Origin of the sequence: Rathayibacter sp. PhB152, from assembly GCF_003751395.1 — a bacterium.
GTDB classification, from domain to species: Bacteria; Actinomycetota; Actinomycetes; order Actinomycetales; family Microbacteriaceae; genus Rathayibacter; species Rathayibacter festucae.
This window is the reverse complement of sequence record NZ_RJUT01000010.1, coordinates 57293-112324: the sequence shown is the minus strand read 5'-3', so window position 1 is coordinate 112324 and position 55032 is coordinate 57293. Positions and strand designations below refer to the sequence as shown.

The following is a 55032-nucleotide window of genomic DNA, read 5'->3' as shown; positions in this document are numbered from 1 at the left end:
GAGGCGGCGGTGTCGATGCCGACGACCTTGCCTGCCGCGTCGACCAGCGGGCCTCCCGAGTCGCCCGCGACGATGTCCGCGTCGACCTGGATCAGGCCGGTGAGCTTCTCGCCGGTGATGCCGGTCTCGGCCTGGGTGGTGATGCTCTGGTCGAGGGCCTCGACCGTGCCGGCCGCGGCGACCAGGTTGCCGGTGCCCTTCGCGTTGCCGACGGCGGTGACGGCGTCGCCGACCGCGACCCCGTCGGTGTCGAGGGTGGCCGGAGTGAGGCCGGAGGCGTTCTCGAGCTGGAGCACGGCGATGTCGTTGGTCTTGTCGGTGCCGACGACGCGGGCGGTGTACGCCTGCCCGGTGCTCTCGACCGTGACGGTGATGCTGGTCGAGCCCTCGACGACGTGGTTGTTGGTGAGGATCATGCCGTCGGAGGTGAGGATGACGCCGGTGCCGGCGGAGGTCGCGCCCTCGTAGGTGAGGTCGGAGGTGACCGTGACGACGCCGGCGGTCTGCGCGGTGCTCGCGGGGACGGCGTCGGTCGCCGTGGACGTCGAGGTGGAGCCGGAGGCCCCCGAGCCGGTGCCGCCCGAGCCCGAGCCGTATCCGTAGACCGACCCGCTGCCGGAGCCGTCTCCCGAGGAGGACCCGCCCGAGTAGGGCAGCACGACGATGCCGCCCCCGAAGGAGCCGCGGGAGCCGCCGGGGTAGACGATGGTGCTGGCGGCGCTCGACGAGGCGGCCGAGGCGGACTCGGAGCGGCCGGCGAGCGAGACGCCGCCCGCGGTGACGCCGATCAGCAGGGCGAGCCCGGCACCGCCGGCGATGAGGGCGCGACGGCGGCGGCGGCGGTCGTCGGTCCGGAGCGCCTGGCGCTCCTCGGCGCCGGTCGGGTCCGTCGCGGTGGCAGCGGGCTCGCGCTCGGCGCCGTGGGATTCGGGTGACTCGTTCATGATGCGTCCTCGTGGCCGGGGCCGCCCCTGACGGCGACCGGACTCCATTCGACGACCCGCCGCATCGCGCGGGCTGGACGCTGCCTATGGCGATCCTATGAACCCGGCGGCACCCCCTCCTCCGACTTCCTCCCGCCAGGAAATAGTTGTGGCTACAACTGAGTTGGACCTAGCATGACCGGCATGACCACCTCCTCCCCCGACCTGCTCGCCCCCGACACCGTGATGGGGGCGGTCACCCTGCGCGTCGCCGACCTCGACGCGATGGTCGCCTACTACCGCGACGCCGTCCTGCTCGATCTGCTCTCGCAGGACGGCTCGCTCGCGGTGCTCGGCCGCGGCGGCGTCCCGGCGGTGATCCTCCAGCACGCGCCGGAGCTGCGGCACGCGGCCCCGCGCAGCGCCGGCCTGTTCCACACCGCGATCCTCTTCGAGTCGGAGGCGGCGCTCGCCGCCGCCGTGCACAGCGTCGCGACCCGGCACCCCGGCTCCTTCACCGGCAGCTCCGACCACCTGGTGAGCAAGGCGTTCTACTTCGACGACCCGGAGCACAACGGCGTCGAGCTCTACTGGGACCGCGACCGGACCCAGTGGTCCTGGACGCACGGGCGGATCGAGATGTCGACGCTCTTCCTCGACCCGAACGCGTTCCTCCGGGAGCACCTGACCGAGGAGGCGATCGCGCAGCCGCGGCTCGGCGGCGCCTCGGTCGGCCACGTGCACCTGAGCGTCGGCGACGTCGCGACGGCGAAGGAGTTCTACGTCGACCGCCTCGGCTTCGAGACGACGATCGCCTACGGCGGGCAGGCGCTGTTCGTCTCGGCCGGCGGCTACCACCACCACATGGCGATGAACACCTGGAACTCGCTCGGCGCGGGGCGGCGGCAGCTCGCGCTCGGGCTCGGGCAGGTCGAGATCGTCGTGCCGGCGGCGGACGATCTGGGTGCGCTCGGCGAGCGCCTGCGCAGCGCGAGCATCGCCACCGCGGACGACGGGCGGACGCTGTCCTTCGAGGACCCGTGGGCGAACACCCTGCGGGTGAGCGCGGCGGCCTGAGCGGAGGCACCGAAGGCCGGCGATCCCGGGACGGATCGCCGGAAAGCCGGGCGGGTACGATGGGCGCGCGGAGATCCGCACAGCCCCTCGACACTCCGGAGAACACGGTGCCCACGATCGTCGTTGAAGTCATGCCCAAGGCCGAGCTGCTCGATCCGCAGGGGAAGGCCGTCGCGGGCGCGCTCTCGCGCCTCGGCCACTCCGCCGTCACGGGCGTGCGGGTGGGCAAGCGCTTCGAGATCACCGTCGACGAGGTGACCGACGAGGTCCGCGCCTCGATCGCCGCCCTGGCCGACGACATGCTGTCGAACTCGGTGATCGAGGACGTCGTCGGCATCCACTACCCGGAGGCGTGAGCATGCGGATCGGCGTCATCACCTTCCCCGGCTCGCTCGACGACCGCGACGCCCAGCGCGCGGTCCGGTTCGCCGGCGCGGAGCCCGTCGCCCTCTGGCACGGCGACCACGACCTCGACGGCGTCGACGCGATCGTGCTGCCCGGCGGCTTCTCCTACGGCGACTACCTGCGCTGCGGCGCCATCGCCTCGCACTCGCCGATCATGCGCGAGGTCATCGACGCCGCGAACGCCGGCACCCCCGTCCTCGGCATCTGCAACGGCTTCCAGATGCTGACCGAGGCGCACCTCCTGCCCGGCGGCCTGATCCGCAACGACGTCGGCTCCTTCGTCTGCCGCGACCAGCGGCTCGTCGTCGAGAACGCCGCCACCGTCTGGACCAGCGACTTCGAGGCCGGCCAGGAGATCACCATCCCGCTGAAGAACGGCGAGGGCGGCTACATCGCCTCGGCCGAGACGCTCGCGGAGCTCGAGGGCGAGGGCCGCGTGGTCTTCCGCTACCTCGGCGCGAACCCGAACGGCTCGATGAACGACATCGCCGGAGTCGCGAACGCGCGCGGCAACGTCGTCGGCCTGATGCCGCACCCCGAGCACGCGGTCGAGCCGGGCTTCGGCCCGGACACCGCGCTCGCGATGCGCTCCGGCGTGGACGGGCTCGCGTTCTTCACCTCCGCGGTGCGCGCGCTGGTCGCCACGGCCTGACGCCGGACCGCGCTACTCCCGCGCGGCGCGCAGACCCGCGATCTCGCGCGCTGCGCCGTGGAGTGCGAGGACGGCCGCGGCGTGGGCATCGGGCGCGAAGGCGGCGAAGGCGGTCCGTGCCGCCGCGGCCGCCGCGTGGACCGGGGCGCGGTCGCGGCAGAGCCGCTCGAGGTGATCGGCGAAGGCGGCGGGCTCGACGGGTGCGAGCAGTCCCGGGCCGTCGAGGCCCTCCGTGAGGGCGGGGTCGACGTAGAGGACCCCGCGGCCGCCCTGCAGCGCCTCGACGACGACCATCGGCTGGTTGTCGAAGCCGGACGAGGTCAGGGCGACGAGATCGGAGCGGCGGTAAGCGTCGCCGATGAGGCGGTTCTCGACGAAGCCGCGGAAGACGACGGCCGGGGATCCCGCGGCGAGCCGGACGGCGCGGGCGAGTGACGGACCGGTGCCGATCACCTCGACGCGGAGGGCATCGGGGTCGCGGGCGAGGACGGCGAGGCAGGCCTCGACGAAGGGGACGAGCCGCTTCTCCGGTGCGCACCGGCCGACCCAGAGCAGGCGGAGGGGACCGGAGGTGTCCGCCCCGACGCTCTCCTCGATGCGGTGGCCGGAGTCCCGCCGGATCACGGTGTTGGGCAGCACCTCCACCCGCTCCAGGCCCGCATGACGGAGCGCCTCGGCCTGGTGGGCCGACGGAGAGATCACGAGATCCGCGCGGGCGGCGGCGCTCCGGGTGACGTCGCGGAGGAGCGCGCCGAGGCGGTCGTCGCCGCCGCGGTCCGGCCGCGGTCGGGCGCCCGTCACGGCGGCGACGTAGGTCGCGGCGAGCGGGGCCAGCACGCGGCCGGCGCGACCGGGCACGCCGCGCCAGAAGAAGGTGTGCACTGTGGCGACCGAGGGGATCGAGAGCGCCGCGGCGACCTCCAGTGCGGCGACCGCGAGGCCGAACTCGGAGTGGACGTGGACGGCGCCGACCCCCTCGTCGCGGAGCAGCCGCTCGAGCAGGGCCCGGGTGCGGCGGGAGTTGCGGACGACCGGCAGCTGCGCGACGGGGATCCGGGGTGCCGGGATCGGGCGGACGTCGATGCCGTCGAGCGGCAGCGTCGTGGCGGAGCGGGGGACGACCAGCAGGACGCGGACACCCGCCTCCACGAGGCTCCGGCACTCCGCGACCATCGCCGTCTGCGCGCCGCCGGTGTAGTCGAGCGCGTAGTCGCTGACGACCGCGACGGTCGGCTGCGCCGCCGAGGGAAACCGAGTACTGCTCATGACCATCGGGCGACGCTAGCAGCGGCCGGAGGGGCGGCTCCGCGGAGGCGCGTCGGGCGGCGCTGGGTGCGGCCGGGCGCCTCGGGAGGCGCGATGTGCAATGCGTGCTGTGAGCTGTGAGCTGTGAGCTGCGCACCATGCTGGTCGAGTAGCCCCGAAGGGGCGTATCGAGACCCCGCGTGCATGCGGTGGTGGATCTCGATACGCCCGCTGCGCGGGCTACTCGATCAGCATGAACCGCGCCCGCTGGGTGGGCCACTCTCTCGGCGAGGGAGCGCGGCGCAGCCGCTCGATCAGCGAACGGCGGGCGGCGCAGCCGCTCGATCAGTGAGGGGGCGCGGCGCAGCCGCTCGGTCGCGAGGAGGGGCTACGGACCCGTCAGGACCTCGGGCTCCGGGGTCATCGAGATGGTGGGGATGGAGGCGGTGATCACGGTGCCGTCGGAGCGGCGGGTGCCCTCGATGTCGGAGGTGGTCGGCGCGCCGGTGAGGCGCGGGCCCTGGTGGCCGAGGCCGACGCGGACCGGGTTGCCGGACTCGACGTGCACGCGCTCGCCGCGGACGGTGATCGCCGCGGCGTCGCCGTCCTCGACGGTCAGCAGCACCGACTCCTGGGTCACCTCGACCCGCACCCGCGTGCCGTGCAGCGTGATGCGGAAGGTCAGGCGGTCCCAGTCGTCCGGGAGGCGCGGGTCGAGCGTGATCCGCCCGCCGTGGTCGCGCATCCCGCCGAAGCCGTAGACCAGCGCGGACCAGACGCCTCCGGTCGACGCGACGTGGATGCCGTCGGCGGTGTTGCGGTGCAGGTCGGCGAGGTCGACGAACAGCGCCGAGAGGAAGTAGTGCCGCGACAGGTCGCTGTAGCCGACCTCGGCCGCGATGATCGACTGCACGACCGCCGACAGCGTCGAGTCGCCGGTGGTCAGGGCGTCGTAGTACTCGAAGTCGGCGCGCTTCTGCTCCGCCGTGAACTCGTTGCCCTGCAGCAGCAGCGCGAGCACCACGTCCGCCTGCTTGAGCACCTGGAAGCGGTAGATCACCAGCGGGTGGAAGTGCAGCAGCAGCGGGCGCTTGGACGCCGGGGTGTTCTCGAGGTCCCACAGCTCCTTCTCGAGGAACGCCGCGTCCTGCGGGTGGATGCCGGCGCGCGCGTCGAAGGGGATGTGCATCTTGTCGGCCGCGCGGGCCCACTCGATGACCTCGTCCTCGTCCAGCAGCAGCCGGGCGACCATCCGCTCGTAGGCCGACGGCTCGACGGCCTTCAGCAGCTCGACGGCGCGGGCGGCCGCGCGCAGGTTCGAGCGGGCCATCACGTTCGTGTACAGGTTGTCGTTGACGACGGTCGTGTACTCGTCCGGCCCGGTGACGCCGTGGATGTGGAAGTGGTCGTCGCCGTTGCTGCGCCAGAAGCCCAGGTCGGCCCACATCCGCGCGGTCTCGACCAGGATGTCGATCGCGCCGCGGGCGAGGAAGTCGTCGTCGCCGGTCGCGCCGACGTACTGCATCAGCGCATACGAGATGTCCGCATCGATGTGGTACTGCGCGGTGCCGGCGGCGTAGTAGGCCGACGACTCCTGGCCGTTGATGGTGCGCCAGGGGAAGAGCGCGCCGCGCTGGTTGAGCTCGGCCGCGCGCGAGCGGGCCGCCTCGAGCATGTTCTGGCGGAAGCGCAGGGCGTTCCGCGCCACGAGCGGAGCCGTGTAGCTGAGGAACGGGAGGACGTAGACCTCGGTGTCCCAGAAGTAGTGCCCGCCGTAGCCGGAGCCCGAGACGCCCTTGGCCGCGACGCCGCCGCCGTCCGTGCGGGCGGTGGACTGCGCGAGCTGGAAGAGGTTCCAGCGGGTGGCCTGCTGGATCGCCGGCTGACCGTCGATCTGCACGTCGGAGCGGGTCCAGAAGTCGTCGAGCCACTCGCGCTGCTTGGTGAACTGCTCCTCCACCGGCGTCTCGCGGGCGCGGTCGAGCGTGCGGTCGCAGCGGTCGGCGAGCTCGCGCACGGGGACGCCGCGCGAGGTGTGGTAGGTCAGCGTCTTCACCAGGCGCACGGGAACGCCGGCCTTCGCCTTCACGCGGTAGACGTGCTTGGCGAGGTCGTCGTCGATCTGGGAGGTCTGGTCCCACTCGTTCTCGGTCTCGAGCACGTGCTCGGCACCGCAGGCGACGGTCATCCGGGAGTTGGTGGTGCGGTAGCCGAGCAGGTAGCGCGTGCCGCTGACCCGCTTGAGCTGCGGCTGCAGCACCCGGTCCTCGAACGACTCTGCCTTGCGCGGGTCGAAGCCGGCCGCCTCGCTGCCCGAGGGCGCGTGGTACTCGTCGACGCCGTCCTGGCGGTTGAGGATCTGGCTCGAGATCAGCACCGAGGCGTCGTGGTCGAGCATCTCGACCTCGTAGTCGAGGATCGCGAGGTGGCGGTCGGTGAAGGAGACCAGGCGGCGCGAGCGGATCAGCACGCGCTTGCCCGAGGGGGTGCGCCACTCCAGCTCGCGGGTGAGCACGCCGTTCGCGAAGTCGAGGCGGCGCGTGTAGGCGAGGACGTCGGCCTCGCTCAGCACGAACGGCTCGTCGTCGACGTAGAGGCGGATGATCTTCGCGTCCGGCACGTTGACGATGGTCTGGCCGACGCGGGCGAAGCCGAACGCCTCCTCCGCGTGCCGGATGGGCCAGGTCTCGTGGAAGCCGTTGATGAAGGTGCCGTAGGCGTAGCCGTCGCGGCCCTCCTCGACGTTGCCGCGCAGGCCCAGGTAGCCGTTGCCGGTCGCGAAGAGGGTCTCGGTGCGCCCCTGCAGCTCGGTGGCGAACTCGGTCTCGATCAGCGACCACTCGTCGACCGGGAACCGGTTGCGGTCGAGCGGGTCGGAGGTGATGGGGTTCATGCGGCGTCCTCGGGGGCGGGGGCGGAGGGGAGGAAGGGGAGCAGCTCGGCCAGGTCGTCGACGACGATGTCGGCGCCGTGCTCGAGCAGGGTGTCGCGGCCGACGCCGCGGTCGACGCCGACGACGAGGCCGAAGGCGCCCGCGCGGCCGGCGGCGACTCCGGAGTGGGCGTCCTCGACGACCACGCACTCGGCGGCGGTCAGCCCGAGCAGCTGCGCGGCGTGCAGGTAGGTGTCCGGCGCGGGCTTGCCGGCGATCGAGTCCCGGGCGGCGAGCAGGCCGTCGACGACGACCTCGAAGCGGTCGCGGATCCCCGCGGCCTCGAGCACCGGCACGCCGTTGCGGGAGGAGGTGACGACGGCCACCTCGACGCCCGCGGCGATCGCGGCGTCGACCAGGGCGAGCGAGCCCGGGTACGGGGCGACGCCGTTCTCGGCGAGGGTCTGATTGAAGGCGTCGTTCTTGCGGTTGCCGAGACCGCAGACGGTCTCGAGGGCGGGGTCGTCACTGGGCGAGCCCTCGGGGAGGGTGATGCCGCGCGAGGCGAGCAGCGCGCGGACGCCGTCGTAGCGGGGGCGGCCGTCGATGTACCGGAAGTAGTCGGCGTCGGTGTAGCCCTCGGCGATGCCGCGCGATTCGAGGTAGGGCGTGAAGAGGCGGGCCCAGGCCTGCATGTGCACGTCGGCGGTGGGGGTGAGCACCCCGTCGAGGTCGAAGAGCAGCGCCTTCGCCCGGCCGAGGGCGGAGGCGTCGGGGCGCGTCGGTGAAGCAGTCACAGCGGGGAGGACCTCTGGTCGGGGCACGGGTGCGGCGGGCTCCGCCGTCGACAGGCCGTCCGCGCGGACACCGGGTATCGTATACGCCCCCCGGTCGCCGTCTGGAACCGTTTACACGTCCGACATCTGCGGGCCCCGGACGGTCTGCGCGGCCGGTGCGCGCCCGTGGCCGCGGAGTCGCCTGCGGAACGAGGGCTGCACGACCGGATCCGCGGATCTCCGGGCGATTCCGGGCGCTCGGCCTTCGTTGTGCTGCTCGTCAGGCGGTCTCCGCGAGGGCGTCCCCCGCATCGGGGGTGGCCGCGAGCTGCGAGACGCGGGCGGGGCTGATCCGCAGGGCGGCTGCGACAGCCTCGACGGTGTAGCCGTCGGCGCGGAGGGTGCGGACGGCCTCGCGGCGGAGCGCGCCGGCGTGCCGGAGTGCGGCGCGGGCCGCCTCCTCGGCGCGGGCACCCTCGTCCCAGATCGCGAGGACCTCGGGCGGCGCCTCGACGGTCACCCGCACGTCCACCTCGTCGACGCCGACCTCGAGGTGCACGGCGGCGAGCTCGCGGGCGGCAGCCGGGATGCCCCGGGTCGAGACCGCACCTCCGGTCGCGACGATCTCGACGCCGTTCGGCGCGGTCGACGTCAGCTCGGGGATCTCGATGGTCCACCAGGGAGTGCCGTCCCGGTAGGCGCGGGCCGCGAGGACCCGGGGTCCGCTCGTCATGGTCGGTTCCAATCGCTCGGGGTGTCCGCGAAGACCGCCTGCAGCTGGCGGACGACGCCGGGCGAGACCTCGCCCCGGTGCTGCACGAGGGTGATGGTCGCCCCGCCCTCGGCGGGGCTCCACGTCTCGTGGCTCCCTCTCTGCCGGGTGCGGTTCCACCCTTTCGAGCGGAGGAACCTCGTGACGTCGCGGTACTTCTGCGGCCTGGTTCTCAGGGTATTCCAGCCCTCCCTGCTGCTCAAGAGCCAGGGTGGGCTTGAACTTCGTGGAGAGCGGAAGGATCTCGTGCCTGGGGAGGAGACCCGGGCCCGGCGGTCAGCCGAGGGGCTGCAGGTCGGCCTCGTCCGGGCCGGCGGTGAGGCGGTGGCGGCCGAGCGGGAGCATCAGCGGGGTGCCGGAGGTGGGGTCGGTGATGATGCGGCTGTCCAGGCCGAAGACGGCGCGGACGGTGTCCTCGGTCAGGACCTCGGCGGGGGTGCCTGCGGCGTGCACGGTGCCGCCGGCGAGGGCGACGAGGTGGTCGGCGTAGCGGGCCGCGAGGTTGAGGTCGTGCAGGACCATCACGACCGTCGTGCCGCGGTTGCGGTTGAGGTCGACGAGGAGGTCGAGCACCTCGACCTGGTGGCTGACGTCGAGGAAGGTGGTCGGCTCGTCCAGCAGCAGCAGGTCGGTCTCCTGGGCGAGGGCCATCGCGATCCAGACCCGCTGGCGCTGGCCGCCGCTGAGCTCGTCGACGGCGCGGTCGGCGAGGGCGGCCGTGTCGGTCGCGTCGAGCGCGGTCGCGACGGCCTCGTCGTCGTGCGCGTTCCAGCGGCTGAGGATCCCCTGGTGCGGGTGGCGGCCGCGGCCGACGAGATCCGCGACGGTGATCCCCTCCGGAGCGATCGGCGACTGCGGCAGGAGGCCCAGCGTGCGCGCGAGCTGCTTCGCGGGCGTCCTGTGCACGGCCTTGCCGTCGAGCAGCACGGTGCCGGCGCGCGGCGCCAGCAGTCGCGACATCGAGCGCAGGAGGGTCGACTTGCCGCAGGCGTTCGCGCCGACGATGGCGGTGATCCGGCCGGGCGGGACGACGAGGTCGAGTCCCTGGACGACGGTGCGGTCGCCGTAGCCCAGGGTGAGCGCGTCGACGGTGAGGGTGTGCTCGGCGGTCACAGGGAGCCTCCCGATCGGTTGCTGCGGACGATGAGGTAGATCAGGTACGGCGCGCCGAGCACGCCGGTGACGACGCCGACCGGGTAGCGCAGGCCCAGCGCGTACTGCCCGACGAAGTCGGCGACGAGCACGAGCAGCGCGCCGACCAGCGCCGACGGGATGAGCAGCGAGCGGCCGGGACCGACCAGCCGCGCGGCGATCGGGCCGGAGAGGAAGGCGACGAACGCGATCGGGCCGGCCGCCGCGGTCGCGAAGGCGATCAGGCCGACGGCGGCGACGATCACGACGAGGCGGGTGCGGTTCACCCGGATGCCCAGCGCGGAGGCGGTGTCGTCGCCGAGCTGGGTGCCGGAGAGGTCGCGCGAGCGGGCGAGCAGGACGGGGGTGAGGACGACCACGGCGATCAGCACCGGCACGACCTCGCTCCAGCGGGCGCCGTTGAGGCTGCCGGTGAGCCAGCGGCTGGCCTCCTGGAAGTCGAAGGCGGCGGCGCGGGAGAGCACGTAGGCGGTGACGCTGTCGAGCATCGCCGCGACGCCGATCCCGATCAGGATCAGCCGGGTGCCTGCGACTCCGCTGCGGTAGGAGAGGGCGTAGACGACCAGCGCGACGAGGAGGCCCGCGGCGATGGCGAGGACCGAGACCTGCGTCGCTCCGAGCGACAGCGTGACGATGGCGAAGGCCGCGGCGGCACTCGCCCCGGCGCTGATGCCGATGATGTCGGGACTGGCCAGCGGATTGCGCAGCATCGTCTGGAAGGCGACGCCGCCGAGGCCGAAGCAGAGGCCGACGAGCACGCCGAGGATCGCGCGCGGCAGGCGCAGGCGTCCGACCGTGAAGGAGGCGCCGGGGACCTGCTCGCCGAGGATCACCCGGACGACCTCGGCCGGCGAGTAGATCGTCTGGCCGACGATCAGCGAGACGGCGAAGACGACGACGAGCAGCGCGACGAGCACGGCGACCACGGTGCGGCGGCGGGCCCCGCGGCGGCGACGGCTCGCCGCGACGGCGAGGGCCGTGGCGGAGGGTGCGGCGGAACGGGCCGCGGGCCGGGACTGCACGGCGGTCACAGCTCGCGCACCTTCTGCCGGCGGACGATCGCGATGAAGACGGGGGCGCCGATCAGCGCGGTGATGATGCCGACGTCGATCTCGCTCGGGCGCGCGACGATCCGGCCGACGACGTCCGCGCCGATCAGCAGGACCGCGCCAGCGACCGCGGAGAAGGGGAGCAGCCAGCGGTGGTCGACGCCGACGAGCAGCCGGCAGGCGTGCGGGACGACCAGGCCGACGAAGCCGATCGGCCCGGTGACCGCGGTGGTCGCTCCGCAGAGGACGACGGCGCCGAGGGCCGCCGCGCCGCGGGCCAGGGCCACGCGCTCGCCGAGGCCGGCCGCCAGCTCGTCGCCGAGCGCCAGGGTGTTGAGACTCTTCGCCGAGAGCACGCAGAGCACGAGTCCGACGGCGAGGAAGGGCAGGACCTGGCCGATGCTCGCGAAGGTGCCGCCGCCGACCCCGCCGATCTGCCAGGAGCGGATGCCGCCGGAGAGGTCGGCGCGCGGCAGGACGATCGCGCTGATCACGGAGACGAGCGCGGCGGAGGTGGCGGCGCCGGCGAGCGCGAGCTTGAGCGGCGTCGCTCCCCCGCGGCCGAGCGAGCCGACGACGTAGACGAAGACGGCGGCGACGGCCGCGCCGCCGATCGCGACCCAGATGAAGCCGGTCGCGGTCGAGAGGCCGAAGAAGACGATGCCGGTGACGACCGCGAGCGAGGCGCCGGTGTTGACGCCGAGGATCCCGGGGTCGGCGAGCGGATTGCGGGTGACGCCCTGCATCAGCACGCCGGCGACCCCGAGCGCGGCGCCCGCGACCGCGGCGAGGACCGTGCGCGGGAGGCGCTTGGCGACCGCGGCCTGCCCGAAGCCGTCGGTGGAGCCGCCGAACGCGGCGACCACGTCGCTCCAGGCCACGTCGCGCGAGCCGATCATCACCGACACCACTGCGACACCGGCCAGCACCAGCAGCGAGACGAGCAGCCAGAGGGCGCGCAGACGCCTCGGGCGCCGCACGGCGGCGGCACCCGAGACGGGAGGTGCGGTGAGGGTCACGCGGTCGGAGCTCACGCGGTCGGGCGGGAGTGGATCACGCCGCCTTGTCCGCGGCCTCGGCCAGCATGGCGAGGTAGTCGTCGAGGACGTACGAGATCGACAGCGGGGTCGGGTTCGCGGCGGTGCCGAGCGGCGTGGAGGGCAGGCGGACGATGGCGTCGTTCTGCACGGCCGGGATCTGCGAGAGCAGCGGGTCGGCCTTGAGGGTGTTGACGAGCTCGTCGTCGCCGTAGGTGACGATGACGTCGACGTCGTTGAACGCGTCCGCCTGCTCGGCGCTCTGGGTGAGCGAGAACGCGTCGGTGGTGGCCGAGGCGGTCGCGATGCTCTCCGGCGTGGTCAGGCCGAGGTCCTCGAAGAAGGCCGGGCGGGTGTCGTGCGTCGTGTAGAAGCTGACCTGGCTGAGGTCGGTCGGGTCGACGTGGGTGAGGAACATCGCCGAGGCGCCGGCGAGCTGCGGGTGCGCGGCGACCTTCTCCTCGATCTCGGTCTCGAGTTCGCCGATGAGCGCGGCGCCCTCGTCGGCCATGCCCATCGCCTCGCTGTTGAAGGTGATGGTGTCGCGCCAGGAGGTGCCCCAGGCGGTCTCGGGGTAGGCGACGACGGGCGCGATCTCGGTCAGCGTGTCGTAGTCCTCCTGGGTGAGGCCGGAGTAGGCGGCGAGGATCACGTCGGGCTGGGTGTCGGCGACGGCCTCGAAGTCGATGCCGTCGGTCTCGTCGAAGAGGACGGGGGTCTCGCCGCCGAGCTCCTCGAGCTTCTCGGACACCCAGGGGAGGAGCCCGTCGCCGTCGTCGTCGCCGAAGTTCGCGGCGGCCATGCCGACCGGGACCACGCCGAGCGCGATGGGGACCTCGTGGTTGGCCCAGTTGACGGTCGCGACGCGCTCCGGCTGCGACTCGATGGTCGTGGTGCCGAGCGCGTGCTCGATGGTGATCGGGGTGAAGTCGCTGTCGGCGGTGTCGGAGCCGGCCGCGGCGGACGAGCAGCCGGCGAGGCCGACGGTGAGCAGGGCGGTCGCGACGAGCGCGAGCGACTTGGTGGCGCGGGGCATTGTTCCCTTTCGGAAGGCTGTGGTCGTGGCGCGCAACGGGCGACGGACGCCGTGCACTAAGGACAGCCTAACCAAAGAATGTGCGAGTTCTCAGCCGGAAAGGGCTGCGCGGTCCGCATCTCAGGCGGTGACGAGCTTCTCCACGGTGCGGAGGTTCCGGGTCGTCGTGGTCGAGCGGAAGACCGCACGGGCCAGGATCTTCGCGGCCGGAGTGTCGGTGGAGGAGCCCTTCGGGCAGCGCCAGTAGAGGACGCCGTCGCCGCGGGCGAGCAGCTCGACATCCGGGTCGGTCGCGCCGATCGCGGACTCGGCGGCGTCGAGGGCGGCGGAGTCGGAGCCGAAGACGACGTAGGGGTGCGCGGTCTCGTCGATCCGCTCGAACGGGTAGGCGGCGGCGGCCGCGGCGAGCGCCTCCTGCGTGACGAGGACGATCCAGGCGTCGTAGCCGAAGCGCTCGCCGAGGGCCGCCTCCAGCGCGGGCTTCAGCTCGGCGGGGTCGCGGTCGGAGTCGAAGGCGGCGTTGCCGCTGGCGAGCACCGTGCGGACGGCCGTGCCGCCGACGCTCGCGACGGTGGCGGCGAGGTCCGCGCTGCGGACGGTGCGGCCGTTGACGTTCACTCCGCGGAGGAGGGCGACGAGGCGGGTCATGCCGCCGACGGTAGCGTGGCGGGATGGCGCGCGGTGGACGGATCTTCGGGGGCGATGCGGCGCGGGCGGGCGCGGACACAGGCGCGGACACGCTCGAGGCGGCGATCCTGCGCGCGAGCACCCGCGGGCCCGGCGCGCGGACCCGGGCGGAGATCGTGCCGCCGTCGGGGCGGCACCTCGTGCTGCCCTCGACATCGGGGACCGTGCTCGCCGTCGACGTCGACGCACTGGTGGTCCTGGCCGCCTCGGAGGACCTGCTGATCGCGCTGGAGCGGCGGCCAGGCGACTTCGCCGTGGCGGCGACTCCGCTGCTCTCGTGGTGGTCGGCGGACGAGACGGTGCCGGACGAGGAGACGGAGCGACGGCTCGACGAGCGCGCGCTCGCCGCGGTGACGCTCGGGCCGGGTCCCGGGACGGATGTGGAGTCGCGGCTGCGGGGGCTCGTCGCGGCGGCGGACGTGGACGGGCTGGCCGCGGCGCTCGCACTGCTGGCCCGGGTGCCGGATCCGCCGGCGGCGTTCCAGGACGCGGACGGCTTCTGGCGGCTGATGGTGCCGGAGGCGCCGTTCGAGCGGCGGCTGCTGCTGGCGCTGGCGGTCGAGGCGCCGGCCGAGCGGGTGCTCCTGCTGCTGCGCGACTGCGGGTTCACGGCGACGCTGCCGCGGCGGCGCGCGGTGATCGCGGCGGCCTGCGCGCGCGTCGTGGCGGCGGCGCCGGACCCCGGGGCGCTCGCCGGACTGGCGGAGGCCGTCGACGACGCGCTGGAGAAGCGCTGGCGCGCCCTCTGACCCACCTCGGGCACGCGGAACCGGCCTTGGCACGCGGGAACCCGCGGATCTGGCGAGCCGGACGCGAATCCGCGAGCCGGATCTCGCCCGGCCGCACCTCCGGCACGCGGAAACACCCTTGGCTCGCCGAAACGCGCGGATCCAGCGAGCCCGACGTGATTCCGCGTGCCGAAGCTCCTGGGCCGCACCTCTGGCACGCGGAATCACCCTCGGCACGCGGAATCACCCTCGGCACGCGGAAGCCCGCTGATCGGACGAGCTCGACCCGTTTCCACGAGCCGGAGCTCCCCCGACCACACCTCCGGCACGCGGAAACACCTTCGGCACGCCGAAACGCGCGGATCCAGCGAGCCCGACCCGAATCCGCGAGCCGGACCTCCCCCGGGCCGCACCTCCGGCACGCGGAAACACCTTCGGCACGCCGAAATGGGCGGATGCAGCGAGCCCGACCCGAATCCGCGAGCCGGAGCTCCCCGGGCCGCACCTCCGGCACGTGGAAACGCCCTCGGCTCGCGAAAACGGGCGGATGCAGCGAGCCCGACGCGGTTCCACGAGCCGGAGGTGGACCCGCGAGCACGCGGCGTGCGCCGAGCGACCGCCGCTCCGGCCCCCGGAGCACCCGCGCAGGCCGGGTGCCTAAGCTGGACGGATGTCCCTTCCCGGTCTCGAATTCCGTCGCTTCCCCGCCGCCCTGACCGCCGAGGGCGGACCCGACGCCGCCACGGCCGCCTGGGGCACCGCGATCAACGCGGGGTTCCACGAGAAGGAGTACACGCCGCAGCAGTGGCGCGACTGGGCCGAGCACATGGTCGCCGACCAGCGCGAGCTGACCGCGGTGCACGACTCCGCCTCCCCCGAGGGCATCGACGGCGAGTCCGTCCCCGTCGCCACCTACGCCGCGTTCCCCGGGTCGCTGCAGGTCGGCCGGGGGCGCGAGCTCGCCGCGCACCTCGTCTCGCAGGTCACTGTCCGGGCCACGCACCGTCGCCGCGGGATCCTCCGCGCCATGATCACCGACGACCTGCGCCTGGCCCGCGAATCGGGCGCCGCGGTCGCCGTGCTCACCGCGAGCGAGGCCTCGATCTACCGCCGCTTCGGCTTCGGCCGCTCGGCGTTCACCCGCTCGATCCGCGTCGACACCGGCCCGCGCTTCGCCCTGCAGGTCGAGCCGGCCGGCCGCGTCGAGGTCGTCGCGACGACCTGGCTGCAGTCGCGGGTCGAGGAGGTCTTCCGCGCCTTCCACGCGCGCACGCCCGGCTCGCTGACCCGGCAGTCGCGCTACGCCGCGAACGCCGTCGGCACCGAGCCCGGCGAGACCGCGCCGGGCCGCGCCGTCCGCTCGGCCGTGCACCTCGACGCCGACGGACAGCTCGACGGCTACGTCACCTACAAGGCCGTCGGGCCGGACGAGGACGACCGCACCCTCGAGGTCGTCGACCTGGTCGCCGCGACCGCCGACGCCTACCTCGGGCTCTGGGGCTTCCTCGGTGCCGTCGACCTCGCCTCGACCGTCACCTGGGACATGGCTCCCGTCGACGACCCGCTGACCTGGGCGCTGCGCGACGCGCGCGTCGTGGAGGTGACGAAGGTCGCCGACCTGATCTGGACCCGCGTGCTCGACGTGGCGGCGGCGTTCGGTGCGCGGCCGTGGACGAGCGACGGCACGCTGGTGCTCGCGGTCCGCGACGAGCTCGGCCTCGTCGACGGGACCTACCGGATCACGGTCGAGGGCGGCGAGGGCCGGGTGGAGCGCAGCGACGACGCGCCGACCCTGTCGTTGGACGTCGCCGACCTCGGCACGCTGCTGCTCGGCTCCGCCCGCCCGTCCACGCTGGCGCGGGCCGGAGCGGTGACGCTGGCGGAAGCGGACCACGAGAGCGTCGACCGCTTCTTCGCGCCGATCGCGGCGCCGTACTGCATCTCCTTCTTCTAGGCGGCACGTACGGGGAAGTCATGCTGATCGAGTAGCCCGCGGAGCGGGCGTATCGAGATCCACCATCGCCAGGAGGAGAGTCTGCAGACCCGGCCTGCTGAGGACGACGGGTCTCGATACGCCCCTGCGGGGCTACTCGACCAGCATGTCGCAGCCCCGCCGCGTCCTCTCGACCGGCATCGCGCGGCCCAGCCGCGTCCTCTCGACCAGCGTGCCGAGCCCGGGACTCGCAGGGTCCTCCGGGTGTCCACGCAACCGCGGTCGGTCATGCTGGAGGATCCCGACCCGCGAGGAGTTCCGCATGGGCGCATCCGTGATCGTCGACGCCGTCGTCGTGCTGAGCCTCATCGGCGCGCTGGTCGACGGCCTGCGCCGCGGCTTCCTCCGCACGCTCGGCGGCCTGGCGGGGGTGGTCGCCGGGGCGATCGCCGCCTCCTTCGCCGTTCCCGCGGTCTCCGCCTGGGCGGCCGGCAGCGAGTGGCGGCTGCTCGCCGTGATCGGCACCGCGGTGCTGCTGCTCGGCGTCGGCTACGCGATCGGCGCGACCATCGGCGCCGTGTTCGGCCGCGGCGCCGACAAGGTCAAGCTCGGCCTCCTCGACCGCCTCGCCGGCGGGGTCGCCGGCGTCGCCATCACCGGGCTGGTCTGGATCGCCGTCACCTCGGCGGTCTCGCTGCTCGGCGTCCCACTGGTCACTACGTCCGTCGCGGGCTCCACCGTCATCCGCACCATCGACGACCTCACGCCCGACCCGGTCCGCGGCTTCCTCGCGCAGCTGCAGTCGACCGTCGTCGACGAGGGCACCTCCTGGGTCGTCGAGGCCCTCGACGCCCCGACCGAGGCGCCGGTCATCCCCAGCGTCGCGACGGACGACCCCGAGGTCGCGACCGCCACCGACTCGGTCGTGCGCGTCTCCGGCACCGCCTGGGCCTGCGACGTCGGCGTCACCGGCAGCGGCTTCGTCGTCTCGGACGACCGGGTGATCACCAACGCGCACGTGGTGGCCGGAGTCTCGCAGCCCGTGGTCGAAGCGCCGAACGAGCCGCCGCGCACCGGCCGCGTCGTCTACCTCGACGCCGCCGCCGACCTCGCCGTCATCGCGGTCGACGGGCTCTCCGCCGCGCCGCTCGCCCTCGACGACGCGGTCCTGGCCGGGGACGACGGCGTGGTGGCCGGCTACCCGTTCGGCGGGCCGCTGACCCTCGGTGCCGCGCAGATCTCCTCCGACGCCACCGTCTCGCTGATGGTCGACGGCGCGCCGACCTCGCGCGAGGTGCTGACGCTCGCGGCCCTCGTGAACCAGGGCAACTCCGGCGGACCGCTGCTCTCCCTCGACGGCACCGTCTCGGGCGTGGTGTTCGGCAAGGCCGCCTCGGTCGACAACGTGGGCTACGCGATCCCGCTCTCGGTGCTCGGACCGGTGGCCGCCGAGGCGCCGTCGCTGACCGCGACCGTCGACTCCGGGCCCTGCCGCTCCGCCTGATCACGAACTCCCGCGCGCAACATCAGCTGAGAAGGGGGTCCCTCGCCCCACAGCGGAGGCACCCCCTTCTCAGCTGATGTTGTGCAGCGCAACCGCGCACACCCCGGTCACTCCGCCGGCAGCGGGCCGTCCGTGAGCACCAGCCGCAGCTCGTCCAGCTGCACCACGGTCGGATCAGTCGCCAGGTACTCCTCGACCCGCGGATCCAGCGGGAAGCGCGCCGACTCCTCGATCGCGATCGCGACGATCCCCTCCGACGCCGGATCCGTCGTGTACCGATCGCCGATGTAGGGCACGTAGACGCCCGACGACATCCCCTGCACCAGCACCAGCCCGCCGTCGAGCCCGCGCTCGTGCAGCGCGCCCGCCACCCGCGCGATCCCGGTCGGCCGCTCCTGCGCGATGCCGACGGAGGTCGCCGCCGCGATCACCAGCGAGGCCACCAGCAGCAGGACACCGGCCGGCCGCGCGATCCGCCACGGCAGCACGAGCCCGTCGCGCAGCGCCTCGGCGATCCCCACCCCGGCCAGCACGCAGAGCAGCCACGCCCACGCCACGTAGTAGTGCGGCAGCGCGACGGCGCTGATCAGCAGGTGGAACACCAGCAGGAGCAGTGTCGCGCCCGCCAGGTACAGCACCAGCGCCCGCCGCCGCGGCGCGAGCAGCGCCAGCAGCCCGCCCAGCACGAGCACGGCGAGCGCCGCCGGACCGACGCCCGACAGCATGAACCAGAGGTTCGCCCACCACGGTGGGAAGCGGTACGGCGCCCCCGCGACGTCGATCATGTGCCCGCTCGCGTTGTGCTCGCTCTGGAAGTCGAGCAGGTAGCGGATCGCCTCGACCGGGTGCACCGGCAGGTAGGCGAGCACCGCGGTCACGAGGAAGGCGAGCGCGAAGGCCGCGAAGCCCCGGAGCGCCCGGCGGCGGTCGCCGATCAGCAGCAGCGGCACGAGGAACACCGGCGCCAGCGCCAGGGTCGTCAGCTTCGAGGTGACCGACAGCGCGAAGAGGACGCCGGCGACGGCGATCAGCCGACCACTGCGCTCCCCCGCCGCCCCGCGCCGCGCCCAGGCCCAGGCGGCGGCCATCGCCGCGACCGCGAAGAGCACCATGAACGGCTCCAGGAGCGCGAGCCGGTCGATCCGGGTGCCGCCGGTCGCGGTGGTCCGCGGGAAGAGGAGGAACAGCCCGGCCGGGATCAGCGCCAGGACGGTGTCGAGCTCGCGCTTCAGCCAGAACCAGAGGATGACGCCGGTGAGGAGGGTCGCCGCGCCGGCCGCGATCCGCCCCGCGAGCAGGCCCTCGCCGAGCACGACCTGCGCGAGTCCGATCAGGTACTTCGCGGTCGGCGGGTGCTCGAGATTGGGCGTCATGTCGCCGTGCAGGTAGCTCCAGCCGGCGGAGAGGTAGGCGGGCTCGTCCGAGGAGATGTTCGCGGCGCCCAGGTTGCCGAAGCACTGCCAGAGCGCCCAGAGCAGGGTCGCGAGGACGGCCGCGGCCCTCGCCGTGCCGGTTCCGCGTGTCGTGCCGACGGCCCGCGCCGTCTCGCTTCCGCGCGCCGTGCCGATCCCCCGCTCCACCCGGCCGATCCTAGGCGGCGCCCGATCGACGGGAAGGACGCCCGGAGGCCGCCCCCGAGCGCCGACCGCCCGCCCCGGTAGGATCGTCGCGCATCCCCACCCTCTCTCCTGGAGCCTCCAGCACATGGCAGACAGCCGCACCGCAGACGCCCGCATCGCCGTTCCCGACACCACCGCGAACGCGGCCGTCACTCCCGAGAAGGAGCAGCCCTACGCGGCGCTGGGGCTGAAGCCCGACGAGTACGCGAGCATCCGCGAGATCCTCGGCCGGCGCCCCACGAGCGGCGAGCTGGCGATGTACTCGGTGATGTGGAGCGAGCACTGCTCCTACAAGTCGTCGAAGATGTACCTCCGCCAGTTCGGGCAGAAGGTCTCGCCCGCCATGAAGAAGAACCTCATGGTCGGCATGGGCGAGAACGCCGGAGTGGTCGACGTGGGCGAGGGCTGGGCCGTCACCTTCAAGATCGAGAGCCACAACCACCCCAGCTACATCGAGCCGTTCCAGGGCGCGGCCACCGGCGTCGGCGGCATCGTCCGCGACATCATCTCGATGGGCGCCCGCCCCGTCGCCGTGATGGACGCGCTGCGCTTCGGCGACATCGACGACCCGGACACCGCCCGCGTCGTGCACGGCGTGGTCGCCGGGATCTCCTTCTACGCGAACTGCCTCGGCCTGCCGAACATCGGCGGCGAGACGTACTTCGACTCCGTCTACCAGGGCAACCCGCTCGTCAACGCGCTCGCGGTCGGCGTCCTCCGCCACGAGGACCTGCACCTCGCCAACGCCCGCGGCGTCGGGAACAAGGTCGTGCTCTTCGGCGCGCGCACCGGCGGCGACGGCATCGGCGGCGCGTCGATCCTCGCCTCCGACAGCTTCGCCGACGGCGGCCCGACCAAGCGCCCGGCCGTCCAGGTCGGCGACCCGTTCGCTGAGAAGGTGCTCATCGAGTGCTGCCTCGAGCTGTTCCGCAAGGACCTCGTCGAGGGCATCCAGGACCTCGGCGCGGCCGGCATCTCCTGCGCCACCTCCGAGCTCGCCTCCAACGGCGACGGCGGCATGTTCATCGAGCTCGACTCGGTGCTGCTGCGCGACCCCTCGCTGACGGCCGAGGAGATCCTGATGTCGGAGTCGCAGGAGCGGATGATGGCGGTCGTCCGCCCCGAGAAGCTCGACGCGTTCCTCGAGGTCGTTCGCAAGTGGGACGTCGAGACCAGCGTGCTCGGCGAGGTCACCGACTCCGGCCGCCTCATCATCAACTGGCACGGCGAGGAGATCGTCAACGTCGACCCGCGCACCGTCGCCATCGACGGCCCGGTCTACGAGCGCCCGATCGCCTACCCCGCCTGGCTCGACGCCCTGCAGGCCGACTCCTCCTCGCGCCTGCCTCGCTCGAGCGAGGGCGACGCCCTCCGCGCCGAGACCCTCGCGCTGCTCGGCTCGGCGAACCTCGCCGACAAGAGCTGGATCACCTCCCAGTACGACCGCTACGTGCTCGGCAACACCGCGCTGAGCTACCCCGACGACGGCGGCATGGTCCGCGTCGACGAGGAGTCCGGACTGGGCTTCGCCGTCGCCACCGACGCCAACGGCCGCTGGTGCCAGCTCGACCCCGCGCAGGGCGCCCGTCTCGCGCTCGCCGAGGCGTTCCGCAACGTCGCCGTCACCGGAGCGACCCCCGTCGCCGTCTCGGACTGCCTCAACTTCGGCAGCCCGGAGAACCCCGAGGTGATGTGGCAGTTCCGCGAGGCCGTCGGCGCGCTCGCCGACGCGTGCCTCGAGCTCGAGATCCCCGTCACCGGCGGCAACGTCTCGTTCTACAACCAGACCGGCGACGTGCCGATCTTCCCGACCCCCGTCGTCGGCGTGCTCGGCGTGATCGACGACGTCGCCCGCCGCATCCCCTCCGGCTGGCAGGACGAGGGCGACAACGTCTACCTCCTCGGTGTCACCCGCGACGAGCTCGACGGCTCCGCCTGGGCCGGCACCGTGCACGACCACCTCGGCGGGCGTCCCCCGCAGCTCGACCTCGCCGCCGAGAAGGCGCTGGCCGAGCTGATCGCGGCCGGTTCGACCGAGTCGCTGATCGCCTCCGCGCACGACCTCGCCGACGGCGGCCTCGTCGTCGCCCTCGCCGAATCCGCCCTGCGCTTCGGCGTCGGCGTGCGGATCTGGCTCGACGAGCTGATGGAGCGCGACGGCGTCGACGCCACCGCCGCCCTCTTCTCGGAGTCGACCGGCCGCGTGCTCGTGTCCGTGCCGCGCGAGGACGACGTGAAGTTCCGCGGGCTGTGCGAGGGCCGCGGCTACCCCGTGCTCCGGATCGGCGTCACCGACGCCGAGTCCCCCGTCGTCGAGGTCCAGGGCCTCTTCACGGTGCCGCTCGAGGAGCTGCGCGCTGTGAACGGCGCCGTGCTGCCGTCCCGCTTCGCCTGACGCGGGCGGGCCTCCCGGCGTCCACCCCCACCCTCCAAAAGTTGCGGTAGTCGCACCCGACTACCGCAACTTTCGAGGACTCGCCCCACCACCACCCAGCTCGCTCGAGCGAGTCTCCAAGAGTTGCGGTAGTCGCGCGCCACTACCGCAACTTTCGAGGACTCGACGCGCGCGTTCGCCCGCGCCCCGCGGCGGGTGCCCGCGCGAGCCTGCGCGCGCCGTAGAGCCCGCAGTACCCGCAGTACCCGCAGTACCCGCCCCACTCTCCAAAAGTTGCGGTAGTCGCGCTCGACTACCGCAACTTTCGAGGAGTGGGGCGGGAGAGTCCGTGCGGGTGCGTCTCGGGGGCGCAGAAGTTGTCGTACTCGAGGGGCGCGTACGACAACTCTTGAGGAGTGGGTGCCGGAACCGGAGTGCGGGTTCCGGGATTACGGAATGTTTGCAATAGTGGAGGTATGACTTCCGAACGTGATCTCGCCGGCGAGCTCGACGAGCTGCGGGAGCGGGTGGCGCGGCTCGAGGGGGACGCGCTCGTCGCGGCTCCTCCCGGCACCGCCGCCACCGGCGCCCCGGCGCAGGACGACCCGTTCTGGGCGCTCACCGCGCTCAAGGAGCGGCTGCCCTCGCCGGGCGGGGTCGTGTTCGCGGGTGCCGTCGCCACACCGGCCGGGCCGGTCGAGTGGCAGTACGGCCTCAGCACCGACGCGTTCTTCGAGCGCGACTGGGGGTCGAGCCCGGGCCCGGCGGCGCTGGCCGCGCTGGGCAGCCCGGTGCGCCTGCGCTTCCTGCAGGCCGTCGCAGGCGGAGTCGAGACGGTCGCGCAGCTCGCCGAGAGCGAGGGTGCCGGCACGACCGGCCAGATCTACCACCACGTCAACCAGCTGGTCGCGGCGGGCTGGCTCGAGGCGCGCGGGCGCGGGCGCTACGGCATCCCGCCCGAGCGGCTGGTGCCCCTGCTGACGATCCTTCTCGCCGCAGGAGGTCCCCGATGAGAACCCGCACCCGCCTGATCGCCGCCGCCGCGGCCGTCGCCGTGCTCGCCGGCGGGGTGCTGCTGCGCCCGCAGGCCCCCCGGCTCTCGGACGAGCGCACGGGCGACGCCGCCATCGCGCAGTGGCTGTCCGAGCGGGCCGACGGCACCCGCGACCGGCTCGTCGCCGCGGTCGTCACTCCCGACGGCGTCCGGTTCGCCGGACTCGGCGCCGACGAGAGCACGGAGGTCGAGATCGGCTCGGTGACCAAGACGATGACGGCGCTGCTCCTCGCGCAGAGCGCCGACGCCGGGACGGTCGCCCTCGCCGATCGCGCCGGCGACCACGCGGAGCTGGGCGGCTTCGACGGCACGCTGGAGGAGCTGGCGAGCCATCGCTCCGGGCTCCCGCGCCTCTCCTCGGCCCCGCTCGACCTGGCGGCGACGCTCGTCGCGCAGCTGCGCGGCGTCGATCCGTACACGACCTTCTCGCCGGACGACGTGCTGCGCCAGGCGGCGAGCGCCGGCGGCGGCGGGACGGACGAGGTCGCGTACTCGAACCTCGGCGTCGCCGTCCTGGGGCAGACCCTCGCCCGGGCGGAGGGAGCCGACTACGCCGACCTCGTCCGGGATCGGATCTTCGCGCCGCTCGGGATGACCGGCAGCTCGGTCCCCGTCTCGGCGGACGCCCTCGCGCCGGACGCGCCTACGGGCTACTCCGAGAGCGGCCGCTCGGTCGGGCCGTGGACACTCGAGGGCTACGCGCCGGCCGGAGGCGTCCGCTCGACCGCCGCGGACATGGCGCGGTACGCGAGCGCCCTGCTCACCGACGACCCGGCGCTCGGCGTCCCGGCCGCGACCGTCCTCGAGCCGCGCTTCGACGCCGGCGACGGCGACCGCATCGGCCTCGCCTGGTTCACCTCCCCGGCGGAGGGCGGCGGCTCGACGACCTGGCACAACGGCGGCACCGCCGGCTACGCGACCATGCTCGCGATGGACCGGGAGCGCGGCGTCGCCGTCTTCGTGAATTCGAGCACCGCGACCTCGGTCGACGCGCTCGGCCTCGACCTGCTCGCCCACGTCCTGGAGGAGGAGGCATGATCCTCGCCACGCTGATCGCCCTCGGCGTCACGGTCTTCACCGTCGGCCGCTTCGCGCTCGGGAGCATCCCCTGGCGCCGCACGGCGAAGCACCTCGACCGCGACCGCCTGCGCGTGCTCACCCGCGGCGTCGAATCGGCGCTCGTGCTGCTGCTGGTGCGGGTGCTCACCGACTGGACGCTGGTGACCCTCGTGCCGTGGTTCGCGCTCGTGGCGCTGGCGGCGGCCGGGGCGTTCGGCGCCGTCGTGCGCTGGCACGCCCTGCCCTGGCTCGAGGATCCGTCGAAGCGCCGGGCCCGGACGACCGGCTTCGCCGGCACGGTCGCCCTCTCGGCCGTGCTCGTACGCGTGATCGGGCTCTGACCGACGCGCCGCCCATGGTGGTCGAGCAGCCCCGCAGGGGCGTATCGAGACCCACCGTCCTCAGCAGGGCTGGTCTGCAGACTCGTCCTTCTGACGGTGGTGGATCTCGATACGCCCGCTCCGCGGGCTACTCGATCAGCATGACTCGGCGGGCGCGTCGATCGGCATGCACGGCGGCTGCTCGATCGGCGGGCAGGACCGGGTCAGCCGGCCTGGGTCGGCAGCGGCTCGGGCTCGGCGTTGTCGAGGACGCGGCCGTTCTGGTCTCCGACGGTCAGCACCGTCGACGGGCTGAGGTTGAGGGTGTCGCCGCCGAAGAGGCTGCTCAGGGTGACGCCGTCGCGGCGGACCGAGTTCAGGGCGTCGAGGTAGTCGGCGCTGACGCAGAAGCGGTCGGCGATGCGGGCGGGATTGTCGCCGGCCGCGACCACGTACGCGGCGGGCGTGCCGTCGGTCGCGGTGCGCGTCGTCCCGGCGGCGCCCTCGCGGGTCCCCCGGTCGCGCACGACCTCGAGGTCGACGTCCCCGATCGAGCCGCCGCCGGCGAGGTCGGAGATCACGCACTCGCCGGTCGCGGCGACGGGCACCGGCGCGAGCGAGACGCTCGGCACGGGACGAGGACCGGTCTCGGCATCGGCGCTCGGCGCGGTCGAGGCGGTCGCGGAACTCGCTGGACCGGCCTCGGCGGTCGGCGCCGCGTCCGGGATGTCGGCCGCCGACGTGCAGCCGGCGAGCAGGAGGGTGCTCGCGAGCACGATCACGATGCGCTGAGTCGTCTTCGATGCCACTCCCAGACTCTAACCCGCACGGCAGCCGCCTCTTCCGCCCTCTCACGCCCGAGAACCTGCCCGAACTGTGACGCGCTCGAGTATTGCCTCCGATCTCCCTGAGGATCACACTGTGCGCAGGAGGCGACGATGCCTGTTCCGCACTGCACGACACGCACGGTCGACGACACTGCGGCCCCTCGCCCACGTCGCCTCCGCCCTGAGCGGTCCGCAGCGGCGCGGCTCGTCCTCGCCGTCCTCGCGTCGGGCGTGCTCACGTGTCTGCTGGCCGCCCCCGCGCCGGCCGAGGAGGCCTCCCCGAGCAGCACCACCGTGGAGGAGACGACCACGGTCACGACACCGGGCCAGCCGGAGCCCGCGACCACCACGACCACCACCACGACCACGACGCGGTCGACCCCCGCGCAGACCGCCTCGCCGGAGCCCGCGACCCTCGGATCCGACAACAACGCGGTCTGCGACGCGGCCCAGGAACTGACCGACGCCGGCAGACCGGCCGAGGCTCTCGCCCTGATCGACAAGGTCCGCGCCTCCCCCGACGGTGCCGACGCCGCCGCGAAGGCTGCAGCAGCCCGCTTGTGCACGGCGGAACGAGAGAGTGCGCTCTCGATGCAGTCCGAGGGCCCGGCGGGCACATCCGGAGATCTCGAACGCGGCTGGGCCGCCTTCTCCGGGGCGTGGCTGCAGCCGCTCCTTCCGTCGGTTCTGGCCGCGGTCGGGGCGATCCTGCTCACGTTCGTGATCGCCGTTCGAGCAGCGACGCTGCTTCCTCTCCCTAATCCAGGCATGCGGTCGGACGCCACCCAGAGAGGGCTCGCGTTCGCATCCGGCGGCGCACTCGTCGGTGCCCTCCTGATTGCGCTGATCTCGATCGGGCACCTGGGGGTCGATGCTCGGACAGCGCGTCAGCTCGAGCTCGTCCTGCCGCTCCTTCTCGGCTTCCTCGCCGCACTGCTCCTCGCCGTGATCTTCGCTGCCGCGCACCTGATCGGGAGGAAGCGCATCTCGGTGTCGGCGACCGACAAGGACGGAGACCGCGATCTCAGCGCGGCGCGGACGACGCAGTTGGTCGCCGTGCTCGGCCGGTTCGGGAACAGCCCACCGGCCGGACTCGAGACGCCGCGCGGATCGGATGTCAGCTCCCTCGCCGACTCCTTCCTCCTTCCGGCGCCGGCCAACGCCATGGCGAAGGCTGCGCTCGCGGTACTGTCGGCGCTGGTCGGCAGCGCACCCTGGAAGGTCGACCTCCAGTTCACGGGTGAGCATTCGGCGAGCGTCGTCATCAGCCGGAACGGCCGGACGGTGCAGACCGCTGTGCTGAGAACGCCGAGCGATCCGTCCGAGCACGGTCTCTTCGGCGAGAACGACGCCGAAGCCGAGCGGTCGATGCTGTGCGCGCTCGCTGCGGGGGTCGTCGTGATCGCCCTGAGCCGCGCGCATCCCGGCTTCGAGGGTCTCGGTGGAGCGACGGACGGTCGCAGCGTCGGCCTCCAATTCGTCGCGACGACGACCTTCGCGCACGACACCGATCGGGCGGTCCTCCTCCTCAGCCGGGCACTGCAGATCGATCCGGGCAACCGAGGAGCGGACATTGCGCTCCAGCACCTCCTCCACCGGCGCTCGAACGACCCGCTCATCCTCCGCCGGTACCGGGACTCGCTGCGGGCGAGGGCGGAGAGCATGCGCGACCAGCCCGAGCACCGGCTTCTCACCCAGCGTGTGCTGATGACCTACTTCTCGGTGCTGATCAACCTGCACTCCGCTCGGCCGAGCGAGCGGGCGCCCCGCGATCTCGGCCGGCGCTTCCGGCAGATGAGTGCGCTCCTGGAGCGGGCGGAGGTCGACGACCGGGTGCGCGAGCAGGACCCGCTGCTCCTCACGACGAAGACGAGGTTCGAGAACCTCCGGGAGGCCGTCCTGGCGGAGTACGGAGTGCGAGAACAGGACCTGGTCCGGGACGACTGCACCGGCGCGCCACCTCCCTGGCAGCCCCTCGATCCCTACGGGTCGTACAACGCCGCTCTGTCCGCCCTCGGCGAGGACAAGGCGGGCGAAGCCGCCTTCCGCCTCCGGTCGGCGTTCACGTCGCTCGAGCTCCGGCGGTGGATCCGGCAGGATCCCGAGGTCTCGAATCTGCGCGGAGGCGCCGTCGTGGACGGACTCGTCGGCGGCGGAGACCGACTCGGGCTGTGGGATCTGCCGATCTACGCTCCGCACCGGCTCATCCTCACGCGACTCGGGTTCGAGGATCCGCTCGCTCTGACCACGGCGACCGGGGACGGGCTGAAGGAGGAGCTCGGTGTGACGGCCGTCGAGCTCGCCCGGATGACTGCGACAGCCGGCCTTCTCTCCCGGGTGATGGCGGCGACGCCGCCCTCCCTGGCCGGGCCGATCCACCTGGAGCACTGGCGCGTCGACCTCGCAGAGATCCTGGTCGCGCAAGGCCGGAGCGATCCGGGCAGTGAGACCGTCGCCCTCGTCACTGCCGAGCTGCTGCGGAGGATGCCGCCGCTCTCGAGCAAGAAGTTCCGCGCCCGCCTCGCCTGCGCCGTTGAGAAATGGCTGATCGCGCTCCAGCCCGTGACCACCCCCGGGCCGGACCGTCGCATCCGCCCGCCCTGCATTGACCGCTGGGGGCGCTGAATCCCATCGCACCGCCCTGTTGGACACCGCGCCCGCGACGGCGTCAACTGGAGGCATGCAGTACACGAATCTCGGCCGCACCGGTCTGTCCGTCTCCCGCGCCGTCCTGGGCACCATGAACTTCGGCCCGGAGACCAGCGAGCCCGACTCGTTCGCGATCATGGACCGCGCCCACGAGCTCGGCGTCAACTTCTTCGACACCGCGAACGTCTACGGCGGCGAGGGCGGACGCGGCGCGACGGAGGAGATCGTCGGCCGCTGGTTCGCGCAGGGCGGCGAGCGCCGCGAGCGCACCGTCCTCGCGACCAAGCTCTACGGCGACATGGAGCAGCACGCCGCTCCCGGCGCGGAGCGCGGCCGCGACTCCTGGCCCAATGGCGGGCGCCTCTCCGCCCTCAACATCCGCCGCGCGCTCGACGACAGCCTGCGCCGCCTGCAGACCGACCACATCGACCTGTACCAGTTCCACCACGTCGACCGCACGACGCCGTGGGACGAGATCTGGCAGGCGATGGAGGTCGCCGTGCAGCAGGGCAAGGTCCTCTACGTCGGCTCGAGCAACTTCGCCGGCTGGCACATCGCGCAGGCGCAGGAGGCGGCCCGCGACCGCCGCTTCACCGGCCTCTCCTCCGAGCAGTCGATCTACAACCTGCTCGTCCGCGACATCGAGCGCGAGGTCCTGCCCGCCGCCCGGCACTACGGGCTCGGCGTCATCCCCTGGTCGCCGCTGCAGGGCGGCCTGCTCGGCGGCGTGATCGAGAAGACGGAGTCGGGCAGCCGTCGCGCCTCCGCCCGCTCGCTCGAGGCGATCGAGAAGAACCGCCCCGCGCTGGAGCAGTACGAGGCCTTCGCCCGCGAGCGCGGCATCGCGCCGGGGGAGCTCGCACTCGCCTGGCTGCTGCACCAGCCGGGTGTCACCGGTCCGATCACCGGCCCGCGCACGATGGAGCAGCTCGAGAGCGCCGTCGCCGCCGTCGACATCGCGCTCGAGCCCGCCGACCTGGCCCGCCTCGACGAGATCTTCCCCGGCCACCGCACGGCGCCGGAGGACTACGCCTGGTGAGCGGCCTGCCCCGCTGATCGAGCGGGGCGCTCCCCTTTCATGCTGATCGAGTAGCCCGCGCACCGTGCGCATTTCATGCTGATCGAGTAGCCCGCGCAGCGGGCGTATCGAGATCCACCACCGCCGGAAGACGAGTCTGCAGACCCGCCCTGCTGACGACGGTGGGTCTCGATACGCCGCTGACGCGGCTACTCGACCAGCATGCATCCCCCCATGACATCGACCACGAAGGAAGCACATATGAAGCAGCGCAGCATCGGCGACATCAGCGTCGGCAGCATCGGACTCGGCGGCATGCCGATGTCGATCGAGGGCCGGCCCGACCGCGAGCGGTCGATCGCCACGATCCACGCCGCCCTCGACGCCGGCGTCACCCTCATCGACACCGCGGACGCCTACCACCAGGGCGGCGACGCCGACCTCGGCCACAACGAGCTGCTCATCGCGGAGGCGCTCCGCGGTTACGGCGGCGACACCTCCGGGGTGCTCGTCGCCACCAAGGGCGGCCACCTCCGCCCCGAGCCGGGAGTCTGGACGCAGGACGGCCGCCCCGAATACCTCAAGGAGGCGGCCCGCGCCTCCGCGCAGCGCCTCGGTGTCGACGCGATCGGCCTCTACCAGTACCACCGCCCCGACCCCGAGGTGCCCTACGCCGACTCGATCGGCGCGCTCGCCGAGCTGCTCGACGAGGGAGTGATCCTCCGCGCCGGCATCTCGAACGCCGACCCGGACCAGATCCGCGAGGCGCACGGGATCCTCGGCGACCGCCTGGTCTCCGTGCAGAACCAGTTCTCGCCGAAGTTCCGCTCCAGCGAGCCGGAGCTCGAGCTCTGCGCCGAGCTGGGCCTCGCCTTCCTGCCGTGGAGCCCGCTGGGCGGCATCACCTCGGCCGCCGAGCTGGGCACCTCGTTCGCGGCGTTCGCCACCGTCGCCGAGGCGCACGACGTCTCGCCGCAGGTCGTCTGCCTGGCCTGGGAGCTGGCGAAGTCGCCGACCGTCCTCCCGATCCCCGGATCCTCGCGCCCCGAGAGCATCCGCGACTCGGCCACGGCGGCCGACCTCGAGCTGACCGCGGAGGAGCTCGCCTCGCTCGACTGAGCGCGGTGGATCTCGATACGCCCGCTCCGCGGGCTACTCGATCAGCATGGAGGACCCGCCCCACGGGTTCCTCGGTCAGCAGGCGGCCCATGCTGGTCGAGTAGCGCGCAGCGCGTATCGAGACCCGCCCACCGGACGAGCGTGGATCTCGATACGCCCACTCCGCGGGCTACTCGATCAGCATGAAGGGGCGGCTCGGAAGGCTGCTCGATCAGCATGAAGGGGCGGCTCCGAGGGCTGCTCGATCAGCATGCAGGGGCCCCGCGCGGGCCGTCGGTCAGCGGGCGGCGGAGGCGCCCGGCAGGGCCGCGACGAAGGCGCGCGCCGCCGCCGTCGGCCGCTCCGGCAGCGCGACCATGGTGCGCCAGACCAGCAGCGGGTCCTCCAGCGGCACGGCGCGCAGGCCGGCCGGCCGCTTCTCGGCGAAGTGCGCCGGCACGACCGCCACGCCCATGCCGTACTCGACGAGGTCGAGCAGGGTGTGCACGTCGTTGACCTCGAGCTCCACCTCGAACGCCAGGCCGTGCGCGGCGAACGCCTGGGCCGCGAGGTGGCTCGCGCCCCAGTGCTCCTGCAGGCCGACGATCGTCTGCCCCTCCAGGTCCGGGATGCGGCAGACCGGCCGGTCGGCCAGCGGATGCTCCGGATGCGCGAGCACCGCGAAGCCCTCGCTGGCGAGCGGCCTCGTCACCACTCCGGCCGGCACCGCGCCGATGTCGGCGACCAGCGCGAGATCGAGGCGCCCGCTGCCCACCGCGTCGAGCAGCGTGCCGGACCCGTCGTGGGTCAGCCGCAGCCCGACGCCCGGGTGCTGCTCCCGGAAGGTCGCGAGCTCGCGCGGCAGGTGCACGCCACCCAGGCACTCCTCGGTGCCGACCGCGAGACTCCCCCGCAGCACGCCCTGCACCGCCAGCACGGCGTCGCGGGCGGCGAGCGCGCTGGCGACCGACTGCTCCGACTCCGCCAGCATCGCGCGACCGGCCGGCGTCAGCTCGACCCGGCGGGTGCTCCGCGTGAACAGCGGACTGCCCAGCTCGCTCTCGAGCGCGCGGATCGACGCGGACAGGCCCGACTGCGAGATCTGCAGCGCGCTCGCCGCGCGGGTGAAGTGCTGCTCCTTCGCGACGGCGAGGAAGTGTTCGAGCTGGCGCAGTTCCATGGGTCCATCCTCCTCGCGCGCGGGCACCACCGGGACCGGTTGCGCCGGCGGCTCAGCGCCCGGTGACTCAGCGCCCGGCGGCTCCGGGCACGGCTGCACAGCGCCCGACGGACAGGCCCACCCGGCCTAGCGCTCCGCCGAGATCGCCAGCACCACGTCGGTGAGCGTCGCCCGGAGCCGCTCGAGCGCGGCCTCCTCCGAGTCGCCCTCGAGGATCGAGGTCTTCACCGCGTCGTCGTAGCTCGCGATCAGCAGGCGGACGGCCGTGGTCGGCGCCAGCGAGAAGTCGCGGTGCACCTGCCGCAGCGCCCCCCGCACGATGTCGACGAGGGTCGCGTCGAAGCCGGTCCGGAAGGCGCTGTACTGCGGAGCGATCGCCGCGTCGCGCAGCGCGAGCAGCTCGAACTCGGACTGCACGACGCACCAGCGCCGGCTGTCGGTGAACGGCCCCTGCAGGAAGTCGAGGATGACGACCGCGAGCGTCTCTGGGGTGAGCGGCTCGTCCGACTCGGCGACCTTGGGGATCGTGCGCCCCATCTGCTCGACCAGGCCGTCCAGGCGGGCGCCGTTCTCCCGCTGCATCAGAGCGAAGAACAGCTCCTCCTTCGTGGAGAAGTTGGAGTAGAAGGCGCCGCGGCTGAAGCCGGCGCGCTCGCAGATCTGCTCGACCGAGGCGGTGTGCACGCCGGTCTCGGCGAAGACGTCGTACGCGGCGTCGAGGAGCCGCTCGCGCGTCCGACCCCGGCGGGAGGTCTCGACGGAGTCGGTCATCCTGAGTCCTTCCCGGGCGGGCGTCGGCGGTGTTGAGATACATCACTGTATCGGATACATTCGCGTATCGGATACGTTCGTGTATCGAGCACGGTCGTGCATCGAGCACGTCGCCTCCCGCGCGTTCGTGCTGACGGCACGATCACGCTCTCCGAGCACAGAGTCGTGTCCCTTTCCGCTCCCCCGTCGTCAGGAGACACGCGTGTCGTCGATGCTCTACCGACTCGGCCGCTGGGTGTTCCGCGCCCACCGGCTGGTCGCCGTCCTCTGGCTCGCCGTCGTCGTCCTCGCGGGCGGCGGCGCGCTGCTGCTCAACCAGGGCACGGACAACACCTTCTCGATCCCCGGCACCCAGTCGCAGACCGCACTGGACCAGCTCGAGCGCACCTTCCCCCAGGTCAGCGGCACCTCGGCGCGCTACGTCGTCGTCGCGCCCGACGGCGGCAGCGTCGAGGACGCGGACATCAGCGGCCCGGTCGGCGAGGCGGTCACCGCGCTCGAGGGGATCGACGGCGTCGCCGCGGTCACCGACCCCTACTCCGACACCGTCGAGGGCACGATCTCCGAGGCCGGCAACGCGCTGGTCATCACCACGCAGATGGACGGCTCCGCCACCACGACCTCCGAGGCGTCGCGGGACGCGCTCCAGGCCGAGGCCACCACACTCCAGGACGCGCTCCCCGCGGGCGCCGTGGTCTCGCTCGGCGGCGACCTCTTCTCCCAGAGCCTGCCCGGGGTCACCGTCACGGAGGGGATCGGCCTCCTCGTCGCACTCGTCGTCCTGGTGCTCACCTTCGGCTCGTTCCTCGCCGCGGGCATGCCGCTGGTGACCGCACTGCTCGGCGTCGCGCTCTCGATGTCTGCGATCTTCATCGCGACCCGCTTCGCCTCGATCTCCTCCACCACGCCGCTGCTGGCGCTGATGCTCGGCCTCGCGGTCGGCATCGACTACGCGCTCTTCATCATCAGCCGGCACCAGGACCAGCTGAAGCAGGGCATGGCGCCGGAGGAGTCGGCGGCCCGCGCGACCGCGACCGCCGGCTCCGCGGTCGTCTTCGCCGGCCTGACCGTCATCATCGCGCTCGCCGGCCTCTCGGTCGCGGGCATCCCGTTCCTCACCACGATGGGCATCGCGGCGGCGGGCGGAGTCGCGATCGCCGTGGTCATCGCGCTCACGCTCACCCCCGCGCTGCTCGGCTTCGCCGGCGAGCGCCTCCGGCCGAAGGAGCGCAAGGCCAAGAAGGCCGCCGCGAAGGCCGCCGCGACCTCCGGCGCCGAGAAGGCCGCTCTGACCACCGGCGCCCACACCGATCCCGACGCCGCCGAGGACGCGACCGCCCCCTCCCCCGGCTCGCACGTGCACGCCGAGGTCCCGCGCGGCTTCTTCCGCGGCTGGGTCCGCGTCGTCACCCGCTTCCCGATCCTCACGATCATCGCGGTCGTCGGCGTGCTCGGCATGGCGTCGATCCCCGCGCTCAGCCTCCGCCTCGCCCTGCCCGACGCCGGCTACCAGGCCGAGGGCACGCCCGCGCGCGACACCTACGACCTGCTCGCCGAGAACTTCGGCCCCGGCTACAACGGCCCGCTCATCGTCACCGGCACGATCATCGGCTCGACCGATCCGCTCGGCCTGATGGCCGACCTCAAGACCGAGATCGAGGGCCTGGACGGCGTCGCCTCCGTGCCGCTCGCCACCCCGAACGAGACCGCCGACACCGGGATCATCCAGGTGATCCCCGAGGGCGGCCCGGACTCCGAGGCAACCAAGGCGCTGGTCGCCGAGATCCGCGACAAGCACGACTACTTCGAGGAGACCTACGGGGTCGACCTCGCGGTCACCGGGCAGACCGCGGTCGGCATCGACATCTCCGACACCCTCGCGAACGCACTGCTGCCGTTCGGCCTGCTGGTCGTCGGGCTCTCGCTGGTGCTGCTGACGATGGTCTTCCGCTCGCTCTGGGTGCCGCTCAAGGCGACGCTCGGCTACCTGCTCTCGGTCGGCGCGTCCTTCGGCGCCGTCGCGGCGGTCTTCGAGTGGGGCTGGTTCGCCGACGCGCTGCACGTGGACAAGACCGGCCCGATCATCAGCTTCATGCCGATCATCCTGATGGGCGTGCTCTTCGGACTGGCGATGGACTACGAGGTCTTCCTCGTCTCGCGGATGCGCGAGGACTACGTGCACGGCCGTCCGGCCCGCGCGGCGGTCGAGTCGGGCTTCGTCGGCTCGGCGAAGGTCGTCACCGCGGCCGCGGTCATCATGTTCTCCGTCTTCGCGGCGTTCGTGCCGGAGGGCGACACCAACATCAAGCCGATCGCGCTCGGCCTGGCGGTGGGCGTGTTCGTCGACGCCTTCATCGTCCGGATGACGCTCGTGCCGGCGGTGCTGCACCTGCTGGGCGACCGCGCGTGGCACATGCCGTGCTGGCTCGATCGGGTGCTCCCCTCCTTCGATGTGGAGGGCGAGGGCCTGACCAAGGAGCTCGCGCTCGCCGACTGGCCCGAGCCCGGCGCCACCGACGCGGTCGCGGCCGAGGGGCTGTGCCTCGACGGTCCCGACGGCCCGGTCTACCGCGACGTCGACGTGCGGGTGCCCGCGGGCGGCGCGCTCGTCGTGCACGGCCCGCACCGCTCGGGCCGCACCGCGCTGCTGCTGACGATCGCGGGGCGCCTCGCCCCCGACGCCGGCCGGCTCAAGGTCGACGGCCTCGTCGTGCCGATCCGCTCCTCCGCGGTCCGCGGGCGCGTCGGACTCGTCCGGCTCGCCGGCGCGGCCGATCCGGTGGCCGAGGTCCGCGCGGCGCTCGAGACGGCCCCGCCGCTGCTCGTGCTCGACGACCTCGACACCGTCACCGATCCGCAGCTGCGCGACGGCATCCGCGCCGAGCTCGACCGGGCCCGCGCGAAGGCCGCGCAGAAGGAGCACTCCTTCACGGTGATCGCCTCCTCCGTCGACGCGGACGCGCTCGACGACCTCCTCCCCACCGACCGCGGCGAGCTCGCGGTCTCCCCCGCGGCCGAGCGCCGCGCTATCGCGAAGGTCCGCTGACAGATGGCTCTCTTCTCCCTCGAACGCCCCCGCGGCGTCAAGAAGGTGTCTTGGGTGACCCTTCTCGGCATCGTCCTCGTCCCGCTGGTCATCGGCGGCCTGCTCGTCTGGGCGCTGTGGAACCCGACCGAGCGCCTCGACACCATCACGGCCGCGGTCGTGAACGAGGACACCCCCGTCGAGCTCAACGGGCAGACCGTGCCGCTCGGGCGCCAGCTCGCGGCCGGGCTCGTCACCGGCGGGGAGACGGACGCGGCGACGCCCGCGCCCTCCGCGTCCGGCACTCCCTCCCCCTCCGCGAGCTCCGCGAGCCCCGCGGCGAACGTCTCGGGCTCCGACTCCACCGGCAACTTCACCTGGGTCCTCACCGACAAGGACGACGCGGCGAAGGGCCTCGCCGACGGCAGCTACGCGACCGTCGTCACGATCCCGTCCTCGTTCTCGGCCGCCGCGACCTCCTACGCCGGAGACGCCGCCGCCGCGACCAAGGCCACGATCGACATCGCCACCAGCGAGAAGGCGAAGCTCGTCGACGACGCCATCTCGGCGACGGTCACCAGCACGGCGACGGCGCTGCTGAACACGCAGCTGACCACCGCGTACCTCGAGAACATCTACGTCGGCTTCAACACCCTGAACCAGCAGATCGGCCAGGCCGCCGACGGCGCGGGCACGCTCGCGGACGGCGCCGACCAGCTCGGCACCGGCGCCTCCACGCTCGCCGACGGCACCAGCACGCTCGCGGACGGCATCGACGACCTCGCGACCGGCGCGTCCGGGCTCTCCGACGGCGTCGCACAGCTCGGCACCGGCGCGTCGTCCCTGGCGGACGGCGTCGCGCAGGTGGGCACCGGTGCCTCCGACCTCTCGGGCGGCGTCTCGCAGCTCGCGACCGGCGCGCAGCAGTCGGCCGACGGCGCGACGCAGCTCGCGACGGGGGCGGGCTCGCTCGCCGACGGGCTCGACGCGCTCAGCGCCAGCACGACCGAGCTCGGCGCGAGCACGCAGCAGATCGCGACCCTCAGCGCGGGCGCCGCGGCGTCGACGGCGGGCACTCTGCAGGGCCTCCAGCAGGTCCTCGCCACCTGCCGGACCGCCGAGTGCCTCACCGCGCTGGGCGTCATCGCCGATGCGCAGACCTCCGCCACCGGACCGGTGACCCTGACGACGACCGCCGCGGGTGCCACCGCGCAGCTCGACGCCGGGATCCGCGTCGGTGCGGACGGGCAGCCCTCGCTCGTCTCCGGAGTCGCGTCCGCGGCGGCCGGCGCGCGCGGCGTCGCCGACGGCGCCGGCACCCTCGCGGGCGGACTTACCCAGCTCTCGACCGGCGCCGCGACGGCGGCCGGCGGAGCGTCCCAGCTCGCCACCGGCGCCTCCTCCGCTGCGGACGGAGCCCGCCAGCTGGCCAGCGGCGCGACCACGGCCGCCGACGGCGCCGCGCAGCTCTCGACCGGCGCCTCCTCGGCGGCCGACGGCGCCCGGCAGCTCGCCGACGGAGCGGGCGGCGTCTCGGACGGCGCGCTCCAGCTCGCCGACGGCACCCGCTCGCTCGCCACCGGCCTCGACGCCGCGGTAGCCCAGCTGCCGACCTACACGGAGTCGGAGTCGCAGAACCTCGCCGACGTCGTCTCCGACCCGGTCGAGAACTCGAGCAGCAGCACGGACCTCTTCGGAGCGTCGAGCGTGCCGTTCTTCGCGACGATCGCCCTCTGGCTCGGCGCCCTGGCGACCTTCCTCGTGCTCGCCGCGTTCTCGCACCGCGCGCTCTCCTCGACCCGCTCCTCCGCGGCCCTGGCGCTGTCCTCGTACGTGCCAGCCCTCGTGATCGGACTCGTGCAGGGCCTCGCGGTCGCGATCGTGATGAGCGCGGTCGCGAGCCTGGATCTCGTGACCTGGTTCGGCTTCGCCGCGCTGGCGATGCTCGCGGGGGCGTCCTTCGCCGCCGTGAACCAGGGCCTGGTCGCGCTGCTCGGCGGGCTCGGCCGCTTCGTCTCGATGGTCGCCGCGGTGATCGGCCTCGGCGCCGGCATCATCTCGACCGTCCCGGGCGTCTTCGACGACGCCCTCGCCTTCCTGCCGCTCTCGGCCGCGCAGAACGCGCTGGCCGGCGTGGTCGAGGGCACCGGCGGCGTCGGCGCCGCGGTCGTCGGCCTGCTGATCTGGCTGCTCTTCGGCCTCCTGCTGACGGTCGCCGCCATCGCCCGCCGCCGAGTCACCTCGGTCCGAGCCCTGACCCGCCCGGTCGAGGCCTAACCCCTCCCCTCCGCGAGATGCCACTTGTGCACGCGACACGCCGTGTCGAGCGTGCACAAGTGGCATCTCGCGGGAGGGGTCAGGCGGCCAGCATCAGGGAGCGGCCGCCGCAGGCGCCACCTGCTGGTCGAGCAGCCGCCGAAGGCGGCGTATCGAGACCCACCCGCCGCGAGCCTCAGTCGGCCGCGCCGCTCGCGATCTGCTCGTGGTGGTGGATGACCTCGGCGACGATGAAGCCGAGGAACTTCTCCGCGAAGGCCGGGTCGAGGTGTGCGTCCTCCGCCAGGGCACGCAGCCGCGCGATCTGGCGCGACTCGCGCTCGAGGTCGGCGGGCGGCAGGCCGTGCGCCGCCTTCAGCCGCCCGACCTTCTGGGTGAACTTGAAGCGCTCGGCGAGCAGGTGGATCAGCGCCGCGTCGATGTTGTCGATGCTCTGACGGATCTGCTCGAGCTCGGCCAGCGCCTCGGCGTCCGACCCCTCGCGCGACGGTTCCTCGATCATGTTCTCGACCCTAACGGACCGGCGCGACGCGCTCCCGCTGCCGCAGACCTCCGGCTCGCGAAGGCGCCTTCGGCACGCCGAATCCCGCAGGTCCCGCGAGCCCGAGCCGGAATCACGAGCCGAAGCTCGACCCCACCCACCCCCGGCACGCAGAAACGCCCCCGGCACGCCGAATCTCGCGATTCCCGCGAGCCCGAGCCGGAATCACGAGCCGAAGCTCGACCCCACCGACCCCCGGCACGCAGAAACGCTCCCGGCACGCCGAATCTCGCGATTCCCGCGAGCCCGAGCCGGAATCACGAGCCGAAGGCGACGGCACGACGAAGGCCCCCGCCCGTCACCGGGCAGGGGCCTTCGAGGAGAGGCGGCGTCAGTCGACGATGTTGAGGACGACGTCCACGTTGCCGCGGGTCGCGTTCGAGTACGGGCACATGGTGTGCGCCTTCTCGGCGACGGCGTGCGCGTCCTCCGAGCTCGCCTGGGGGACGTGGATGTCGAGCTCGACCGCGAGGCCGAAGCCGCCGTCGTCGTTCTTGCCGATCGAGACGCTCGCCGACACCTGCGCGTCGGTGGTGTCGATCGAGAGCGCCTTGCCGGAGCCGTGCAGCGCGCTCAGGAAGCAGGCGGCGAAGCCGGCGGCGAAGAGCTGCTCGGGGTTCGTGCCCTCGCCGGAGCCGCCGAGCTCCTGGGGCGGGCGGGTGTCGAGGTCGAGCCGGTCGTCCTCGGTGCGGACGTGGCCGTCGCGTCCTCCACCGGAGGCGTGGGCGATGGCGGTGTAGAGAGCATCCATCCCTCCATCACACCACTGCGCGGCCGGGAGCGGGGTGAGCGTCGGGTGCACGTCCTCTCGACATCGCCGCTGCTCGGCACGGCCGTCACCCGGGAGGAGCCTCCGAACCGCGCCGTCCGGCCGTCAACCCCCTCGCGACTCCGCGCCGCCGGGTGTGGCCTTGAGAGGTACCCGGCGAGCGCCGGAGAACCACCGGCGTCCGCGCCGGGAGAAGGAGGAAGCATGCGCGCACTCACGTGGCAGGGCGTCGAGAAGGTCTCGGTCGAGACGGTTCCCGATCCCCGTATCCAGCAGCCGACGGACGCCATCGTCCGGATCACCTCGACGGCCATCTGCGGCTCCGACCTGCACCTGTACCGCCTGCTCGGCCCGTACCTCGACAAGGGCGACATCCTCGGCCACGAGCCGATGGGCATCGTCGAGGAGGTCGGCGCCGGCATCACGAAGCTGAAGGTCGGCGACCGCGTCGTCGTCCCGTTCAACATCTCCTGCGGCGAGTGCTTCATGTGCCGCCGCGGCCTGCAGTCTCAGTGCGAGACCACCCAGGTGACGGAGTACGGCTCCGGAGCCTCGCTCTTCGGCTACACGAAGATGTACGGCCAGGTCCCCGGCGGCCAGGCGGAGTTCCTCCGCGTGCCGCTCGCCGACTACAACACCGTCGTCGTCGACACCGTCCTGCCGGACGAGAACTACCTCTTCCTCAGCGACATCGTGCCGACGGCCTGGCAGGGCGTCGAGTACGCGAACGTCCCCGACGGCGGCTCGCTCGTCGTCTTCGGCCTCGGCCCGGTCGGCCAGTTCGCCGCCCGCATCGGCGCGCACAAGGGCTACCGCGTGCTCGCCGTCGACCCGGTCGCCGAGCGCCGCGCGATGGCCGCCCGGCACGGCATCGAGGTCTTCGACTTCACCGACGACATCAACGACCAGCTGCGCGACCTCACCGAGGGCCGCGGCCCCGACTCCGTCGTCGACGCGGTCGGCATGGAGGCGCACGGCTCGCCGATGGGCTCGTTCGCCCAGACCGTCGCCGGGTTGCTGCCCGACCCGATCGCGCGGAAGGCGATGGACACGGTCGGCGTCGACCGGCTCGCCGCGGTCGTCTCCTCGCTCGACCTGGTGCGCCGCGGCGGCACCGTCTCGCTGAGCGGCGTCTACGGCGGCGAGGCGGACCCGCTGCCGCTGAAGTCGATGTTCGACAAGCAGATCACCCTGACGATGGGCCAGTGCAACGTCAAGCGCTGGATCGACGAGCTGCTGCCGCTGGTCGAGGACTCGAGCGACCCGCTCGGCGTCAACGACCTCGTCACCCACCGCGCCCCCCTCGAGGACGCCCCCGGCCTCTACGAGACGTTCCAGAAGAAGGAGGACGGCTGCATCAAGGTCGTCCTGCAGCCGTAGCGGCGGCGCCGGGTCTCGATACGCGCCTCCGGCGCTACTCGACCAGCATGGGCCGCTCATGCTGATCGAGTAGCCGCGGCACGCGGCGTATCGAGATCCATCCGCCCGGACACGACGAAGGCGGCGTCCCCGAGGGGGCGCCGCCTGAGTCGTGGTGCGGGGAAGACCTACTTGAAGACGTCCTTGATGTCCTCGCCGGTCTGCTTCGCGGAGGCCGAGGCCTGGTCCTTCTGGCCCTCGGCCTTCAGGCTGTCGTCGTTCTTGTGGTCGCCCAGGGCTTCCTTCGCCTTGCCGGCGATGTCCTGAGCGGCGTTCTTGATCTTGTCATCGAGCCCCATAGTGGTGCCTCCTTCGTGATCGTCGTGCGCTGAACTGTCACCCGAAGGTAGGAGCCGTTTCTGCCCGTCGGCTGGGAGCCGGAAGGGGCTTGCCCGGACGATCGCCGAGGTGCCACGATCGTCGGTTGCCCGCTCCCGGCCGGGTCACATGACGGGCGTCGCGGTGTCCGACGGCGCGGTCTGCGTCGGCTCCATCGTGGGCGTGCGGGTCGAGCCGTCGTCGGCGCTGGTCGGCACGGCGCTCCCGGACTGGTTCGGGGTCTGCGCGTCGCCGGTGCAGCCCGCGAGCAGGCCGATGGTCAGGGCGGAGGCGCCGAGCGCGCCGAGGACGCGCACGGTGCGGGACGGTCGAGTGCTGAGCATGGGTGCCTTTCCGGAAGCGGAGACGGGGCGGTCGTGCCCCCGTCCCGTCGACGTTAGGCAGCGCTCCTCGCCGGCGAGAAGGGCTTGACGCCGCGGTCCACCGGATCCGGAGCCGACGTCCAGGAAGCGCCGCACGGGCGTCTGGGCACGGATGCGCGGGATGGTACGCCCTCGCGCCTTCTGTCCGCTACGCCCTATCTCGGTGCGCGGCGCACTGTCCAGACTGGCGACGCCGGCACGCAGACCACCATTTCTCGATCCTGGAAGGGACAGACGATGTCGAACATCGATCCCGCTTCACCTCCGTTCGGAGACGGCGCGGCGAACGCCCGCGCCGCCGACCCCTCGTACGACAGCACCGACAGCACCTACGACGCACCGCTCACCTCCGAGCCGTACTCGTCGGACACGACCACGGACACGACCTCCGGCGCGCACAGCGTCGGCGGGGGCACCTCGGGCAGCGTCTCGGACGCCGCCGGCTCCGCCAAGGAGAAGGCCGCCGAGACCGCGGGCGCTGCGAAGGAGCAGGCCGGCGCCGTCGCCGGCGACGCCAAGCAGGCCGCGGGCGACGTGCTCGCCACCGGCAAGGAGGAGGCCGCCAACGTCGCCCAGGAGGCGAAGGTGCAGGTCAAGGACCTCCTCGACCAGAGCCGCACCCAGCTCACGGAGCAGGCGCACGCCCAGAAGGAGAACGCCGCCAAGGGCGCCCGCGCCTTCAGCGACGACCTCACCGCGCTCGCGAACGGCGAGGGCGGCGACGACAACGCGGCGTCGAAGCTCGTCTCGCAGGCCGCCGAGCGCGTCCAGGGCGTCGCCTCGTGGCTCGAGAACCGCGACCCGTCCGAGCTGCTGGACGACATCCGCTCGTTCGCGCGCCGCCGTCCGGGGGCGTTCATCCTGATCGCCGCCGCGACCGGCCTGGTCGCCGGACGCCTCGTCCGCGCGCTGACCGCCGAGGCGAAGGACGAGAAGGCCGCGACCGCGGACACCTCCGGACCCGAGTTCGCCGCTCCCGCCGCCGCGGACTACTCCGGTGGCGCGACCACGACGACCTCGTTCGACGAGCGCGGCGATTTCGCGCCGACCGAGCCCGTCGCCGACCCGCTGAGCACGCCGATCACGCCCGGCTACGACGCCTTCCCGAACGGAACCCGGCCGTGAGCGATCCGCTGGGCGCGCATCGCGCCTCCGCCGAGCCGACGCCCGGGGAGCGCGCGGGCTCGACCTCCCTGGGCGATCTGCTCGGCGAGGTCTCCCGCGACCTCTCGACGCTGATCCGCCAGGAGATGGCGCTGGCCAAGGCCGAGATCAAGGAGTCGGCCGGCAAGGCCGGGAAGGGCGCCGGACTCCTCGGCGGCGCGGGCTACGCGGCGCTGATGGCCGTGCTCTTCCTCTCGATCGCCCTCTGGTGGGCGCTCGGGACGCTGGTCGGCAACGGCTGGTCGGGCGTGATCGTCGCCGTGATCTGGGGCATCATCGCCGCGATCCTGTTCGCGGTCGGCCGCAAGAGTCTCAAGCAGGTCGACGGAGTCCCCGAGACGGTCGACACCCTCAAGCAGATTCCCGAAACCCTCAAGCCGAACGGGGCAGGACGATGACGTACGACGCAGGACAGAGCAGGACTCCCGAATCTCAGAAGAGCGCCGAGGAGATCCGGGCCGACATCGAGCGCACGCGGCTCGAGCTCGGCGGAGACGTGGACGCGCTGGCCGAGAAGGTCAGCCCGAGCGCGATCGTCGACCGGCAGACCGACAAGGTCAAGGCGGCCGTGGGCTCCGTGCGCGACCGGGTGATGGGCTCGGCGCACGACGCCGGCGACTCGCTCTCCGGCACGGCCGGATCGGTGAAGAGCAAGGCGAACGGCAACCCCTTCGCGGTGGGCCTGATGGCCTTCGGCGCCGGGCTGCTGATCGCCTCGCTCATCCCCGCCTCGGACGCCGAGAAGGACGCGGCCGGCAAGGTCAAGGAGCAGGCGCAGCCCGTCGTCGACTCCGTGACCGGTGCCGCGAAGGACGTCGCGAACGAGCTGCGCGAGCCGGCGCAGCAGGCCTTCGCCTCGGTGAAGGACACCGCGACCGACGCCGCGCAGAACGTCAAGGAGGCGGGTGGCTCCGCCGCCGAGGACGTCAAGGACTCCGCCCGCGAGGCCAAGCACGCGGTGCAGGAGAACGTGACGCAGGACAGCGACCGCTCGTAACTCCCCGTCCCCGCGAGATGCCACTTGTGTACGCCTTTCACGGCGTGTCGCGTACACAAGTGGCATCTCGCTGTCCGGGACGGGGTGCGTGGGAATAGGGGGCGGCTCGCGGAGCTTCTGGGTCGTATGCGATCCATCGTCTACTCCCGCTCCGGTTCCTCCTCCGTCCTCTCGCTCGTCGATCGGGAGGCCGGCACGCCGGGCGCCGGCGAGGTGCGCGTGCGCGTGCTCGTCTCCGGCGTCAATCCGACCGACTGGAAGGCGCGCGCCGGTGGCGAGCCGCCCTTCGACGAGGTCGTTCCCAACCAGGACGGCGCCGGCGTGATCGACGCCGTCGGCGAGGGCGTCGAGGGATTCGCGGTCGGCGACCGCGTCTGGTTCTACCTCGCTGCCCACCAGCGGCCGACCGGCTCCGCGCAGGAGTCGACCGTCCTCGCCGCCGAGCACGTCGTGCGCCTGCCCGAGGGCATCGGTGCCGAGCTCGGAGCGAGCCTCGGCGTCCCCGCGATGACCGCGCACCGCGCCCTGACCGTGCACGAGGAGGGGCCCGCCCGCCTCTCCCCCGGCGCGCTCGCCGGCCGCACCGTCCTGGTGCAGGGCGGCGCGGGAGCGGTCGGCCACGCCGCCATCCAGCTCGCGGTGTGGGCCGGGGCGACCGTGATCGCCACGGTGAGCAGCGACGCGAAGGCGCGGCTCGCGACGGCCGCCGGCGCTCAGCACGTCCTGCAGTACCCCGACGAGGAGCTCGCAGCGAAGATCCTGGAGCTCGCGCCCGACGGCGTCCAGCAGATCGTCGAGGTGGCGCCGACGCAGAACGCCGCGCTCGACGTCGAGGTGCTCGCGAACCACGGCAGCATCGGCTACTACGCGAACAACAACGGCGACGAGTTCACGATCCCGATCGTGCCCAGCTTCGCCAAGAACGCCCGCTGGCAGGGCCTGCTGCTCTACACGGTCGGCGAGGCGCCGCTCCAGGCCGCGGCCGAGGACATCACCGCGGCCCTGCGCGACGGCGCCCTGCCCGTCGGCGAGGAGGCCGGCCTGCCGCTGACCTGGTTCCCGCTCGAGGAGACCGCCGCCGCCCACGACGCCGTCGAGAGCGGCGTGACGGGCAAGGTGCTCATCCGCGTCGCCGCGGAGTAGGCATGCTGATCGAGCAGCCCTCGCAGAGGGCGTAGCGAGATCCGCGGTCAGCCGCGCAGCGGCGGGGAGCCCGCGACCGTCGCGCGGTCGGCGAGGCCGTCGAGCAGCTCGCGCAGCGCCTCCTCGGCGGTGGTCGTCGGCTGCCAGCCGAGGACGGTGCGCGCCTTCTCCGTCGACATGACCGGCGTGTTCGTCGCGATGTCGAGCCAGCCCGCGTCGGTGCGCTGCAGCCGCAGCCGCCAGGTCGCGGTGACGATCGAGCGGAGCAGCCCCGCGGGCACCGTGACGAGCCGCGCGCCGACGACGTCCGCGATCCGCTGCGGCGTGAGCACCGGCTCCGCGGCGATGTTGAAGGCCCCGCCGGCCCGGCGGTCGAGCGCGCGCCAGAACGCGTCCGCGACGTCGTCGGCGTGCACGCCCTGGAAGATCAGCGTCCGCGGCAGCGGCAGGACCGGCGGCCGGACCGCCCGCAGCCAGCGCGTCGGGTACCGCGGGCCGGCGAAGAGCCCGGCGATCTCGGTCGCCGCCCCGCGCTGGAAGACCAGCCCCGGGCGCAGCCGGGTGAGCACCACCTCCGGGTGCTCCGTCTCGAACGCGTCCATCGCGCGCTCGTTCGCCGCCTTGTGCCGGCTGTAGGTCGAGGTGTGCAGCCCGCCGGTCGGCCAGCTCTCGTCCACGCGCAGGCTCTTCGGCGCCGCGCTGTAGGCGCCGACGGACGACGCCACCGCGACCTGGCCGACTCCGCTCGCCACCGCGGCCGCCAGCACTGCCGCGGTCCCGCCGACGTCGACCAGACGCTGGAACGGCTCGTCGTGGCTCGGCTGCAGCGCCCAGGCCAGGTGCACGACCGCGTCCACGCCGGTGAACGCCTCCCGCAGCTGCCGCTCCGCGTCGCTCGAGGCCACGTCGACCTCGTGCCAGCGCACGTCGCGGTACTCGTCCGCTCCGGGTCGCGGCTCGCGCCGGGCGATCCCGACGATCTCCGTCACCGCGTCCTCCCGTTGGAGGCGCCTCAGCAGGGCCGTGCCCAGGTTGCCCGTCGCTCCGACGATCGCGATCCGCATGATGTCCCTCCGCGGGCGGCGTCCGCCGTCCTGCTCCGAGGCTAGGCACCGCTCCCCCGCAGCAGCAGCCGCTTGACACTCCCCGCCCCGCCGACCGCCTAGCCCACCCGACCACCGCGGCGCATCCCCGCGCGGCGGACCGCACGCCTGCCTAGCCTGGAGGGCATGTCCCGCCCCTCGCCCGTCGTCCGCCACCGGATCGACGGGATCGAGCTCCGGACCCTCGCGACCGGTCGCGCCGACGCCGAGCGCACCTTCGTCCTGATCCACGGCATCGGGATGTCGCACCACACCTTCTCGACCCTCGCCGTCGCCCTCCGCGCGCACGGCCGCGTCGTCGCCGTCGACCTCGCCGGCTTCGGCGCCAACCGCTCGCCCCGCCGCCGCGTCGGCATCGCCGACCACGCCCGCCTCGTCGAGAGAGCGCTGGCGGAGCAGGGCGTCACCCGGGCGGTCGTCGTCGGCCACTCGATGGGCGCCCAGGTGGCGGTCGAGCTCGCCGCCCGCGCGCCCGGCCTCGTCGCGGGAGCGGTCCTGATCGGCCCGGTCGTCGATCCGCAGCGTCCCGGCGCCGTCCGGCAGGGCCTCGCACTCGCCCGCGACTGCCTCGGCGAGCCGCTCGGCGTCGACGCGCTGCTCTTCGCCGACTACGTCCGCGGCGGTCTCGGCTGGTACCTGCGCCAGCTGCCCGAGATGCTGCACTACCCGATCCAGCGGCGGCTCGCCGCGGTCACCGCGCCCGTGCTGATCGTGCGCGGACAGGACGACCCGATCGCCACCCGCGACTGGTGCGAGCGCCTCCTCGCCCACGCGGCGGACGGGCGCCTCCTCGAGTCCGCCGGCTCCCGCCACGTCGTCCCGCGCACGCAGCCGGAGTCGCTCGCGCTCGCCCTGGCGTCCTTCGCCGCCGACATCGCCCCGGACACCACCCCGGCGCCCGACGCCACCCCCGATGCCGCGCCCGACGCCGCCCCCGCGCCCGGCCCCGCCCCGACGCCCGACGCCGACCCGTCCCCGGTGCCCGCATGACGCACCTCGTCCGCGACGCCGTCTGGTGGATCCGCGACTACGCCTACGCCGTCGCCTGGCAGGTCCGCGCCTTCGTCTCCCGCCGCGCCCCCGACGACTACCTCGACGGCACGGAGCGGCCGATCGTGGTGCTGCCCGGCATCTGGGAGACCTGGGCCTTCCTCCGCCCGATCATCGACCCGCTGCACCGCCGCGGCCACCCGATGCACGTGCTCACCAGCCTCGGCTGGAACGGCCGCCCGGTCGCGAGCACCGCGGAGGACGTGGCCGCCTACCTCGCCGAGCACGACCTCCGCGACGTCGTGATCGTCGCGCACAGCAAGGGCGGCCTGATCGGCAAGTACGTGATGACCGAGCTCGACCCCGACGGCCGCGTCGATCGGATGGTCGCCGTCGCCACCCCGTTCGGCGGCTCGCGCTACGCGCCCTACCTGCTGCTGAAGAGCCTCCGCTCCTTCTCACCCCGCGACGCGACGACCCTGCTGCTCTCCAGCCGGGCGGGCGCGAACGCGAGGATCACCTCGGTCTTCGGCCTCTTCGACCCGCACATCCCCGAGGGCAGCATGCTCGAGGGCGCGGTGAACGTCCGGATCGAGACCGGCGGGCACTTCCGCATCCTCAGCGACCCGGAGACGCTCGCGGCCGTCGTCGCCGCGGTGGACGCGCCTACTCGGCCGGCGGAGTGATCGTCTCGGCGTCGACCGGGCACTCGATGACCGCCACGCCTCCGCCATCGGCGTCGTCGACCACGGCACCCGCCGCGGCGAACGGCGCGCGGAAGCAGTAGGCCTCCGGCAGATCGGCCACGTCCGGGAAGGCCGCGGCGTCGACCGGCGTGCGGAACGACAGCGCACCGAACTCGCCGCCCTCGCTGAGCGCGTCGTACGACTCGATCCCGATCAGGTCCACGCCCTCGACGGCCTGGTCGCTCGCGAGCCGGGCGTAGCCGAAGGCGTCGTCCTGCGGCCCGGCGAGGGAGGAGACGAGCGCGAGCACGCGGTCGCGCGACTCCTCGCGGGGTGCCACGTCGTTCGACACGACCACGTCCGGCGCGGGAGCGGTGCAGCCGGCGAGCGCGAGCACCGCCAGCGCCGCGCCGAGCAGCAGGGCCGGCGGGGTCGCGCGGGCCGGGGAGGTCGTCGGGGCCGGTCGGGTCCGCAGCAGCTTCACCCGACCGACCCTAGCCGCGTAGCAACTGCTCCGCACCGCGCGGAACCCCCTCGGCCGGGCGGGCCGCGGAGCGGAGCATGGAGCGATGAGCTCCTCCACCAGCACCGGCCCGCGCACCTCCGGCCCCACCGAGCTCCTCCTCGTGCGCCACGGCGAGAGCGTCGCCAACATCGCGGCGAGCGCCGCCGAGGCGGAGGGCGCCCACGACATCGCCGTCGACCGGCGCGACCCCGACGTCGAGCTGTCCCCGGCCGGCCGCGAGCAGGCCCGCGCGCTCGGCCGCTGGCTCGCCGACGGCAACGCCCCGGTCGCCGCCTGGTCCTCGCCGTACCTGCGCGCGTCCTCGACGGCGCAGCTGGCCTTCGAGGAGGCGGGCCTCGACCTCGTTCCCCGCCTCGACGAGCGGCTCCGCGACCGCGATCTCGGCATCGCCGACCGCCTGACCACCGCGGGCTTCCGCGCGCGATTCCCCGACGAGGCGGCGCGGCGGGACTGGCTCGGCAAGTTCTACTACCGCCCGCCGGGCGGCGAGTCCTGGACCGACCTCGCCCAGCGGGTGCGCTCGTTCCTGGACCACCTCGACGTCGTCGCGCCGGCCGGACCGGTGGCACTGTTCTGCCACGACGCCGTCGTCCTGATCATCCGCTCCGTCTGCGAGGGCCTCACCGAGCGCGAGCTGCTCGACATCGGCCGGGCGACCCCGGTCGCGAACGCCTCCGTCACCCGGCTCGTCCGCGACGGCGACGCCTGGACGCTCGAGCGCTTCAACGAGACCGCGCACCTCGAGGAGTCGAGCGCGCCGGTCACCCGCCACGACACCGGCGAGGACACCGCCGTCGACACCGCCGTCGACGACCCGCGAGGAAGGACCGACTCATGAGCGAGACCCGGCACAGGAGCGAGCCCGCGCACAGGAGCGCCGTCGTCGACCGCGCCCTGCTCGAGCGGCGCTGGCCGCTGCCCGACCCCGCGAGCTCGAAGCACGCCCGCGGTGACGTGGTCGTGGTCGGCGGCGCCCGCAAGACGCCGGGAGCGGCGATCCTCGCCGGGATCGCGGCCCTCCGGGTCGGCGCCGGCCGGATCACCCTCTGCGTCGCCGAGTCCGTCGCCTCCGCCACCGCCGTCGCGCTGCCCGAGTGCGGCGTCGTGCCGCTGGAGGAGACCCGCGGCGGCTCGATCTCGGGCCGTGGGCTCTCCGCTCTGGAGGGCGAGCTGGGCTCCGCCGACGTCGCGCTGATCGGCCCCGGACTCGACGACCCGAAGGCGACCGCCGCGACGCTGCGCGCGATCGCTCCGCTGCTCGCCGACGTCCCCGCCGTGCACCTCGACGCCTTCCCGCTCGGCGTGCTGCCGGGCCAGCGGCGCGTCGCCCGCGCCCTCGCCGGCCGTCTGCTGCTGACGCCGAACACGGAGGAGGCCGCGCGACTGCTCGGCGTGGAGGTGGACGACGTGGAGGCCGCCGCGATCGCCGTCGCGCAGCGCTACGGAGCGGTCGTAAGCCTCTTCAACGTGATCGCCGCACCCGACGGCGACGCCGTGCGCATCGAGGGCGAGCACCCCGGCCTCGCGACGGCGGGCAGCGGCGACGTCCTCGCCGGCGCGACGGCCGGCCTCCGCGCGCGCGGCCTCGACCCGCAGGGCGCCGCGGCCTGGGGCGCCTTCCTGCACACCGAGGCCGACTCGGTCCTGGTGCGCAGGCTCGGCCCGGCCGGCTACCTCGCGCGCGAGATCCCGGGCGAGTTCCCGGCGCTGCTCACAGGCTGACCCGGGAGCGGTCCGGGACGGCGGCTCGGAACGTGCGGCTCAGGACGCGCCGTTCAGGATCAGTGGCTCAGGATCGGCGGCTCAGCCGGCGGCGGTCACTGCGCGACGTCGGCGACGGAGAACGCCACTCCCGGCGTGATCAGGATCGACGTCTCGCGGGGCTGGCCCTCGCCCTGGTTGACGGTCAGCCAGCGCGAGGCGGTGCCGTCGAGCGCCTGCTCGACGCTCGCACGGACGTCCGCGGCGGTGGTGTCGTGCAGGCTGTAGGGGGTGCCGCCGTAGATCAGCTCGACGCGCTTCACAGCAGGCCCTCCTCGCTCTGGCGGGCCCCGCCGTGCGGCTCCTCGCTGATGCGCAGGCCGTGGGCGCTGTGCGAATCGGCCAGGAGCTGGCGGATCCAGTCGGGGTTGATGGCCGGGGCTCGGCCGCCGTGGTACTTGAAGCGCAGCGGGATCGCCGGGTGGAGCCAGATCGACGTGCGACCGTCGCCGACGGACTGCGAGTCCTTCCACGAGAGGTAGAAGGACTCGTTGCGCGACAGCTTCGAGCCGATGACGATCTGCAGGTGGGCGAGCAGTCGGTCGTCGAAGTCGGCTTCGAGAGTCGAGTCGTAGATCAATCGGCCCATGAGGGCGGTCTCCGTTCGCAGTGCAGTCCAGCCGGCGGGGGCACGGCCGGACGGTACGGGGCGATTCTAACCGCCCCGGGGCCGACGCTCAGCGTCGATCGTCGTCCGAATCGAAGTGCGGGATCTCGAGATCGGACAGGTGCGGCGAGGACGAGTCGCCCTCCTCGGCCAGCGGCTGGGACACTCCGAGCCGCGCCGTCTCCTTCGCGAGCCTCTCGACCAGGGCCGCGTCCACGATCTCCTCGCCGCCGTCGTCCTCGGTCTCCGAGAAGAGCTGGCTGGCCGGACCGATCAGCAGGGTCGCCCGGCCGAGCTCACCGGTGGAGCGCCGGATCGGGATGTCGACCGACATCGCGCCCTTGCGCAGCGCGAGAGCCTCGGCGTAGCCGACGAGCGAGTGCGCGATCCGACTGCCGGTGAGCACCGAGCTGCCGGCGTAGTGGATGCGTTCCATGCGTCCTTCCTACCGCTCAGCGCCCGATCGGAGCATCCGGGTTGCGCGGCGGGACCGGGCTTGATAGCGCCTCGATCCTCCGCTCGAGCCCCTCGCGGACGGCCGGCCACTCCTCGATCAGGATCGAGTGCACCGCCGTGTCGCGCCAGGAGCCGTCCGCCCGCCGCTGGTCGTGCCGCAGCACGCCCTCGAAGACCGCGCCGAGGCGGAGGATCGCCGCGCGGGAGCGCGCGTTCGCCGCGTCCGCCTGCAGCTTCACCCGCGAGAAGCCGCTGTCGAAGGCCAGGCCGAGCAGGAGGAGCTTGGTCTCGGGGTTCACGGCCGTGCCCCAGACCTCGGGGGCGTAGGCGGTCCAGCCGAGGTGCGCCGCCTCCCGCCGCTCGTCGAAGTCGGTCAGCGAGGAGGTGCCGACGACCCGGCCGTCGACGAGCACGGCGCAGGGATTGCCGGTCTCCCACGGGTAGTAGCGCCGGGCGAAGGCGCGGAACGCCTCGGCGCCGTCGGGGAGGCCCGAGGGCCCGCCGCCGTAGCCCGCGGCGAACACCTCGGGGCGGCCGATCGCGGCCCGGAGCGGCTCCAGGTGCTCCTCGGTGAGCGGCTCGAGGACGACGAGGCGGCCGGTCAGCACCGCGGGCGCCGGGCGGACGGGACGGCCGGGACGATCGGCGGAGGCGGGGCTGCTCATCCGGACATTCTGGGGCCACTGCGGCCCGCTGAGGAGTCCAGGACGCGTGCCAGCATGAGGTCCATGGACAGCACCGCGATGTTCGCCGCCTCGGCCGGCGCCCTGCTCCGCCTCGTCGAGCGGATCGGGGACGAGCAGTGGGCGCTGCCGGGGCTGGGCGTCTGGGACGTCCGCGGTTTGACCGGGCACGCCTCGCGGGCTATCACGACGGTCGAGACGTACCTGCTCGCGGAGGAGCCGGCCGCCGCGACCGTGCCCGACGCGCTCGGCTACTACGCGGCCCTGGCCGGCGGCCGCGCCGACCCCGCGGCCGTGGCGCGGCGGGGCGTCGAGACCGGGGCGCTGCTCGGCGAGCACCCGGCCGAGGTGATCGCGGCGTCGCTGCAGCGGACCCTCGCGCTGCTCGCGCAGCAGCCGCCCGGGCGCCTCGTCGCGATCGGCGAGCACGCCCTGGCCCTGGACGAGTACCTGCGGACCCGCGTACTCGAGCTGGTCGTGCACACCCTCGACCTGTCGCGGGCGACGGGCCTCGCGCACGACATCCCGCCCGAGGCGGTCGAGGCCTGCTCCGCCCTGGCGGGGGCGCTCGCCGCTCGGGCGGGACGGGGCGAGGAGCTCCTGCTCGCGCTGAGCGGGCGGGAGCGGCTCGCGGACGGCTTCTCGGTGGTGTGAGCGGCCCGGTGGTTCGAGCCGCTCGCGAGGCGAGCGGCCGGCGCGCTCAGGCGACGGCGAGCGCCTCCACCGGCGGCACCCGGGTCGCGCGGCGGGCCGGCAGGACCGCGGAGACGGCGGTGAGGACGATGCTGACCAGGACGACGGCGACCAGGATCCCGACCGGGATCGTCGGCGGCACCAGCCCGATGCCGGGCAGCGAGCCGAAGATCGCGACGGCGCCGGCCCAGCCGTAGAAGGCGCCGAGGACGAGACCCAGCAGCGCGGCGGCGATCACCATCTGCGCCGCCTCGACGACGACCATCCAGCGCACCTGCGAGCCCGTGAAGCCGAGCGCGCGGAGCAGGCCCAGCTCGCGGCGGCGCTGCAGCACGCTCAGCGAGAGCGTGTTGACCATGCCGACGGCCGCGAGCAGCACCGAGAAGCCGAGGAGCACGCTCATGATCGCCGTGCTGACCGCGACGAACTGGTCGAGCGCCGCGAAGATCTCCGGGCTCATCTCGCTCGAGGCGCGCATGATCGACGAGAAGGTCGCGGCGGCCACCGCGAACATCGTGACGAGCGTCACTCCGATCACGAGGCCGATGACGGCGCGCGCGCTCCGGGCGGGGTTGCGGGTCGCGTTCGCCGAGGCGAGGCGCGCGACGGGGCTGCCGCCGAAGGCCCGGCCGACCAGCGAGATCAGCGGCGGGAGCAGCACCGGAGCGCCGAGGACCACCCCGGTGAAGGAGAGCATGCCGCCGGCGAGGCCGATCAGGACGCCGAGCGGGCTGGCGAGCCCGACGACGACGCCGATCAGCAGGAGCAGGACGCCGACCACGAGGAGGACGAGCGCCAGGACGTTCCGGCCCGTGCGTCCGCGGAGCTCGTCGTAGCGGGGCTCGGCGGCGGAGCCGGCGGCCTGCGAGGGCGCGACCGAGAGCACGCGCCGGGACCCGGCCCAGGAGGCGACGACGGTCGAGGCGATGACGGCGAGGCCCGGCAGCAGCAGTCCCGGTGAGGCGAGCGGTACGGCGATGCGCGTGAAGGTGCCGGTGCTGAAGGCGATCTCGGCGCCCACGGCCACGAGGACGACGGCGGCGACGAGGCCGAGGGCCGCGCCGATCAGCCCCTGCACGAGGCCGGTCCGCACCACCTCGGCACGGAGCGAGCGTCCGGAGGCGCCCAGCAGGCGCAGCAGCGCGATCTCGCGGGTGCGGCCGGCGATCACCGTCGACACCGCGTTGGAGGTGACGATCGCGCCGACGAAGACGGCGATGCCGAAGAAGACGCCGCCGACCACGCCCAGCGTCGTCGCGGCCTGCGCGATGCCGTCGAGACCGGCGGCGTCGAACGCCGCCACCATGTCGGCGATGACCATCACCAGGACCCCGCCGAACGCGGCCGAGAGCGCGGCGACCGTGATGATCGCGCCGCCGCCCTGGCCCGACGCGGCGCGGAGGCCCGTGCGGGCGCTCACGACGCTCCCTCCATCGAGAGCATGGCGCGCGAGATCTCCTCGGCGCTCATCCCGCGGCGGTCGTCGACGACGGCCCCGTCGCGGAGGAAGACGATGCGGTCGGCGAAGGCCGCGGCGATCGGGTCGTGGGTGACCATCGCGATCGACTGGCCGTACTCGCGGGTCGAGGCGCGGAGGAGGCTGAGCACCTCGCGGCCGGTGCGCGAGTCGAGGTTGCCGGTCGGCTCGTCGGCGAAGATCAGCTGCGGGCGGGTGGCCAGGGCGCGGGCGATGGCGACGCGCTGCTGCTGGCCGCCGGAGAGCTCGTGCGGGCGGTGGGTGAGGCGCTCGCGGAGACCGAGCGACTCGATCAGACGGGCGATCCACTCCTCCTCCTCGGCCGTGACGCGGCGGCCGTCGAGCTCGAACGGGAGGCGGATGTTGCCGCGCACGTCGAGGGTCGGGACGAGGTTGAACGCCTGGAAGACGAAGCCGACGCTGCGCCGGCGGAGCACGGTGAGCTCAGCGTCGCCCATCGCGGTGATCTCGACGTCGCCGAGGAAGACGCGGCCGGCCGAGGCGGTGTCGAGGCCGGCGAGCACGTGCATCAGCGTCGACTTGCCGGAGCCGCTGGGGCCCATCACCGCGGTGAACTCGCCGCGCTCGATCGAGAGGGTGACGTCGTCGAGGGCGACGACGGGCGGCGTGCTGCCGTAGAGCTTGCGCACGCCCTCGACGCGCGCCACGACGGAGGAGGTCTGGTTCTGCATGTCTCCGACGCTACGGAGCCGCCTCTGTCGCGGGCGTCGCCCCGGGTGGCCGCCGCCGTCATCCTCCCGGGGGACCCGCGCTGGTCCCTGCGGCCCCCGCGAGATGCCACTTGGGTACGGCTTCTGCGGCGTGTCGCGTACTCAAGTGGCATCTCGCGGCGGGGATCAGCACGCGCGTCAGGGGGCGGCGTCAGGGGCGGAGGCCCGCCCGGCGGAGGGTGAGGGCGGAGAGGGCGGCGGTCGCGGCGGGGTCGCCGGCGCGCCAGGCGGGGACGGCCTGCGGGTGCGCGGCGAGGATCTCGCGCGGGGTCGCCTCGGTGAGGGCGCGGAGGGCCAGCAGCTCGGAGCCGCCGGGGGTCGTGCCGAGTGCGCGCAGCTCGGCGGTGCGGCGGGCGAAGCGCAGGCGCGGGCGGAGCCAGACCACCGCGAGCAGGAGCAGCGGCAGCCCGCCGATCGCGAGGCCGGCCACGATCGCCAGCGCGCTCGCGAGCTGCTGCTGGTCGCGGCCGGCCGCGGCGAGCACCGCTCCGGCGCCGCTGGCCTCGTCGAACGGCGCGCGCACGGCGTCGCCGAGCAGCGGGATGCCGCCGAGCGCCGAGCCGGCGTCGCTCATGGTCGAGCCGAAGCCGCTGCCCGCGCTCTCGAGGCGGCGGCCGATCTCGGCGAGGCCCGCGATCAGCGAGCCGACGGCGATCCCGGCCGCGATCGCGATCACCGCGACGGCGAGCGCGAGAGCGTCGGCCGTGATCTGGCGGGCGCGGACGGCGGGGAGGTCGGCGTAGATCTGCACCAGCCGATCATCCCCCGCCCTCGGCCGTCGTGCGCGTCGCTGCCGACGCGGACGGGTCTCGAAGCGGGTCGGTCCCGTCGCGCGTCAGTCGAGGAGGTCGTGCAGGACGACGACCTGCTCGCGCTCCGGCCCGACGCCGATCGCGGAGAAGCGGGCGCCGCTCATCGCCTCGAGGGCGCGGACGTAGTCCTGCGCGGCCTGCGGCAGGTCGGCGAACTCGCGGCAGCCGGTGATGTCCTCCTGCCAGCCGGGGAACTCCTCGTAGATCGGCTTCGCGTGGTGGAAGTCGCTCTGCGAGACGGGGACCTCGTCGTGGCGCACGCCGTCGACCTCGTAGGCGACGCAGACCGGGATGGTCTCCAGGCCCGAGAGCACGTCGAGCTTGGTCAGCACGAAGTCGGTGACGCCGTTGATCCGCGCGGAGTAGCGGGCGATCGGGGCGTCGTACCAGCCGCAGCGGCGCGGGCGGCCGGTGGTGGTGCCGAACTCGAAGCCCTGCTTGCGCAGGTACTCGCCCCACTCGTCGAACAGCTCGGTCGGGAACGGGCCGGCGCCGACGCGGGTCGTGTACGCCTTGATGACCGCGATGACGCGCTCGATGCGGTTGGGCGCCACTCCGGAGCCGGTGGCCGCGCCGCCCGAGGTCGCGTTGGAGGAGGTGACGAACGGGTAGGTGCCGTGGTCGACGTCGAGCATCGTGGCCTGGCCGGCCTCG

Annotated in this window: 54 protein-coding genes (2 of these 54 only partly in view); 25 read left to right on the top strand and 29 right to left on the bottom strand. The window is 73.4% G+C overall.

The window, feature by feature from the left end:
* Positions 1 to 944, bottom strand: partial view of a S1C family serine protease gene (locus tag EDF36_RS19625; protein ID WP_221181700.1) — the 5' portion only. Its footprint begins 421 nt before the window's first position; the window shows 944 of its 1365 coding nt (coding positions 1–944); it begins with the start codon at positions 942 to 944; its stop codon lies off the left edge, out of view.
* 183 nt (positions 945 to 1127) lie between these two features.
* On the opposite strand from EDF36_RS19625, the gene EDF36_RS19620 reads away from it, so the two are divergent.
* The 3 genes from EDF36_RS19620 (at position 1128) to purQ (ending at position 3057) form a co-directional block, all read left to right on the top strand.
* On the top strand, positions 1128 to 2000 hold the full coding sequence (locus EDF36_RS19620; protein ID WP_397459922.1) for a VOC family protein: 873 nt from the start codon (positions 1128 to 1130) through the stop codon (positions 1998 to 2000).
* Between the two features lie 107 nt (positions 2001 to 2107).
* A complete protein-coding gene (gene purS, locus EDF36_RS19615; protein WP_123447082.1) occupies positions 2108 to 2356 on the top strand; it encodes a phosphoribosylformylglycinamidine synthase subunit PurS in 249 nt (82 codons plus the stop codon).
* 2 nt (positions 2357 to 2358) lie between these two features.
* Entirely contained in the window at positions 2359 to 3057 is a 699-nt protein-coding gene (gene purQ, locus EDF36_RS19610) for a phosphoribosylformylglycinamidine synthase subunit PurQ (protein ID WP_123734302.1), read from the top strand.
* 12 nt (positions 3058 to 3069) lie between these two features.
* Here purQ and EDF36_RS19605 read toward each other — a convergent pair whose 3' ends face one another.
* From EDF36_RS19605 to EDF36_RS19560, 10 genes are all read right to left on the bottom strand, one after another.
* On the bottom strand, positions 3070 to 4329 hold the full coding sequence (locus EDF36_RS19605) for a glycosyltransferase (protein WP_123734301.1): 1260 nt from the start codon (positions 4327 to 4329) through the stop codon (positions 3070 to 3072).
* 361 nt (positions 4330 to 4690) lie between these two features.
* Positions 4691 to 7195, bottom strand: a complete 2505-nt coding sequence (locus tag EDF36_RS19600; protein ID WP_123734300.1) for a glycoside hydrolase family 65 protein — start codon at positions 7193 to 7195, stop codon at positions 4691 to 4693.
* Positions 7192 to 7971, bottom strand: coding sequence for an HAD family phosphatase (locus EDF36_RS19595; protein ID WP_123447086.1), 780 nt, complete (start codon positions 7969 to 7971; stop codon positions 7192 to 7194). The genes EDF36_RS19600 and EDF36_RS19595 overlap by 4 nt, the downstream gene beginning before the upstream one ends.
* Positions 7972 to 8230: 259 nt before the next feature.
* Complete coding sequence (locus tag EDF36_RS19590) at positions 8231 to 8683, bottom strand: hypothetical protein (protein WP_123734299.1); 453 nt, start codon at positions 8681 to 8683, stop codon at positions 8231 to 8233.
* A complete protein-coding gene (locus EDF36_RS19585; protein WP_123734298.1) occupies positions 8680 to 8925 on the bottom strand; it encodes a type II toxin-antitoxin system HicA family toxin in 246 nt (81 codons plus the stop codon). Before EDF36_RS19585 ends, EDF36_RS19590 begins: the two co-directional genes overlap by 4 nt.
* 73 nt (positions 8926 to 8998) lie before the next feature.
* Entirely contained in the window at positions 8999 to 9835 is an 837-nt protein-coding gene (locus EDF36_RS19580) for an ABC transporter ATP-binding protein (RefSeq protein ID WP_123734297.1), read from the bottom strand.
* A complete protein-coding gene (locus EDF36_RS19575; RefSeq protein ID WP_397459921.1) occupies positions 9832 to 10905 on the bottom strand; it encodes a FecCD family ABC transporter permease in 1074 nt (357 codons plus the stop codon). Before EDF36_RS19575 ends, EDF36_RS19580 begins: the two co-directional genes overlap by 4 nt.
* Positions 10902 to 11957 (bottom strand): iron ABC transporter permease, encoded by a 1056-nt coding sequence (locus tag EDF36_RS19570; RefSeq protein ID WP_260300814.1) that lies wholly within the window; start codon positions 11955 to 11957, stop codon positions 10902 to 10904. The genes EDF36_RS19575 and EDF36_RS19570 overlap by 4 nt, the downstream gene beginning before the upstream one ends.
* A 19-nt stretch (positions 11958 to 11976) precedes the next feature.
* Complete coding sequence (locus EDF36_RS19565) at positions 11977 to 12996, bottom strand: iron-siderophore ABC transporter substrate-binding protein (RefSeq protein WP_123734296.1); 1020 nt, start codon at positions 12994 to 12996, stop codon at positions 11977 to 11979.
* A 120-nt stretch (positions 12997 to 13116) separates the two neighbouring features.
* Positions 13117 to 13644 carry a DUF1697 domain-containing protein gene (locus EDF36_RS19560; protein ID WP_123734295.1) on the bottom strand — a complete coding sequence of 176 codons (528 nt, stop codon included), beginning with the start codon at positions 13642 to 13644 and terminating at the stop codon, positions 13117 to 13119.
* 23 nt (positions 13645 to 13667) lie between these two features.
* Between EDF36_RS19560 and EDF36_RS19555 the strand changes: the two genes are divergently transcribed.
* From EDF36_RS19555 to EDF36_RS19545, 3 genes are all read left to right on the top strand, one after another.
* Positions 13668 to 14432, top strand: a complete 765-nt coding sequence (locus EDF36_RS19555) for a DUF2254 family protein (protein ID WP_123734294.1) — start codon at positions 13668 to 13670, stop codon at positions 14430 to 14432.
* A gap of 649 nt (positions 14433 to 15081) precedes the next feature.
* Positions 15082 to 16365: a GNAT family N-acetyltransferase gene (locus tag EDF36_RS19550; RefSeq protein WP_123734293.1), complete on the top strand. Its 1284-nt coding sequence runs from the start codon at positions 15082 to 15084 to the stop codon at positions 16363 to 16365.
* A 301-nt stretch (positions 16366 to 16666) separates the two neighbouring features.
* Positions 16667 to 17848, top strand: a complete 1182-nt coding sequence (locus tag EDF36_RS19545) for a MarP family serine protease (RefSeq protein WP_185020574.1) — start codon at positions 16667 to 16669, stop codon at positions 17846 to 17848.
* A gap of 107 nt (positions 17849 to 17955) precedes the next feature.
* Here EDF36_RS19545 and EDF36_RS19540 read toward each other — a convergent pair whose 3' ends face one another.
* Positions 17956 to 19428 (bottom strand): glycosyltransferase family 39 protein, encoded by a 1473-nt coding sequence (locus EDF36_RS19540; RefSeq protein ID WP_123734291.1) that lies wholly within the window; start codon positions 19426 to 19428, stop codon positions 17956 to 17958.
* Between the two features lie 124 nt (positions 19429 to 19552).
* On the opposite strand from EDF36_RS19540, the gene purL reads away from it, so the two are divergent.
* From purL to EDF36_RS19520, 4 genes are all read left to right on the top strand, one after another.
* Positions 19553 to 21862, top strand: a complete 2310-nt coding sequence (purL, locus tag EDF36_RS19535) for a phosphoribosylformylglycinamidine synthase subunit PurL (RefSeq protein WP_123734290.1) — start codon at positions 19553 to 19555, stop codon at positions 21860 to 21862.
* Between the two features lie 455 nt (positions 21863 to 22317).
* Positions 22318 to 22854: a helix-turn-helix transcriptional regulator gene (locus EDF36_RS19530; protein ID WP_123734289.1), complete on the top strand. Its 537-nt coding sequence runs from the start codon at positions 22318 to 22320 to the stop codon at positions 22852 to 22854.
* Positions 22851 to 23933 (top strand): serine hydrolase, encoded by a 1083-nt coding sequence (locus tag EDF36_RS19525; RefSeq protein WP_123734288.1) that lies wholly within the window; start codon positions 22851 to 22853, stop codon positions 23931 to 23933. The genes EDF36_RS19530 and EDF36_RS19525 overlap by 4 nt, the downstream gene beginning before the upstream one ends.
* The gene (locus EDF36_RS19520) at positions 23930 to 24295 is read left to right on the top strand and encodes a hypothetical protein (protein ID WP_123734287.1); all 366 of its coding nucleotides are present in this window, start codon (positions 23930 to 23932) and stop codon (positions 24293 to 24295) included. Before EDF36_RS19525 ends, EDF36_RS19520 begins: the two co-directional genes overlap by 4 nt.
* A 203-nt stretch (positions 24296 to 24498) precedes the next feature.
* Here EDF36_RS19520 and EDF36_RS19515 read toward each other — a convergent pair whose 3' ends face one another.
* Positions 24499 to 25083: a hypothetical protein gene (locus EDF36_RS19515; RefSeq protein WP_123734286.1), complete on the bottom strand. Its 585-nt coding sequence runs from the start codon at positions 25081 to 25083 to the stop codon at positions 24499 to 24501.
* A gap of 249 nt (positions 25084 to 25332) precedes the next feature.
* On the opposite strand from EDF36_RS19515, the gene EDF36_RS19510 reads away from it, so the two are divergent.
* The 3 genes from EDF36_RS19510 to EDF36_RS19500 all read left to right on the top strand — a co-directional run bounded on the left by EDF36_RS19510 (position 25333) and on the right by EDF36_RS19500 (position 29887).
* A complete protein-coding gene (locus tag EDF36_RS19510) occupies positions 25333 to 27726 on the top strand; it encodes a hypothetical protein (RefSeq protein ID WP_148060107.1) in 2394 nt (797 codons plus the stop codon).
* A gap of 55 nt (positions 27727 to 27781) precedes the next feature.
* Entirely contained in the window at positions 27782 to 28789 is a 1008-nt protein-coding gene (locus EDF36_RS19505) for an aldo/keto reductase (protein ID WP_123734284.1), read from the top strand.
* 240 nt (positions 28790 to 29029) lie between these two features.
* Positions 29030 to 29887: an aldo/keto reductase gene (locus tag EDF36_RS19500; protein ID WP_123734283.1), complete on the top strand. Its 858-nt coding sequence runs from the start codon at positions 29030 to 29032 to the stop codon at positions 29885 to 29887.
* 277 nt (positions 29888 to 30164) lie between these two features.
* Here EDF36_RS19500 and EDF36_RS19495 read toward each other — a convergent pair whose 3' ends face one another.
* Entirely contained in the window at positions 30165 to 31046 is an 882-nt protein-coding gene (locus tag EDF36_RS19495; RefSeq protein ID WP_123705990.1) for a LysR family transcriptional regulator, read from the bottom strand.
* Positions 31047 to 31172: 126 nt separating this feature from the next.
* A complete protein-coding gene (locus EDF36_RS19490; protein ID WP_123734282.1) occupies positions 31173 to 31817 on the bottom strand; it encodes a TetR/AcrR family transcriptional regulator in 645 nt (214 codons plus the stop codon).
* 202 nt (positions 31818 to 32019) lie between these two features.
* Between EDF36_RS19490 and EDF36_RS19485 the strand changes: the two genes are divergently transcribed.
* Entirely contained in the window at positions 32020 to 34863 is a 2844-nt protein-coding gene (locus tag EDF36_RS19485; RefSeq protein WP_185020573.1) for an MMPL family transporter, read from the top strand.
* 54 nt (positions 34864 to 34917) lie between these two features.
* Positions 34918 to 37119, top strand: coding sequence for an ABC transporter permease (locus tag EDF36_RS19480; protein WP_185020572.1), 2202 nt, complete (start codon positions 34918 to 34920; stop codon positions 37117 to 37119).
* Between the two features lie 175 nt (positions 37120 to 37294).
* Here the strand turns inward: EDF36_RS19480 and EDF36_RS19475 are convergent, their stop codons facing one another.
* Together EDF36_RS19475 and EDF36_RS19470 are read right to left on the bottom strand one after the other, a co-directional pair.
* Positions 37295 to 37621, bottom strand: a complete 327-nt coding sequence (locus EDF36_RS19475; protein WP_123447104.1) for a chorismate mutase — start codon at positions 37619 to 37621, stop codon at positions 37295 to 37297.
* A 370-nt stretch (positions 37622 to 37991) separates the two neighbouring features.
* Positions 37992 to 38411, bottom strand: coding sequence for an organic hydroperoxide resistance protein (locus tag EDF36_RS19470; protein WP_123734280.1), 420 nt, complete (start codon positions 38409 to 38411; stop codon positions 37992 to 37994).
* A gap of 222 nt (positions 38412 to 38633) precedes the next feature.
* On the opposite strand from EDF36_RS19470, the gene EDF36_RS19465 reads away from it, so the two are divergent.
* Entirely contained in the window at positions 38634 to 39809 is a 1176-nt protein-coding gene (locus EDF36_RS19465) for a zinc-dependent alcohol dehydrogenase (RefSeq protein WP_123734279.1), read from the top strand.
* Positions 39810 to 39976: 167 nt separating this feature from the next.
* On the opposite strand, the gene EDF36_RS19460 is transcribed toward EDF36_RS19465, so the two are convergent.
* Together EDF36_RS19460 and EDF36_RS19455 are read right to left on the bottom strand one after the other, a co-directional pair.
* A complete protein-coding gene (locus EDF36_RS19460; RefSeq protein ID WP_123447107.1) occupies positions 39977 to 40147 on the bottom strand; it encodes a CsbD family protein in 171 nt (56 codons plus the stop codon).
* Between the two features lie 144 nt (positions 40148 to 40291).
* Complete coding sequence (locus tag EDF36_RS19455) at positions 40292 to 40510, bottom strand: hypothetical protein (RefSeq protein ID WP_123447108.1); 219 nt, start codon at positions 40508 to 40510, stop codon at positions 40292 to 40294.
* 276 nt (positions 40511 to 40786) lie between these two features.
* Here EDF36_RS19455 and EDF36_RS19450 point away from each other — a divergent pair, with 276 nt between their 5' ends.
* From EDF36_RS19450 to EDF36_RS19435, 4 genes are all read left to right on the top strand, one after another.
* Entirely contained in the window at positions 40787 to 41674 is an 888-nt protein-coding gene (locus EDF36_RS19450; protein WP_123734278.1) for a hypothetical protein, read from the top strand.
* Positions 41671 to 42111, top strand: a complete 441-nt coding sequence (locus EDF36_RS19445) for a phage holin family protein (RefSeq protein ID WP_397459920.1) — start codon at positions 41671 to 41673, stop codon at positions 42109 to 42111. The genes EDF36_RS19450 and EDF36_RS19445 overlap by 4 nt, the downstream gene beginning before the upstream one ends.
* On the top strand, positions 42108 to 42710 hold the full coding sequence (locus tag EDF36_RS19440) for a DUF3618 domain-containing protein (RefSeq protein WP_123734277.1): 603 nt from the start codon (positions 42108 to 42110) through the stop codon (positions 42708 to 42710). The genes EDF36_RS19445 and EDF36_RS19440 overlap by 4 nt, the downstream gene beginning before the upstream one ends.
* Before the next feature lie 126 nt (positions 42711 to 42836).
* A complete protein-coding gene (locus EDF36_RS19435) occupies positions 42837 to 43853 on the top strand; it encodes an NADPH:quinone reductase (protein WP_123734276.1) in 1017 nt (338 codons plus the stop codon).
* Between the two features lie 47 nt (positions 43854 to 43900).
* On the opposite strand, the gene EDF36_RS19430 is transcribed toward EDF36_RS19435, so the two are convergent.
* On the bottom strand, positions 43901 to 44917 hold the full coding sequence (locus EDF36_RS19430; RefSeq protein WP_123734275.1) for an NAD-dependent epimerase/dehydratase family protein: 1017 nt from the start codon (positions 44915 to 44917) through the stop codon (positions 43901 to 43903).
* A gap of 165 nt (positions 44918 to 45082) precedes the next feature.
* Here EDF36_RS19430 and EDF36_RS19425 point away from each other — a divergent pair, with 165 nt between their 5' ends.
* Together EDF36_RS19425 and EDF36_RS19420 are read left to right on the top strand one after the other, a co-directional pair.
* Positions 45083 to 45946 (top strand): alpha/beta fold hydrolase, encoded by an 864-nt coding sequence (locus tag EDF36_RS19425; protein ID WP_123734274.1) that lies wholly within the window; start codon positions 45083 to 45085, stop codon positions 45944 to 45946.
* Complete coding sequence (locus EDF36_RS19420) at positions 45943 to 46632, top strand: triacylglycerol lipase (RefSeq protein WP_123734273.1); 690 nt, start codon at positions 45943 to 45945, stop codon at positions 46630 to 46632. The genes EDF36_RS19425 and EDF36_RS19420 overlap by 4 nt, the downstream gene beginning before the upstream one ends.
* Here EDF36_RS19420 and EDF36_RS19415 read toward each other — a convergent pair.
* Positions 46613 to 47116: a hypothetical protein gene (locus EDF36_RS19415; protein ID WP_123734272.1), complete on the bottom strand. Its 504-nt coding sequence runs from the start codon at positions 47114 to 47116 to the stop codon at positions 46613 to 46615. The two genes, EDF36_RS19420 and EDF36_RS19415, sit on opposite strands and share 20 nt — an antisense overlap.
* Before the next feature lie 85 nt (positions 47117 to 47201).
* Between EDF36_RS19415 and EDF36_RS19410 the strand changes: the two genes are divergently transcribed.
* On the top strand, positions 47202 to 47996 hold the full coding sequence (locus EDF36_RS19410) for a histidine phosphatase family protein (protein WP_123734271.1): 795 nt from the start codon (positions 47202 to 47204) through the stop codon (positions 47994 to 47996).
* Complete coding sequence (locus tag EDF36_RS19405) at positions 47993 to 48880, top strand: ADP/ATP-dependent (S)-NAD(P)H-hydrate dehydratase (RefSeq protein WP_123734270.1); 888 nt, start codon at positions 47993 to 47995, stop codon at positions 48878 to 48880. Before EDF36_RS19410 ends, EDF36_RS19405 begins: the two co-directional genes overlap by 4 nt.
* A 95-nt stretch (positions 48881 to 48975) precedes the next feature.
* On the opposite strand, the gene EDF36_RS19400 is transcribed toward EDF36_RS19405, so the two are convergent.
* The 4 genes from EDF36_RS19400 to EDF36_RS19385 form a co-directional block, all read right to left on the bottom strand.
* Positions 48976 to 49182: a hypothetical protein gene (locus EDF36_RS19400; protein ID WP_123447117.1), complete on the bottom strand. Its 207-nt coding sequence runs from the start codon at positions 49180 to 49182 to the stop codon at positions 48976 to 48978.
* Positions 49179 to 49508, bottom strand: a complete 330-nt coding sequence (locus tag EDF36_RS19395; RefSeq protein ID WP_123447118.1) for an ATP-dependent DNA ligase — start codon at positions 49506 to 49508, stop codon at positions 49179 to 49181. The genes EDF36_RS19400 and EDF36_RS19395 overlap by 4 nt, the downstream gene beginning before the upstream one ends.
* Positions 49509 to 49596: 88 nt before the next feature.
* Positions 49597 to 49962 (bottom strand): hypothetical protein, encoded by a 366-nt coding sequence (locus EDF36_RS19390; protein ID WP_123706004.1) that lies wholly within the window; start codon positions 49960 to 49962, stop codon positions 49597 to 49599.
* Between the two features lie 16 nt (positions 49963 to 49978).
* The gene (locus tag EDF36_RS19385) at positions 49979 to 50647 is read right to left on the bottom strand and encodes a GNAT family N-acetyltransferase (RefSeq protein WP_123734269.1); all 669 of its coding nucleotides are present in this window, start codon (positions 50645 to 50647) and stop codon (positions 49979 to 49981) included.
* 63 nt (positions 50648 to 50710) lie between these two features.
* On the opposite strand from EDF36_RS19385, the gene EDF36_RS19380 reads away from it, so the two are divergent.
* The gene (locus EDF36_RS19380; protein ID WP_221181699.1) at positions 50711 to 51319 is read left to right on the top strand and encodes a maleylpyruvate isomerase N-terminal domain-containing protein; all 609 of its coding nucleotides are present in this window, start codon (positions 50711 to 50713) and stop codon (positions 51317 to 51319) included.
* 46 nt (positions 51320 to 51365) lie between these two features.
* On the opposite strand, the gene EDF36_RS19375 is transcribed toward EDF36_RS19380, so the two are convergent.
* The 4 genes from EDF36_RS19375 to EDF36_RS19360 form a co-directional block, all read right to left on the bottom strand.
* Complete coding sequence (locus EDF36_RS19375) at positions 51366 to 52778, bottom strand: FtsX-like permease family protein (RefSeq protein ID WP_243840074.1); 1413 nt, start codon at positions 52776 to 52778, stop codon at positions 51366 to 51368.
* The gene (locus EDF36_RS19370; protein ID WP_123447122.1) at positions 52775 to 53527 is read right to left on the bottom strand and encodes an ABC transporter ATP-binding protein; all 753 of its coding nucleotides are present in this window, start codon (positions 53525 to 53527) and stop codon (positions 52775 to 52777) included. The genes EDF36_RS19375 and EDF36_RS19370 overlap by 4 nt, the downstream gene beginning before the upstream one ends.
* Before the next feature lie 190 nt (positions 53528 to 53717).
* Positions 53718 to 54317: a hypothetical protein gene (locus tag EDF36_RS19365; protein ID WP_123734267.1), complete on the bottom strand. Its 600-nt coding sequence runs from the start codon at positions 54315 to 54317 to the stop codon at positions 53718 to 53720.
* An 84-nt stretch (positions 54318 to 54401) separates the two neighbouring features.
* Positions 54402 to 55032, bottom strand: the end of a protein-coding gene (locus tag EDF36_RS19360; protein ID WP_123447124.1) for an adenylosuccinate synthase. 656 nt of this gene lie beyond the right edge of the window; only the last 631 of its 1287 coding nucleotides appear in the window; its start codon lies off the right edge, out of view; the stop codon is at positions 54402 to 54404.

What these genes read in the sequence shown, in the direction of transcription:
- EDF36_RS19620 (WP_397459922.1), top strand. Translation starts at nt 1,128, where the DNA reads ATGACCACCTCCTCCCCCGACCTGCTCGCCCCCGACACCGTGATGGGG.
- purQ (WP_123734302.1), top strand. Translation starts at nt 2,359, where the DNA reads ATGCGGATCGGCGTCATCACCTTCCCCGGCTCGCTCGACGACCGCGAC.
- EDF36_RS19605 (WP_123734301.1), bottom strand. Translation starts at nt 4,329, where the DNA reads ATGGTCATGAGCAGTACTCGGTTTCCCTCGGCGGCGCAGCCGACCGTC.
- EDF36_RS19600 (WP_123734300.1), bottom strand. Translation starts at nt 7,195, where the DNA reads ATGAACCCCATCACCTCCGACCCGCTCGACCGCAACCGGTTCCCGGTC.
- EDF36_RS19590 (WP_123734299.1), bottom strand. Translation starts at nt 8,683, where the DNA reads ATGACGAGCGGACCCCGGGTCCTCGCGGCCCGCGCCTACCGGGACGGC.
- EDF36_RS19565 (WP_123734296.1), bottom strand. Translation starts at nt 12,996, where the DNA reads ATGCCCCGCGCCACCAAGTCGCTCGCGCTCGTCGCGACCGCCCTGCTC.
- EDF36_RS19560 (WP_123734295.1), bottom strand. Translation starts at nt 13,644, where the DNA reads ATGACCCGCCTCGTCGCCCTCCTCCGCGGAGTGAACGTCAACGGCCGC.
- EDF36_RS19555 (WP_123734294.1), top strand. Translation starts at nt 13,668, where the DNA reads ATGGCGCGCGGTGGACGGATCTTCGGGGGCGATGCGGCGCGGGCGGGC.
- EDF36_RS19550 (WP_123734293.1), top strand. Translation starts at nt 15,082, where the DNA reads ATGTCCCTTCCCGGTCTCGAATTCCGTCGCTTCCCCGCCGCCCTGACC.
- EDF36_RS19545 (WP_185020574.1), top strand. Translation starts at nt 16,667, where the DNA reads ATGGGCGCATCCGTGATCGTCGACGCCGTCGTCGTGCTGAGCCTCATC.
- purL (WP_123734290.1), top strand. Translation starts at nt 19,553, where the DNA reads ATGGCAGACAGCCGCACCGCAGACGCCCGCATCGCCGTTCCCGACACC.
- EDF36_RS19530 (WP_123734289.1), top strand. Translation starts at nt 22,318, where the DNA reads ATGACTTCCGAACGTGATCTCGCCGGCGAGCTCGACGAGCTGCGGGAG.
- EDF36_RS19525 (WP_123734288.1), top strand. Translation starts at nt 22,851, where the DNA reads ATGAGAACCCGCACCCGCCTGATCGCCGCCGCCGCGGCCGTCGCCGTG.
- EDF36_RS19520 (WP_123734287.1), top strand. Translation starts at nt 23,930, where the DNA reads ATGATCCTCGCCACGCTGATCGCCCTCGGCGTCACGGTCTTCACCGTC.
- EDF36_RS19505 (WP_123734284.1), top strand. Translation starts at nt 27,782, where the DNA reads ATGCAGTACACGAATCTCGGCCGCACCGGTCTGTCCGTCTCCCGCGCC.
- EDF36_RS19500 (WP_123734283.1), top strand. Translation starts at nt 29,030, where the DNA reads ATGAAGCAGCGCAGCATCGGCGACATCAGCGTCGGCAGCATCGGACTC.
- EDF36_RS19495 (WP_123705990.1), bottom strand. Translation starts at nt 31,046, where the DNA reads ATGGAACTGCGCCAGCTCGAACACTTCCTCGCCGTCGCGAAGGAGCAG.
- EDF36_RS19490 (WP_123734282.1), bottom strand. Translation starts at nt 31,817, where the DNA reads ATGACCGACTCCGTCGAGACCTCCCGCCGGGGTCGGACGCGCGAGCGG.
- EDF36_RS19475 (WP_123447104.1), bottom strand. Translation starts at nt 37,621, where the DNA reads ATGATCGAGGAACCGTCGCGCGAGGGGTCGGACGCCGAGGCGCTGGCC.
- EDF36_RS19470 (WP_123734280.1), bottom strand. Translation starts at nt 38,411, where the DNA reads ATGGATGCTCTCTACACCGCCATCGCCCACGCCTCCGGTGGAGGACGC.
- EDF36_RS19465 (WP_123734279.1), top strand. Translation starts at nt 38,634, where the DNA reads ATGCGCGCACTCACGTGGCAGGGCGTCGAGAAGGTCTCGGTCGAGACG.
- EDF36_RS19460 (WP_123447107.1), bottom strand. Translation starts at nt 40,147, where the DNA reads ATGGGGCTCGATGACAAGATCAAGAACGCCGCTCAGGACATCGCCGGC.
- EDF36_RS19455 (WP_123447108.1), bottom strand. Translation starts at nt 40,510, where the DNA reads ATGCTCAGCACTCGACCGTCCCGCACCGTGCGCGTCCTCGGCGCGCTC.
- EDF36_RS19450 (WP_123734278.1), top strand. Translation starts at nt 40,787, where the DNA reads ATGTCGAACATCGATCCCGCTTCACCTCCGTTCGGAGACGGCGCGGCG.
- EDF36_RS19440 (WP_123734277.1), top strand. Translation starts at nt 42,108, where the DNA reads ATGACGTACGACGCAGGACAGAGCAGGACTCCCGAATCTCAGAAGAGC.
- EDF36_RS19435 (WP_123734276.1), top strand. Translation starts at nt 42,837, where the DNA reads ATGCGATCCATCGTCTACTCCCGCTCCGGTTCCTCCTCCGTCCTCTCG.
- EDF36_RS19430 (WP_123734275.1), bottom strand. Translation starts at nt 44,917, where the DNA reads ATGCGGATCGCGATCGTCGGAGCGACGGGCAACCTGGGCACGGCCCTG.
- EDF36_RS19425 (WP_123734274.1), top strand. Translation starts at nt 45,083, where the DNA reads ATGTCCCGCCCCTCGCCCGTCGTCCGCCACCGGATCGACGGGATCGAG.
- EDF36_RS19420 (WP_123734273.1), top strand. Translation starts at nt 45,943, where the DNA reads ATGACGCACCTCGTCCGCGACGCCGTCTGGTGGATCCGCGACTACGCC.
- EDF36_RS19410 (WP_123734271.1), top strand. Translation starts at nt 47,202, where the DNA reads ATGAGCTCCTCCACCAGCACCGGCCCGCGCACCTCCGGCCCCACCGAG.
- EDF36_RS19405 (WP_123734270.1), top strand. Translation starts at nt 47,993, where the DNA reads ATGAGCGAGACCCGGCACAGGAGCGAGCCCGCGCACAGGAGCGCCGTC.
- EDF36_RS19395 (WP_123447118.1), bottom strand. Translation starts at nt 49,508, where the DNA reads ATGGGCCGATTGATCTACGACTCGACTCTCGAAGCCGACTTCGACGAC.
- EDF36_RS19390 (WP_123706004.1), bottom strand. Translation starts at nt 49,962, where the DNA reads ATGGAACGCATCCACTACGCCGGCAGCTCGGTGCTCACCGGCAGTCGG.
- EDF36_RS19385 (WP_123734269.1), bottom strand. Translation starts at nt 50,647, where the DNA reads ATGAGCAGCCCCGCCTCCGCCGATCGTCCCGGCCGTCCCGTCCGCCCG.
- EDF36_RS19380 (WP_221181699.1), top strand. Translation starts at nt 50,711, where the DNA reads ATGGACAGCACCGCGATGTTCGCCGCCTCGGCCGGCGCCCTGCTCCGC.
- EDF36_RS19370 (WP_123447122.1), bottom strand. Translation starts at nt 53,527, where the DNA reads ATGCAGAACCAGACCTCCTCCGTCGTGGCGCGCGTCGAGGGCGTGCGC.